The following is a 54,769-nucleotide window of genomic DNA, read 5'->3' as shown; positions in this document are numbered from 1 at the left end:
GCTGCTGGGGCAGAACGCCCTGGTGCTGGCCCTGGTCACCTTCCTCGTGCTCAATCTGCACCAGCGCCTGCGCATGTTCCCCATGTGGCAACAGAGCCTGGTGCTGATGGTGGTCTTCGGCCTGGCGCAACTGGTGCAGCTCTGGCTCAACGCCCTCACCGGCAACCGCCCGCCGACCCTCTTGTTCCTCCTGCCCGCCCTGGTGAGCGGGCTGCTCTGGCCCTGGGTCTTCGCCGCCATGCGCGGCCTGAGTCGGCGCCTCAACGTCCACTGATCGCCTTGCGGCCATGCCGCGGGGTCTTCTCGACATGGAGAAGTCTGCATGGCCACGCTCCACCTGGCCTCCGGATCGCCCCGCCGCCGCGAACTGCTGGCGCAGATCGGCGTTCCCTTCCAGACCCTGGGCGCCCCCATCGATGAAACCCCGCTGCCCGGTGAATCCGCGCCGGCCTACGTCGAGCGCCTGGCACGGGAAAAGGCTGCTGCCGGCCTGGCTGCGCTGGGCGCTGCGAGCGACGGCCACTGCGTACTGGGTGCCGACACCGCCGTGGTGCTGGACGGTCGCATCCTCGGCAAGCCCCTGGATCGTGACGACGCCCTGGCCATGCTGGCCGCGCTCTCCGGGCGCGAACACCAGGTGCTCACCGCCGTAGCCCTGGCCGACCGCTCCCGCTGCGTCTCCCGGCTGGTGACCAGCCGGGTGCGCTTCCGTGACATCTCCCTGGCCGAGCGCGAGGCCTACTGGGCCAGCGGCGAGCCCACCGACAAGGCCGGCGGCTATGCCATCCAGGGCCTGGGCGCGGTCTTCGTCGCCGATCTGCAGGGCAGCTATTCCGCCGTGGTCGGGCTACCGTTGCTGGAAACGGCGGAACTACTCGGGCAGTTCGGCATTCCTTGTTGGCAGCGCCTCAGGTAGGTTTTCAGCATGAGCGAAGAAATCCTGATCAATATCACGCCGATGGAATCGCGCGTGGCGGTGGTGGAAAACGGCGTGCTGCAGGAAGTGCACGTCGAGCGGACCCAGCGTCGCGGCATCGTCGGCAACATCTACAAGGGCAAGGTGGTGCGCGTGCTGCCGGGCATGCAGGCGGCGTTCGTCGACATCGGCCTGGACCGCGCCGCCTTCATCCACGCCTCGGAAATCTCCACCCGCGAAGGCAGCGCAGTGGAGAACATCACCGCGCTGGTGCATGAAGGGCAGAGCCTGGTGGTGCAGGTCACCAAGGACCCCATCGGCACCAAGGGCGCGCGCCTGACCACCCAGCTGTCGATCCCCTCGCGCTACCTGGTGTACATGCCGCGCACGGCCCACGTGGGCATCTCCCTGAAGATCGAGGACGAAGCCGAGCGCGAGCGCCTCAAGCAGGTGGTGGCCGATTGCGTCGCCGCCGAGGGCATCGAGGAAGTCGGCGGCTTCATCCTGCGCACGGCCGCCGATGGTGCCCGTCGCGAAGACATCCTGGTGGACATCCGCTACCTGCGTCGCCTTTGGGAGCAGATCTCCGGGCAGATGCAGACCGCCTCCACCCCCTCGGTGATCTACGAGGACCTGAGCCTGGCCCTGCGCACCCTGCGTGACCTGGTGAACCCGCGTATCGAGAAGATCCGCATCGACTCCCGCGAGACCTTCCAGAAGGTCACCCAGTTCGTCGACGAACTGATGCCCGAGATCGCCGACCGCCTGGAGCACTACCCCGGCGAACGGCCGATCTTCGACCTGTACGGCGTCGAGGACGAGATCCAGAAGGCCCTGGAGCGCAAGGTGCTGCTGAAGTCCGGCGGCTACCTGATCATCGACCCCACCGAGGCGATGACCACCATCGATGTGAACACCGGCGCCTTCGTCGGCCACCGGACCCTGGAAGAGACCATCTTCAAGACCAACCTCGAGGCCGCCACCGCCATCGCCCGCCAGCTGCGCCTGCGCAACCTCGGCGGGATCATCATCATCGACTTCATCGACATGGAAGACGAGGAGCACCAGCGCCAGGTCCTGCGGACCCTGGAGAAGCAGCTGGAGCGCGACCACGCCAAGACCAACATCATCGGCATCACCGAACTCGGCCTGGTGCAGATGACCCGCAAGCGCACCCGCGAAAGCCTCATGCAGAACCTCTGCGAGCCCTGCCCGAGCTGCCAGGGGCGCGGCATGCTGAAGACGCCGGAAACCATCTGCTACGAGATCTTCCGCGAAATCCTCCGCGAGGCCCGCGCCTACCAGGCCGAGGGTTACCGGGTGCTGGCCAACCAGAAGGTGGTGGACCGCCTGCTGGACGAGGAATCCGGCAACGTCGCCGACCTGGAGGCCTTCATCGGGCGCACCATCAAGTTCCAGGTCGAGGCCATGTATTCCCAGGAGCAGTACGATGTCGTCCTGCTCTGAGGGCCCCCGCTGAATGGCGCGCCAGGGTCTTCTGCTGGTCACCCTCCTGAGAACCCTCCTGGCCCTCTGTGCACTGGGGCTGGTGTTGGCTGCGCTCTATGTCAGCCTCGGTCGGCAGCTGGTGCCGATGGTGGCGGAGTACCGCGACGACCTGCGCGCCCGCGCCAGCGATGCCTTGGGCCAGGATGTCGAGATCGGCGCCCTGGAAGGCAGCTGGCAGGGCTTTGCACCGGTGGTGGTGGCCCGTGACGTGGTCATCGGCCGGGGCGACGAGGTGTTGCGGCTGGATCAGGTCCGGCTGGTGCCGGACGTGCTCGGCAGCCTCCTGCAGCGCGCGCCGAAGCTGGCCAGCATCGAACTCGACGGCCTGAACCTGCAGGTGGTGCAGGACGAAAGCGGCCATTGGGCCGTCGCGGGCGTCCCGTCCCGTACCGATTCCCCCGCGCTGCGCCCCGCCCAACTGATCCAGGGCTTCCAGTTCGTGGGCCGGTTCGCGCTGGTCAACAGCCAGGTCACCGTTCAGCCCTGGCAACAGAAGCCGGTCACCTTCACCTATGTCGAGGCGGCACTCTCCGGCAGCGCATCGTCCCAGCAACTGGAGGGGCGCCTTGTGCTGGCCGACGGGCAGCCCTTGAGCCTGCGCCTGGACACCCGCCTGGACCCCGAGGACTGGCTGGCCAGCGAAGCCCGCGCCTACCTGAGCCTGCCCCAGACCGACTGGGTCCGCTGGTTGCCCAAGTTGATCGCCAACGATTGGCGCCTGAGCAAGGTGCTGGGTGGCGGTGAGCTGTGGGCGGAGTGGTCCCGTGGCGAACTGCGCCGCGCGGTGAGCCGGTTGCGCGTCGGTGAGCTGAAAGGCGGTCGCCGCGACCAGGCCCCGGTGACCCTCCAGGACCTCGCGGTGGATGCCTACTTCGACCGCACCGCCGCCGGCATGCGCCTGCAACTGGACTCGCTGTCCATGACCGTGGGCGAGCAGCGCTGGGGCGGCGTCCACCTGCTGGCCGAAGAGGGCGGTAGCGAGGGCGCGCGGGAATGGCGTGTGCGTGCCGACCGCATCGACCTGAAACCCCTGGTGCCCCTGGTCAAGGGGCTTGCGCCCCTCAACGACCTGGCGCGGGAACTGGTGGATGGCCTCGATCCCAAGGGTGCCCTGCGCAACGTACAGGCCACCTGGCGACCGGATGCTCCCCTCGGCCAGCGCCTGGCCTACAGCACCAACCTGGAGCGCCTGAGCTTCGGCGCCGTGCACGGCGCGCCGGCGGCAGAGAACGTCAGCGGCAGCCTGACCGGCAACTTGGCCGGCGGCGAACTGCGTCTGGACGCCGATGACTTCGCCTTGCACCTCGACCACCTGTTCCCCAAGCCCTGGCACTACCGCGAAGCCCATGCCCGGCTGACCTGGACGCTGGATGAGCAGGCCTTCACCCTGGTCGCTCCCTACCTGCGGGTGGAGGGCGAGGAGGGCCACATCGCCGGTGACTTCCTCATCCGCCTGCTGCGCGACCCGGCCGGCGAGGACTACATGGACCTGCGCGTCGGCCTCAGCCAGGGCGACGCGCGCTTCACCGAGAAATACCTGCCGACGCTGTCCTCCGGCCTCAGCCCGGAGCTGGCGGAGTGGCTCAAGCGCTCGATCAAGGGCGGCGGCATCGACGAGGGCTTCTTCCAGTACCAGGGCTCCCTGTTGCACGCCTCGCCGCCGGAGGCGCGCTCCATCAGCCTGTTCTTCAAGGTGCGTGACGCCCAGCTCGACTACCAGCCCGGCTGGCCGGCCCTGACCGACGCCCGGGGCGACGTGTTCGTCGAGCACACCGGCGTGCGGGTTCGGGTGCCCAGCGGGCGCATCCTCGACAGCCAGGTGAGTGATGCCCGCGCCGACGTGCCCCACGTGGACAGCGGCAAGGTGCCCCACCTGAAGCTGACCGCCAGGCTCGACAGCAGCTTCGCCGACGGGCTGAAGATCCTCCAGCAGGCGCCGACCCCCGCCGCACAGGTGATGGCCGGTTGGCAGGGCGAAGGCACCCTGGATGGCAACCTGGACCTGGACATCCCCCTGGCGAAGGCCGGCGGGGAGCCGCGTGTGGTGGTCGACCTCGCCACCCAGGACGCGCGCCTGCGCTTCGCCACTCCGAGTCTCGAACTCAGCGCTCTGAACGGCGCTTTCCGCTACGACACGGCCAGCGGCCTGAGCAGCAAGGACATCCGCGCCCGGGTCTTCGGCCGCGACGTTGCCGCCCGTGCCACCGCCGAAGGCCGCAACGGCCAGGCGCGCAGCCGCATCCAGGCCAACGGCGTGGTGGCGCTGAAGGACCTGACCGCCTGGCTCGGCGTCAATCGTCCGCTGCCGGTCAGCGGTGCCGTGCCCTATCGGCTCGACCTGCTGCTGGACGGTAAGGACAGCCAACTGAAAGTTGACTCGACCCTCAAGGGCGTGGCCATCGACCTGCCGGCGCCCTTCGGCAAGCCCGCCGAGACCGTGCGCGACAGCCAGTGGCGCATGACCCTGGACGGCGCCGAGCGACGCTACTGGTTCCAGTACGGCGACCTTGCCGACCTGGCGCTGGCGGCCCCGGCCAACGATTTTTCCGGCGCCCGTGGCGAGCTGATGCTCGGCTCCGGGCGTGCCGTGCTGCCGACCGCTCGTGGCGTGCGCGTGCGGGGCGTGCTGGACGACCTCGACCTGGCCGCCTGGCAGGCCGTGCGCCAGCGTTACGCCGAGAAGGATGCCGGCAATGCCGTCGGCCTGCTGCAAAGCGCTGATCTGCGCATCGGCCGGTTCAGCGGCATGGGACTGGAGTTGCAGGATTTCCGCGTTGGTCTGCAACGGGGCGATGCGGCCTGGAAGGTGGACCTGGACAGCAACCTGCTGCAGGGCACCATCAGCCTCCCGGACGCCCAGGGCGCGCCGGTGGCGCTGGACCTGGCGCGCCTGCGCCTCCCCAAGCCGGCGGACGACGACAAGGACGACACGCCCGGCCCCGACCCGCTCAAGGATCACGACCCCCACTCCCTGCCCGCACTGGACGTGCGCATTGCCCAGGTCCAGCTGGGCGACGAGCCGCTGGGCGCCTGGTCGTTCAAGGCGCGTCCGGTGGCCAGCGGCACCCAGTTCAGCGAGCTGTCGCTGGACCTCAAGGGGCTGCACATCGACGGCGCCCTCGGCTGGGAAGGCAGCGCGGGTGCCAGCAGCACCTGGTACAAGGGGCGCCTGGAGGGCAAGAACCTCGCCGACGTGCTGCTGGCCTGGAAGTACGCACCCACCGCCACCAGCGAGCGCTTCCGTCTGGACGTGGATGGGCGTTGGCCCGGCTCGCCGGCCTGGGTCAGCCTGAAACGCTTCAACGGTTCCCTCGATGCCGCGCTGCGCAAGGGCCAGTTCGTCGAGGCCGACGGCAGTGCCCAGGCCCTGCGGGTGTTCGGCCTGCTCAACTTCAACTCCATCGGCCGCCGCCTGCGCCTGGACTTCTCCGACCTGCTGGGCAAGGGCCTGGCCTACGACCGGGTGAAGGGCGTGCTGGAGGGCACCGACGGGGTCTTCGTGACCCGCAAGCCCATCGTGCTCGAAGGGCCCTCCAGCGGGCTGGAGCTCAATGGCACCCTGGACATGGCCCACGAGAGCATCGACGCCAAGCTGCTGGTGACCCTGCCGGTGACCAACAACCTGCCGCTCGCCGCACTGATCGTCGGCGCCCCGGCCATTGGCGGTGCGCTGTTCGTGGTGGACAAGCTGCTGGGGGACCGGGTCGCCCGCTTCGCCAGCGTGCAGTACAAGGTGCGCGGCCCCCTGCAGGACCCAAAGTTCACCTTCGACAAGCCGTTCGAGAAACCCGATTCATGACGGGCCGTTGCATGGCCGTTGTCGTACGCCGGAGGACGCCATGGAGTTCGCGGTAATCCAGATGACCAGCCAGGACGACGTCCTGGCCAACCTCGACGCCGCTCGGCGCCTGCTGGCCGACGCGGCAGGGCAGGGCGCGCGCCTGGCCGTGCTGCCGGAGAACTTCGCCGCCATGGGCCGGCGCGACCTGGCTCGGCTGGGCCAGGCCGAGGCCCGTGGCGAAGGGCCGATCCTGCCCTGGTTGAAACAGACCGCCCGCGACCTCAGGTTATGGATCGTGGCCGGCACCTTGCCGCTGCCACCCGAAGGCCGCCCGGACGCCAAGCCCAACGCCTGCTCGCTGCTGGTGGATGAGCACGGCGAACGGGTCGCGCGCTACGACAAGATCCACCTGTTCGACGTGGATGTGGCCGATGCCCGGGGACGCTATCGCGAGTCCGACGACTACGCCTTCGGCGACCATGTGGTGCTGGCCGATACGCCGGTCGGGCGCCTGGGGCTGACGGTCTGCTATGACCTGCGCTTCCCCGAGCTGTACGGCGCATTGCGCGAGGCCGGGGCCGAGTTGATCACCGCGCCGTCGGCATTCACGGCGGTGACCGGAGCGGCGCATTGGGAGGTGCTGGTGCGCGCCCGCGCCATCGAGACCCAGTGCTACCTGCTGGCGGCCGGGCAGGGCGGCGTTCATCCGGGGCCGCGGGAAACCCATGGGCATTCGTCTATCGTCGATCCATGGGGGCGTGTCCTGGCCGAGGCCGGAAAGGGTGAGGCGGTACTGCTGGCCCGGCGCGATGCCGAGGAGCAGCGGGCGATCCGCCAACGAATGCCGGTGACGGCACACAGACGATTCAAGACGCCGGCCGAACCCGCGCCGGTGATTACGGAGTAGCTATGAGCCAGATGTTGTTATCCGTCAGTGACCGCCTGCTGGCGCCGGGCGGCCTTGCCATCGAGCAGCTGCAGGGTGTTCTCGGCGAGGTGGCCGGTCCGGGCATCGATGCCGCCGACCTGTATTTCCACGGGCTGGTTTCCGAGTCCTGGGTGCTGGAGGACGGCATCGTCAAGGACGGCAGCTTCCACCTCGACCAGGGCGTGGGCGTGCGTGCCCAGTCCGGCGAGAAGACCGGCTTCGCCTACAGCAACGCCATCACCCCCGAGGCACTGAGCCAGGCGGCCCGTGCGGCCCGCTCCATCGCCCGGGCCGGGCAGCAGGGACGCGTGCAGGCCTTCGCCAGCCCCGAGGTGGCCCGGCTCTATGCGCCGGACAGCCCGCTGGACGTGATCAGTCGTGCCGAGAAGGTCGCGCTGCTGCAGCGCATCGACCAGGCCACCCGCGCGCTCGACCCGCGCATCAAGCAGGTCACCGTGAGCATGGCCGGGGTCTGGGAGCACGTGCTGGTGGCCGCCAGCGACGGTAGCCTGGGCAGTGATGTGCGCCCGTTGGTGCGTTTCAACGTCAGTGTGATCGTCGAGCAGAACGGTCGCCGCGAACGCGGTGGCCACGGCGGCGGCGGGCGGACCGACTATCGCTACTTCCTCCAGGAAGACCGCGCCATGGGCTACGCCCGCGAGGCGCTGCGCCAGGCGCTGGTGAACCTGGAAGCGGTGCCGGCACCGGCCGGCACGCTGCCGGTGGTGATGGGCGCCGGCTGGTCCGGCGTGCTGCTGCACGAGGCGGTGGGCCACGGCCTGGAAGGCGATTTCAACCGCAAGGGCAGTTCGGCCTACAGCGGCCGCATCGGCGAGAAGGTCGCCTCCAGCCTGTGCACCATCGTCGATGACGGCACCCTGGCCGGTCGCCGTGGTTCGCTGAGTGTGGACGACGAAGGCACCCCGACCCAGTGCACCACGCTGATCGAGAACGGCGTGCTCAAGGGCTACATGCAGGACAAGCTCAATGCGCGGCTGATGGGCGTGGCGCCTACCGGCAACGGCCGTCGCGAGTCCTACGCGCACCTGCCGATGCCGCGCATGACCAACACCTACATGCTGGCGGGGGAGAGCGACCCGGAGGAGATCATCGCCTCGGTCCAGCGCGGCATCTACTGCGCCAACCTCGGCGGTGGCCAGGTGGACATCACCAGCGGCAAGTTCGTGTTCTCCACCAGCGAGGCGTACCTCATCGAGAACGGCAAGATCACCGCGCCGGTGAAGGGCGCGACGCTGATCGGCAACGGGCCGGAGGCGATGAGCCGGGTGTCCATGGTGGGCAACGACCTGGCACTGGACAGCGGCGTGGGGACGTGCGGCAAGGACGGGCAGTCGGTGCCCGTGGGCGTCGGTCAGCCGACGCTGAAGATCGATGCGATCACGGTGGGAGGCACCGGCGCCTGATGTGGCGCGGTGCTACGGGCCGTTGGCCCCGGCGTGGCCGGGGTGCGGGCCCGTGGCGGTCTTCAGCGCAGGCCGCGCTGGATTTCGTCCAGTTCGCGGATGTACTTGAAGACCTTGCGTGCGGCGGCGGGCGGCTTGTTGCGGGCCGCTTCGTGCTGGGCATGGCGGATCAGGCCGCGCAGGTGCTGGCGGTCAGTGTCCGGGTAGTCGGCCACGAAGGCTTCGAGGGTTTCGTCGTCGCCGGCGATCAGGCGATCACGCCAACGTTCGAGGCTGTGGAAGCGCTCGTTGTATTCGCGGGTGGTGTTGTCGACCTGGTCCACCATGGCGACGATGGCCTCGACATCCTGCTCGCGCATCAGCTTGCCGATGTACTGCAGGTGGCGTTTGCGAGCGATGTGGGCCTTGTGCTTGGGCGCCTCGACCAGGGCCTTGCGCAGCGCATCGGTGAGCGGGAGCTTGTCCTGCATGTCGGGCTTGAGGGTGGTCAGGCGTTCGCCCAGGTCCTGCAGGGCCTGCAGCTCGCGTTTGACCTGGGACTTGCTCTTCTCTCCGGAGAAGTCGTCGTCGAGATATTCAGGCATGGGGGTGGTCCAGTGGAAAACGCCGCCATGATAACCAGTCGGAGGGGGATTGTCCGTCCCGGCTGGCGCCGCGTTCGCGGCGGGTGGGGCAGGGCGCGCGGCGCCCGCCCCGTCGAAACGGGTTTGAGAAATCGGAGTGGCTATGAGTGACGTACAAGGTGTTGGCCCGCAGGCCCTTCCGGAGCTGCAGGCGCAGGTAGAGCGCATCATCGCCGAGGCCGCCCGCCAGGGCGCGACGGCCTGCGAGGTGGCGGTGTCGATGGAGCAGGGGCTGTCCACCACGGTGCGTCAGCGCGAGGTGGAGACGGTGGAGTTCAACCGTGACCAGGGCTTCGGCATCACCCTTTATGTAGGGCAGCGCAAGGGCTCGGCGAGCACCTCGGCCAGCGGCGAAGAGGCCATTCGCGAGACCGTGGCGGCGGCCCTGGCGATTGCCAAGCATGCCTCGGAAGACGACTGCGCAGGGTTGGCCGACCCGGCCCTGATGGCCCGTGACCTGCCGGAGCTGGACCTCTACCACCCCTGGGCCATCAGCCCGGAGCAGGCGGTGGAGCTGGCGCTCACCTGCGAGGCAGCGGCCTTCGATGCCGACCCGCGCATCACCAATGCCGATGGCACCACCCTCAGCACCCACCAGGCCTGCCGCGTGTACGGCAACAGCCATGGCTTCGTCGGGGGCTATGCCAGCACCCGTCACAGCCTGAGCTGCGTGATGATCGGCGGCAGCGAAGGCCAGATGCAGCGTGACTACTGGTACGACGTGAACCGCATCGGCACCCAGCTGGCGGACCCGGCGAGCATCGGTCGCCGCGCCGCCGAGCGCACGGTCAGCCGCCTGGGTGCCCGGGCAGTGCCCACCTGCGAGGTGCCGGTGCTGTTCGCGGCGGAGCTGGCCACGGGGCTGTTCGGCAGCTTCCTGTCGGCCATTTCCGGCGGCAACCTGTACCGCAAGTCTTCCTTCCTGGAGGGCGCGCTGGGCCAGCGCCTGTTCCCCGAGTGGCTGAGCATCGATGAGCGCCCGCACATCCCGCGCGCCATGGCCAGCGCGGCGTTCGACAACGATGGCCTGGCCACCTACGCCAAGCCGTTCGTGGAGAAGGGCGACCTGGTGTCCTATGTGCTGGGCACCTATTCCGGGCGCAAGCTCGGCCTGCCGAGCACGGCCAATGCCGGCGGCGTGCACAACCTGTTCGTCAGCCATGGCCCGGAAGACCAGAAGGCGCTGCTGCGCCGCATGGGGCGTGGCCTGTTGGTGACGGAGCTGATGGGACAGGGTCTGAACATGGTGACTGGCGACTATTCCCGTGGTGCGGCCGGCTACTGGGTGGAGAATGGCGAGATCCAGTTCCCGGTGCAGGAAGTGACCATCGCCGGCAACCTGAAGGACATGTTCCGCCAGATCCTCGCTGTGGGCTCCGACCTGGAGATGCGCGGCAACATCCGCACCGGCTCGGTGCTGATCGAGCGGATGACTGTTGCTGGCAGCTGATCGCCTCTACATGCTCCGCTCCTGAGAACGCGCCCAATGGGCGCGTTTTCGTTTCTTTTCCTGCTTTTTCAAGCGCTTTCATCGAAACGCAGCCTACGGTTGGCGAGCGGGCCTGCACAACGGCGCTTGGCAATTATCTCTAAATATTATTATTCTCATTCGCGAATGATTTTCGTTAGAGGTTTGCCATGCAATCCTGCCGCGAGGAAAACCCAGCTACCGCCCGCTGGCGCTCGACCGGCCTGCGCATCCGCTGCGCGCTGTGTCCGGACGAGCCGCGCCTGCTGGTGCGTTACCTGAACGAGGCCCGGCAACTGGCCGAGCGCCAAGGCGCCTCGCCCTGGCGCATCTTCGAGGCCTGCCTCGACCTGCTGCTGCGCAGCGCGGAAGACCGCGCGCTCCCGGCCCACTGGCGGGCGCAGTGCCTGGACTACGCCTACCTCCCCCTGCAGGAGCTGCGCCACCACGCGCGCAGCTCTGCCCTGCAGCGCCGCCTTCGCGCGCTGCAATGGCGCCTGGCGACCCTGAACCTGGCGCCGTCCCTCCGCTACCACGATCCCGAAGAAGGAGCCCAGCGTGACTGACACCCGAATCGAACGCGACAGCATGGGCGAGCTGGCCGTGCCCGCTCATGCCCTCTATGGCGCCCAGACCCAGCGGGCGGTGAACAACTTCCCGGTATCCGGCCTGCGGATGCCGGCGCCGTTCATCCGCGCCCTGATCCTGGCCAAGGCGGCGGCGGCCCGCGCCAACGTGGAACTGGAGCAGATCAGCCCGGCCATGGGCGATGCCATCGTGGGGGCCTGCCAGGAGCTGTTGGCTACGGACTTCATGGCGCACTTCCCGGTGGATGTGTTCCAGACCGGCTCCGGCACCAGTTCCAACATGAACGCCAACGAGGTGATCGCCACGTTGGCCGGGCGCCTGCTCGGCGAGCCGGTGAGCCCCAACGACCACGTGAACTGCGGGCAGAGCAGCAATGACGTGATCCCCTCCAGCATCCACATCAGCGCGGCCATCGAACTCACCGAGGGCCTGCTGCCGGCGCTGGGCCACCTGTTGCAGGTGCTGTGCGAGAAGTCCCTGGCAGTCCGCCCTTATGTGAAGACCGGGCGTACCCACCTGATGGATGCCATGCCGGTGCGCATGAGCCAGGTACTCGATGGCTGGGCGCAGCAGGTGCAAAGCAACATCGAGCACCTGCGTGCGCTGCTGCCGAGCCTGCAGCAACTGGCCCAGGGCGGCACGGCGGTAGGCACCGGGATCAACGCTCACCCGCGTTTCGCCGAACGTTTCTGCGATGAGCTGAATACCCTGACCGGCCTGCGCTTCGCCCCTGGCAGCAACTTCTTCGCTCTGATCGGTTCCCAGGACACCGCCGTGGCCCTGTCCGGGCAACTGAAGACGGTGGCGGTGTCGCTGATGAAGATCGCCAACGACCTGCGCTGGATGAACTCGGGGCCGCTGGCGGGGCTGGCGGAGATCGAGCTGGAGGCCCTGCAGCCGGGCTCTTCGATCATGCCGGGCAAGGTCAACCCGGTGATTCCGGAAGCGACGGCGATGGTGGCCGCCCAGGTGATCGGCAACGACGCCGCCATCACCCTGGCGGGGCAGTCCGGCAACTTCGAGCTGAACGTGATGCTGCCGCTGGTGGCCCACAACCTGCTGGGCAGTCTGCAGGTGCTCACCACCAGCAGCCGACTGCTGGCGGACCGCGCCGTGGCGAGCTTCACCGTCAACCAGCCGAAGCTGCAGGAAGCGCTGTCGCGCAACCCCATCCTGGTGACGGCGTTGAACCCCATCATCGGCTACCTGAAGGCGGCGGAAATCGCCAAGCAGGCCTACCGCGAAGGGCGCCCGGTGATCGATGTGGCTGAGGAGCACACCGCACTGTCCCGGGCCGAGCTGGAGCAGTTGCTCAACCCCGAGAAACTCACCGAGGGCGGCCTCTAGCCGCTCCACCGGGCGCTACTCCGGTGGCGCTCCTGTTCTGGAGGTGTCGCATGGAATATTGGAAACGCATCATCACGGCGGGCAACCGCTGCTTCCACGACGGGGACTGGATCGAGGCGCGCGAGCTCTACCTGCGTGCGCTGGCCCAGGCGCAGATGCTGCTGGAGCGTTGGCCGGAACCGGCCGAGGCGGTGTCCGCACTGGTGGTGTCGTACCACAACCTGGGTGACCTGCACCTGATGCTGGAGCAGCCGGAGGAGACCGCCGAGTACCTCTGCGCCTGCCACGAGCGCCTGCTGCAGCTGGTGTATGACGCGCGCCAGCCGCAGGACCTGCGGGAGATGGCGCAGCGCCACAGTGGGCGGACCTACGCCACGCTGATGCAGTTCATTCAGGACCACGGCACCTATCCGCGCACTGACCGTTTGCTGGACCGCGGCGCTCCCGTCGCCCGCCGAGCACCCGCCATGAGCCGCCATTACCACTGAGAGAGGAACACCCTCCATGCCTTACGTCTTGCCTGCCTTGCCCTATGCCTACGACTCGCTGGAACCGCACATCGATGCGGCCACCATGGAGATCCACCACAGCAAGCACCACCAGGCCTACGTGAACAACCTGAACGCGGCGCTGGAGGGCAACGCCCTCGGGCATCTGCCGGTGGAGCAGGTGCTGCGTCGCCTCGATGAGCTGCCCGATGCCTTGCGCGTGGCGGTGATCAACAACGGGGGCGGGCATGCGAACCACAGCCTGTTCTGGACCGTGATGTCGCCGGCAGGTGGCGGTGAGCCCGGTGGAACCCTGCGTACGGCCATCGAAGCGGAGCTGGGTGGTTTCGCTGCCTTCAAGGAGGCCTTTACCCAGGCCGCGCTGAAGCGCTTCGGCAGTGGCTGGGCATGGCTGTCGGTGACGCCCGAACGGCGCCTGGTGGTGGAGAGCACCGGTAACCAGGACAGTCCGCTGATGCACGGCAATACGCCGGTGCTGGGTCTGGACGTGTGGGAACACGCCTATTACCTGCGCTATCAGAACCGCCGGCCGGAATACATCGGGGCGTTCTACAACGTGGTGGATTGGGCCGAGGTGGAGCGGCGCTACCGAGAGGCGCTGGCCTGATGGCGGCGCCCTTGCGTATGGCGTCCCTGGCCCGTCGACGACGGCTGGTGGGGGCAGGCCTGCCCAGCGGCTTGTCGCTGCGGCAGGTGCTGGGCATCGCGCTGGTGCTGATCGGGGCGCTGCTGCTGGGGTGGCGGGCGCTGCTGGCCACCGAGCGGGTGCTGGAGCCGCACCTCTGGCACGCACTGATGGCTGGCAGTTTCTGCGCCCTGGGCACGGCCGTCGGCACCTTACCGGTGCTGTGCCTGGGTCGTCTGTCGGCCCGGGCGTCCAATGCCCTGCTTGGCTTCGGGGCCGGCGTGATGTTGGCGGCGACGGTGTTCTCGCTGTTGATGCCGGGGCTGGAGGCGGCGGGGCAGTTGGGGTTCTCCCGCTGGTCGGCGGGTTTTCTGGTCAGCATTGGCTTGCTGTTGGGTGCCAGTGCGCTGTTCGGCCTGGGGCGCCTGTTGCCGGATCAGGCGTTACCCGTCGATGCCGGGGCTGGCGTGCGTCTGGCGCCTCGGGTGGTGCTGTTCGTGATCGCCATCGTGGTGCACAACATTCCGGAAGGCATGGCGGTGGGCGTGGCGGCTGGCGCGGGCCTGGCCGGCGCGGACAGCCTGGCGCTGGGTATTGCGCTGCAGGACCTGCCGGAGGGGCTGATCATTTCCCTGGTGCTGGCTGGGGCGGGGATGTCGCGGGGGCGGGCGCTGCTGATCGGCGCGGCATCCGGGCTGGTGGAGCCGCTGTTCGCGCTGCTGTGCGCGTGGCTGGTGCAGGTCTCGACTGTGCTGCTGCCGTGGGGCCTGGCCCTGGCTGCGGGGGCGATGCTCTTCGCGGTGACTCACGAGATCATCCCGGAGTGCCACAGGCGTGGACATCCAGTGGCCGGGAGCCTGGGGCTGGCGTTCGGCTTCTGCCTGATGATGGTGCTGGATACGGCGCTGGTGTAGCGAGGGGGTGTGGTTATTCGCCTTCGTCGAACTTGTTGTTGACCGGTTCTGAAGTGCTGTTGTGTTTGGGAAAACCCCGCATAGCGTAGGTTTTCTGAGATATATGCGCCTATTTTTCGCACACTTTGCTTCGGGGTGTGGACGTAATGTGGACACTCTGGGCCGACCCGTCTTGCACACCCTGACAATTCCTTTCACAGCATGAAAAGCGAGCCTAACCGCCAGACCCCGCGCTGCCGCAGCCGGCGCGCCCCACTTTCACCCCACCCTGGATTGCGCAAAAAAATCATGCACGGCCCGTCGGCGGGAGGGGGATAAGTCCGATTTAGCCGTCGTTTTCCTGGATCAGCTGGATTTCCCAGGCGTGAAATGGCTGTGTGTATGGTGTGTATAAATCTGTTGGCAGGATCTGATCAGGTGTGTACGATACACACCATAAAGAGGCCGATGGAGGGGGTGATGCGAAGTAGAGAGGTGATCGAACTGATCGTGGCGGATGGGTGGTACGAAGTAGAGGTGAAGGGCAGCCATCACCAGTTCAAGCACCCAACGAAGAAGGGGCGGGTAACGGTTCCTCACCCCAAGAGCGATTTACCAGTGGGAACCGTACACAGCATTTTGAAACAAGCCGGCCTCAAGTGAGGCTGGTCGCTACACCGGAGTCGGTCGTTTGCCGGTTCACCCTTTCGGAGATTGTAAGAGATGAAATTCCCAGTCGTACTACACAAAGACGCTGATTCGGACTACGGCGTGACCGTGCCCGATGTGCCCGGCTGCTTCTCTGCCGGCGCCACCGTTTCGGAAGCGCTGGAGAACGTCCAGGAAGCCCTGGCATTGCATTTCGAGGGGCTGTTGGCTGATGGTGAGGAACTGCCTCAGGCGTTGGAAGTGGACGTCCATATGGAGAATCCTGACTATGTCGGCGGTGTGTGGGCGGTGATTGATTTTGACGTGAGCCCATACTTGGGCAAGGCGGTGCGCTTCAATGCCACGCTGCCGGAGAACCTGCTGCAGCGTATTGATGAGAAAGTGAAGCGTGACCATCGCTATTCGTCTCGGTCGGGCTTTCTGGCCACTGCAGCGTTGCGTGAACTAGCCGCCGCGAACTGATCTCCTGACTAAGGAAGGTCGGCCAATCAAGAAGGTGTGAGAAGAGGCAGTCCATTATCCACGAGCGGCGGATTCGCCAGGTGCGTGTTCGTGATCTGCTCGACCAGCGCGTCCGGCTGCAACTGCCAGTGCGCCGCCTCAATTGTCTGAGCTGTGGGCGGGTGGCCGAGCGGATCAACTGGTTGGCGCCTACGTCTCGTCAGACTCAGCGCTTGCGAGTCTGGCTCGAAGGTCTGCTGCAACTGCTACCTATCAGCCACGTCGGTCGCCTCACCGGACTGCACTGGCATACCCTCAAGACTCTGGATAAATGCCGCCTGGAAGCGTCGGTTGGCGCGCTACAGCCGCGAGGTGATCGACCTCACTCGAGTCGACCAGGCCCACCTCCTGCGTGAAGACAAACCCGCGCGCAAGGCAGTCAAACAAAGCCGCTGGCTGCCGCTGCGCAATCGCGAAAACCTCAAGGACGGGCAGGCCGTGCAGTTGCAGGAACTGATGGCCGCCAATCAGCCACTGGCCACGGTCTATGTGCTCAAGGATGCACTGAAGGACATCTGGTACGCCGCCAGCACGCGGGAGGGCTGGCAGCGCTGGCGAGCCTGGCTGCGACACGTCCGGGACACCGGACTCGCACCGCTACAACGCTTTGCCCTTAACCTGCGCAAACACGAGCGCGGCAGTGCCCGTTTCCACATGAACACCAGCATCCTGGAGGGGGGGTGAACAATCGTATCAAGGTTATCAAACGCATAGCCTACAGTTTCCGGGACTCGATGTATTTCTTCCTGAAAATCAAGGCCGCCTTCCTCGGGAAAGACGCGATTAGCCTAATTAAACTTAGTTTTTTGTAAGCGTAGTGTAGAACTGAATCCGAAGTAACTATTCCCTCGAGAGCTCCATGAGCTCCATTTGAAAATCTTCTATAATCCTTCAGCCATACAATGTGACGGTACAGTCCACGCCACTCATCATCATTAAGGCGCCATTGTCTAAAATGGTATTTCGGCATGTCAAAACGCCATTGCCCTTGATCAATTGATATGAAATTATTTGCAAAAATCCTTTCAGAAAGGGGAGCAAAGGTCTCGACATTTTCATTTTTGTGAGCAAGGTCAACCTGCATGAATTTTTTCACGAACTGCAAAAATATCCATTGCTCTGGCGAGTGGCGCCAAAGATGCTCCGGCCAAGGATCTCCTTCTAGTTCATGCAGCCTACCATCGAAATATCTTTGATCGTCGTCAGTCTTTAGTGGGATATCAAAAAGAGAAAAAATGTCTTGGCGCAGGCCAAAATAAATCCAATCACCTGGATGAAATACGACTGGCTTGCGACCGCTAGCACCATAGTATTTTCTTGAATAGCACGCCGGAATCAGGACTCTCTCAGAGAAAAGAGAGTATTGAGGGTTCCTGCAAGGAAATTTCTGGAAAAATTTTAGAAAATTGTTTGAGCGCAATACGATATCGCTTCTCAATTTTAATACATACTTTCTATCGGAGGCATTAACCCCAGCAAGCGTAGAGACTATCTGTCTGTTAGTATTATCCATCATATTCTGATGAGTGTGTGAAACTTTCGCTCCTGGGTCATCATTGATAATCAATTTATCAAAAATTAAATCACTAAGATTCGGATTTGGCCAAGTGGAGAGAATGATCTGTGCGTCAGGCAGAAAAGCCTTTACTGATTTCAAGCATAAGTGCGTATATTTGGGGTCGATAGGCCCCTGGACCACAACGCTTATATCAGAAGATTTTATCGGGGAGGCTTTCATAGACGTCCTGTATAATGCATAGATAAGATCCTTTTTAGGCTCTTCGCGGAATATGGGGAAATAGCGAGTTGACAGTCAGGGAAGTGGGTAAGTTGGCAGTCGCCAAACGAACCAAACCCCACACCTGCTACAGCCGTGCATGCTATTGATTTTGCTGCTTTCTGGCCAGGCCAAGAGGTCGTTGCCTGGCGCCAATCCGCCCATTATACCTTGCTGATTGAGCCCCTGCCTCAACTCGGCTCTGCCCATCTACGGCGCTGTGGTCAGCCCAGTCCACTCATCCACGAGCGGCGGATTCGCCTGAAATGGTCTTTTCAGATAATTGAGACCAACTTGAAGGTATTCTGAGCATTTCTTGAGCGTTAAAGCTAAGTCAGAGTGATCGGTTTCAATTGCTCTGAAAGCGCCAATGCCAGTGTCGCCTTGGCAGTAAATTGACCCATATCACTAGGGCTCGGCGCAGTCCCTGGAACGTGGGTATGGGTGGCTAGCTGGGTGTTCATCTGCTCCACCAACTCGATCAGATCCAGCAGCACCTGCAGGACGTTTACGCCTGGGGAGCCCAGCCAGGTCTGGGCCGCGATGCTGCGGCGGATCCCGACGATGGCCTCGGCCATGTCGCCGCCCACGGTGGCGTTCAGCTTCTGCCCCACCACCAGGTTCAGGTCGCGTCCGGTGGCTTGGTGCAGGTCGCCCACGGCGGCGAGGCTCGCGGATCCACCGGACAGCAGTTTGAGCGCGCCCAGCGCCTGCAGCTTCTTCACACCGCCCACGGTCTCGGTGCTGTGGTCGTCCACGTCCACGGTGGTGATCTGGTAGTGCTCGGCGTTCTCCAGGGCCTCCACCTCGCGCTCTACGGCCTGATCGCGGAGCTGCCCATCCGTCTGGCGAGTCCAGTTGCCATCGGCGTCCACTCGCTGCTGGCTGGCCTCGCTGTGCTGCCACAGCTGATCCCCCTTTGAGACCTTCGGCAGGCTCAGCCCGTGGGGGAGTATCTGCGCGATGTAGGGCTTGTGGGGCAGGCCGTAGGCAAAGCACACCACCACAGTGGCACCCTCTTCGGGGAAGCCGAAGAAGCCCGCTTCCTGGCCGCCATTGGGCGCGGGTAGGGGCAGGCTGTGAAGAATGGGCAGGTCGGGATCGGGTTCGCCGTCGGGTCGCAGCACCTCGACATCCACCCCGAAGCGCGGGCGGAAGTCGTCGCACAGGCCTGGGGCGTCTGGCGCATCCGGTACGGCGACCACACGGCCGAAGCGGGGCAGGTGATAGCCCCCGGTCAGTTCGGGAAATTGGCGCTCTACTGCGCGGCGGATTGCGTCTTCCATCGGAGGGCCATCTGCGAGTCGGCGAGGGTCACAGACGTGATCCGCTCGCCTTGGTTGATTGACGCACCAGGGCGAAGGCCTGGGAGGGCCGCCACCATGGCGCTCTGGTTGCCTTGGTAGGTGTCGAACAGCTCGGGCGGGAGCGGCAAGGGATCGCGCACGCCCCAGAAGCTGTGTGCCCAGTTGCCCACGTACACCTCGCCGTCGCCCTGCTGCTGCCAGATGAAGTCCGGGATGCCGAACACCTGGGCGAGGCTGTCCATGGCCTGATACCCGGCGGCGAGGCTGTAGAAGTAGGGCGTCTTCACCTTTGCGTAGGGCTGATCCGGCACGCGAAAGCGCAGGCCGGTGCGCGTGCTGATCTCGGCCAGCACCTGCCGGAGGTCAACATGGCGCAGGTTCATGGGCAGCGGCATGGCCAGCACGCTGGTCAGCTCGCGGCAGAACAGCACCTGCTGCTGGCTGTTGGCGGCTGTGCAGCGCTCAACGTGGCCGATGAAGTGCCGCTGCAGCGCGCGTTCGTTGTAGCCCAGGTCCAGGGTCACCAGACCGCGCACGGGCGCTTCGGCCTTGATGGTGAGGCTGGCCCGGCCGGGGCTGCGCAGATCCAGGCGCACCTCGTCTTTCACCAGGGGGTAAACCTTGCCGGCGATGGTCAGGACCTTGTGCAGCTTCATGCGAGGGCGTCATCCAGGCGTTTCAGAACGGCTTCAAAGCCGGTCAGCTCGCCCGGCTGGGCGCCGGCTTCGCTGGTGATGCCATCGATGGACTGGCCAGGGCCTGCCTGCTGCGTCACCGAGTTGCCGGGGCGGCGTTTCTCCACGCGCTCGGCTGTGGATAGTTTCTCGGCCAGGGTGAACTGGACGCGCCACGCCGACAGCGTGTCGTCCTCGCGGGCGCTTACTCCGTCGCTGAACTCCACCTGCCGGACGCCGAAGGCCTCGGCGGTGTCGTTCACCACCCGATAGGTGCGGCGCTGGCCGCCGGCGCCGGTGGCTTCGGCCCAGCTCATCAGCTCCACCAGGTGCGCGCGGTCGCGGTACGGAATCAGCAGGGTGATGGTCAGCGTCTTGGGCTTGAAGCCCTTGTGCGCCGCGTCGGTGTTGCTGGTCTGCCCCGACAGATCGTCGCTCTCGATGCGCAGCGAGGCCGCCACCTTGAGCCCCTTCCCGCGCACCTTCTTGCCGTCGAGTAGCAGCGTCATAGGCCCACCAGCTCACGCACGAAGCTCAGCCCATCCAGCGATCCCGTCAGCACCAGGCCGGCACTCAGCACCCATTCATGGCCAGGCGGCTGGCCGTCGAGCATGGCAGCGCGCAGTTGGGCCGGCGTACCAGGGCCGACCAGGCGGGCGCGTATGCTGTCGTCAGCGGATCCGCCGGCCAGCAGCGCCTGCAGGTCGGTCAGCTTCTGATCGCGTGCCGCCTGCTGGGTGGCCTTGCGCCCAGCCAGCGCGACGAGATCCGCCATGGGCGAGCTGTCGGCGGCGTAGCCCTCCAGGACGGCCAACTGGCCCGCCATGGACTGCTTGGCGGCCTTGGTGATGGTGCAGCGCTCCAGGGGCAGTGTGCCCCAGCGCGGCAGCGGGCCAGCAGAGGGCGTCACCCACTTTTCCGACTCCAGCCGGGACAGGTGCCGGGCGCGCCGTTCGGTGCGCACCAGGTCTGGTACCGGCAGCAGCGCGTTGAAGCGCGCCAGGGTGCTCGCCAACTGGTCGTAGCGGGTAGCCAGGAACAGGATCGACAGCGCGAACTGCGGGCCGGTAGGGCGGCCGGCGTCGGTGCTGTCCACCAGCTTGTCGGCCAGGTGCTGCAGCAGGTTGGGTGCCGACAGGAAGCGCTGGTGGCCACGGCCTTGGCCGATGCCCGACTGGAAGGGCGTCACCGCCAGGCAGGCCGGCGCCTCGCCCAGCTGCGCGGAGAGCGCAGCACGCCCGGCGGCGATGGCGGCCTGCGCGGCGCTGCCGACCGGGCCAGGGTTGGTGGTGGCCAGGCCGTCCAGGCCTGCCAGGCGGGTGGCCGTGCTGGCCAGCTCGCCGCCGGCCAGATCCTTGGCCGCCGTCAGCCCGCCCATCCACTGGGTGGCCTGGTCGGGCCAGCGCATGCTCACGGGTGCCCAGGTCACGATGCAGCGGCCTCCCAGGTGATGGCTTGCATGGCCTCGATGTCACCGGCTGCCAGCGCGAGATCCAGCTGCTGTTTCAGCGCGTTGGCGCGCTGCAATAGCTGCAGCTTGTACAGGGTGAAGTCGTCGCCCACCTGGCGCAGCTGCTCGGCGGTGTGCAAGCGGAAGTCCCTCACGCCTTGCTCGTCGCGGCAGGCGTAGGGCATATCCAGCCCCCGAAGGATGGCGCCGGTCAGGTTCAGCTGATCATCCAGCTGGCTGCTGTACTGGTGTGGGGCACCCAAGGCTGTGGACTGGAAGCCGGAGCTTATGGCCGCTTCGCAGCAGCGGTTAATGCCTGCGTACTGCTGCTTGTAAACCTCGTCGCACTGCTCTGCCTTGCTGGGTTGTGGCGCGTCTACAAGGATCGGTAGTCCGTCCAGATCGTGGATTCGGATCTGACCCAGGACGGGCATAGGCGATGGCTGAAAGATACCGTTCCTCTGGGATCGGTATTGCATCATCAGGGAGTTGGCCGCCATGTATGCCCGGAAGGTATGTGTTGCCGGTAGATCGGCTGTAATAGCGCATTGCGTATCCCTAGCGGCCAGCCGCTATCCAGTAAATGTCAAAGTTCGTGACCCCGTTGCTCGTGGTCCCATTCCCTGCACGACGATTAAAAGTCGCCTGATGTAGCGATGAATCGCCCCGGCTGGGTGAAACGTCCCAGCCGACGGGATTCACAACAATCAGTAGTGCAAATTCGAAAAAATTTAGGGCAGGAAAGGCGATGGGAAACGTCACGGAGACCGGCCCAGGGGTCGGGTTCCAGGCACGTCCCCATTGAATGATCCAGCCCCCCATCCAGCTCGGAAACGCGAAGTAACCGTTTGGCGCAAGGCTGTATGAAATACCCCACCGCAACTTTTGGGGCGTGATATAGGACGTGTTGTCATTGCCCGCGTCGGTCTGCGGCTGGCTAGCCACCTTTGCGACGCCTGCCAGTGCTTCGGTGGCCTGGGTCCCAGTGGTCTCGATGGTCGCATTGGCAGAGCCGTTGAACGCCACGCTTCCCGTAACCGCGCCGGTTAAGGCGATGGTTCGAGCATTGGCCAGTTTGGTGGCGATTCCCACTACGGTGGCACCCGACACGATGTTGGCGATAGCCGTCCAGATCTGCGCCGTGGCGGCCTTCACCGCCTTGGTGGTTGCCAGGATCAGGCTGCTGTCGCTGGCTTCGTCGTCGCTTTTGGCGTTCGGCAGGTTGCCCAGCCCCACGTCGTCCTTGGTGGTCGCCCTGGCCCGCAGGCCGGTGTAGTCGCCCACGCGGGCGGCGAAGTGCGCCACCAGAGGTCCGGCGACGTTCTCCACCGGGCGGCTATCGGTGACGATGTTGCTGTTCGGCAGCTCTGCGAGGGCCACGCAGTAGTGCTGCACACCGGCGCTGTCCACGTAGTCCACCTTTGCCATCCCCCAGACCACGCTCCAGGACGCCACCACGTCGTTCAGCTCGCGCTTCAGGGCGACGTCCAGCCAGGCGGTGGTGGGGAATGCCGGCGGCACCACAGGCAGCGCTGCAGAACGCTGCAGGCGCACGCCTTCCACGTAGGCGGTGCCCGGCTTGAGCTGATACGTCCCGCCCACTTTCTCCAGCTGCAGCGCGCTGCCGAAGAAGCACGCCCGCCCGTAGATGTCGCGGTTGCTCCGGCGCTCGCGCTCGTCGATGCCCGCCAGGCGCACGGTGAAGTCGTGCTGCCAGGTGCTGGCGTCGATGGTCAGACCGGTCAGCGCCTGGGCACCGTCGAACACCACCAGGAAGTTGCGGGTGACGTTGTTCCCCAGCTGCAGCGGCGGGATGTTGCGGCGCTTCTGCTGGGTAGGCACGTAGGCCACCATCAGCAGCACGTTCTCGGCGGTTTCCAGGCCGATCCAGTTCCAGTCGAAGTCACCGATATCGCTGCCCGCATCAGGCTGTAGACCACCTGGTTGGGGTTCACGTAGCCGGCCTGGGTGATGTCGTAGGTGCCGACGATCTGCCCGGCGGCCGGCTTGCCGGCAGCGCGGTCCACTGGCCCGTTGGGATCGAGGCCGGGCACGTTGGCCAGGATGAAGCGGGACACGGTGAGGATCTGCTGCGCGCCCTGCTTCTGCGCGATCAGGCGTTCACCGGCAAGGGTAATGCTGGCACCCATGGGGGTCTCCTACAGGCTGGCGACCAGCGTCTGCTGGTCGTCGTTGAAATCGACCGCGACCAGGCCAAGCGGCACCGGGGTGATGGTCACGAAGTCGTAGCGGCGGCAGGTGCGGCCGTACTGCTGAATCAGCACGCGCAGCAGCTCGGGGTTCTCGGCCAACTGGGTGTTGCTCAGTTGCAGCAGCACCACGTCCCAGTCGCGTTCGGGGTGGCGTTCCTCGATCTCCACATAGCCCACGCCCAGGCGCTGCAGAATGCGCTTCATGCCGGCAACGCTGCCGGCGTCCACGGCGTTGATGAAGGCGTGCTTCACCCGCAGGCGATACAGGGCCTCGGGCTCGCCCTTGAAGCGCGTGATGTCGCGCTGCCAGGCCAGCAGATCCAGGATGGTCATGTGGCAGGTGTCGGCGTCCATCTGCAGCAGCGGCCAGCGCAGCCAGCCTTCCACCTTTGTCCACCAGGCCTGTGCAGCGGCCTTGAGCTTTGCCAGCTCGGGGCCGTCTAGCCAGAAGGGCAGCCCGAGCTTAATCATGGGGCACCACCTGCAGGCTCTGGATCCGGGGGATGGCCAGCTCCGACACGATGTCGGCGTTCTGGAAGCGCAGCGACTCGATGCCGGGGAACTGTTGGTGCAGTTCCTCGCCCAGGCGGCTGAAGGAAAAGCGCGACTGCGGGTAGGTCAGGGTTGGTTGGTAGTCGGTGGTGGTGCTCTCGCGGAATGCGGCGCGCACGAACAGCTCGATGTTCGCCAGCAGGCTCTGGCGTTGCTCGGCGGTCAGCGTCGAACGCGGCCACACCTCCAGCATGATGGCGTGCAGGGTCTCCGGCATCTCCATCACCAGCAGGTCATCACCATGGCCATGGTTGCCCTGGTCACGGATGTGGGCGTTGATCTGCTCCAGGTAGGTGGCTGCCGGCACGTCCGCCTCGAACAGCACATAGGCATTGGCGCTACCAGGGCCACGCGGCGCACCGTGCAGGAAGTACACGCCATCGGGGCGCACGCCCGGGAAAGCCGAGATCAGCGCACGGTAGACGGCATCGGTGTGCCACTGGTTGACCGCCGAAAACTGGTTGCGCACGCGCAGGCGCAGCTCGTCGTCGGGCTCAGGATCCGCGCCGGGCGAGGTCAGCCAGCCGCTGCTGTTCACCACCTGGACGATGCCCGGCACGGGCTCCGGCAGAATGGCGTAGTAGCCCGGCGCCAGGTTGAAGCCGGCGCCGGTATCCACCGCCTCGGCCGGGATCTCCAGCTGCATCGCACCATCGGTGAACGTGCCATCGGCGGTCGTCACCAACTGGTAGATGTGCCCGTTGATCGAAGCGGACTGCACCACCGTGCCGGCCGGCACCTCCAGGGCGCCGCCGGCCGCCAGCCGGGTGAACAGCAGCATACCCTTGGCTTTGGTTGCACCCTTGCGCTCCACGTTCACGGCCCAGGCCAGCATGTCCAGCCAGGTGCCGGTGGCGGTCTTCACGAAGAAGTTCGGCAGCACGGTGCCGCTGATGAAGGTGATCAGCCACAGCACGGGCTTGGTCACCAGGGCGGTGACGATCCGCCAGAACGGCGAATAGGCGCTGGTGTTGCTCAGCGCACTGCCCTGGGCGGCCACTTCATTTTCCCAGGCTTGGCGCAGCCCTTGCTCGGTGGTCGGAATGCCGGCGTCATGGAGCGCCTGCTTGAAATCTACGGTCACAGGGTCACCTCAATCACTCCAAACTCAACGGTGCGCGCGGTCACCAGGTACTGGCCGGCGTCCACTTCGCGGATCTTCGCGGTGCCTGGCACCAGGCGTTCGTCGGCCTCCACCAGCAGCTCCAACTGCTGGATGCAGTCGCGCTGCCGAAGGCGGTCACGCTCAGCCACCAGGGTCACCAGCAGACCGCTCTCGCGGATCATGTGGGCGATGTCCTGGGCGATGCTCGCGCGGTCATCCACAAGCCGCGGCTGGCAAGACGGGTCCAGCGCCAGGTCGTTGTCCTGGATCAGCAGATCGATGTAGAGGCTCATCCGGCAGCCATCCCCAGCATGTTTTCCAGTTCCAGCGGGGTCATGGCCTTGCCGGTGTGGATCTCCACCTTCTCGATGTGATTGCCCCTGCTCTGGCTGGACGTGTTCTGGATCCGCGTCAGCAGGCCACCCGGCGGCACGCTGGCGGCCTGGCCCGGCGACAGGCTGGGAATGGCCGCATTGATCGTCTGCTGCATCTTCCGTGCGGCTGCTGCGCGCTTGGCGGCGCTCATGGCTTCGCCCATGCCTGGCGCTTCGGGCATATCGGCAAAGCTGGTATCGATCGAAACGCAGGGGATCTTGTTCAGCAGCTCGATCAGGCCTTTCAGCGCCTTGCCCAGCAGCGCGAACGGCGACAGGTTGGTGAAGGCCCACAGCAGGGTGTCCCACACGCTGTTCGCACCACTGGTCGCGCCCGTCAGTTCAGCGAGCCAGCCCAGCACGTTGGCGCCGATGCTCCACAGCTTCTGCAAGGCAGCCCAGCCCAGCTGCAGCACCGCCACCCAGATCTTGAACGCCAGCACCACGGGACTGATGATCGTCAGCAGCACCTGGAACCACGCGGTGTTGCCGAATTTGGCCTTCAACTGGACCCACCAGATGATGGCGGCACCCACAGCCACGATCAGCAGGACGATCCCCAGGACCAGCAGCGCGATAGAGCTGATCAGAATCGACAGCACCGACATCACCCCGCCCAGCACGGTCAGCAGACCCGCAGCGGCGACCAGGGCGAGCAGACCGAGGGTGATGTAGCCCAGCCAGCGCGCGATGTTCGGGAACATGGTCAGCCAGCGCTGGAAGGTCGTCCCCATCTTGGTGATGCGCTGAATCAGCGGCGTCAGCACGGGCATCAGCACCTGGCCCATCACGATGCGCAGGTTCTGCAGCATGGCGGCGAACTGATCGAACGGGTCCACCATGGCCTTGGCCATCTGCTCGGCCTGCTCCATGCCTTTCACCTTGCCCAGCTTGTCCAGGCCACCGCGCAGCCGGTCGGTGTCCTTCATCAGGGTGACGATCAAGCGCGACGCCTCGCCGCCGAAGGCACCGGTGATGGCGTCGAGCTTCGCCTGGGTGTCCAGGTCGCCGAACTTCCCTTTCAGCTTGTCCAGGATCGACAGCATGGGTAGCAGCTGGCCGTTGCTGTCGGTGAACTTCATGCCGAGCTTGTCCGAAGCCCCGGCGATGTTCTCGAAGAAGGACTTGTACAGCCCGCCCGCCTCGCCACCTTCGATGGTGGTGCCGAGCGTGCCCAGGACGGCCATCTGCTCGGCCAGGCTCACACCGGCCGCCGAAGCGCCAATGCCGGTGGCCTTGAAGGCGTCGTTCAACTGCTGGCCACTGGTGCGGAACAGCTGGACGGCGAGCGCACTCTGCCCGGCCAGCATCTCCACCCACTCGCCTTTGCCCATGGCGTCCGCCTGGGCCTTGTTCAGGCCATACAGCTTGCCGATGTAGGCGCTGACGGTCTCGCTGTCGGTCTTGGTGGCCTTGGCCAGCACGTTGGAGGCGTTGGTGAACAGGGCCAGCTGCGAGCCGGTCAGGTCCTTTACCGCACCTTCGATGCTGTAGGCGGACTGGACAAAGGCGGTCGCGTTCTCGCCGTAGGCCACGGCGAACTCGAAGGATTTCGCCTGGAGCGAGTCCAGGGCGTCTTCGGCCACCCCCAGGGAACGCACCTCGCCCAGCGCGCGGAGCTGGTCCCGCGCAGGCTGCAGGCCTTCCTTGAACGCCACGATGGTGCCGACCACGCCCGCCATGCCGGCGCCCATCTGCACGAAGCCGTTCTTGCCGACCTCGGCCACGTCCTGCAGCTGCCTGGCGACGTTGGCGGCCGGGGCCGTCACCTGATCGACCAGGCGCAGGATGAAGTCAAGGTGACTGGTGGTGGATGCAGCAGCCATTCATTGGGTCTCGGTCAGCCGTTCAGCGCCTTGGCGATGCCGTTGGCCACGGCGATCTCCATGCGGCGCCAGTGTTCGTCCTCCAGCCACTTGGCGGTGCCCAGGTTGTCAGCCGTGGGCGCCGCGCCAGGCAGCCAGCGCTCGACCAGGGCCATCAGTTGGCCCAGGCCGTCCTCGGTCAGGCGCTCGGCGTGGGCGAGGGCTTTTTTACGGTCACTTCAACGTCGGGCGCGTACTCTTCCAGCAGCGCGCCGGCCAGCTTCATGGTGGTCAGCGGGTTGACCAGCTGCGGATCCAGGGTGAAGGTAAATTCCTTCTCGCTGACCACTTCAGCCCCGGCCACCTCGCAGAGATGGTCAATCTGAACCCCTTGGCGGACGGGTGTGGACGTTTTGTGGACAGTGAAACGAAATGCGAGAAGCGTGTGGACGTCGCCGCAGTGGCGCTAGCCTAGGCCCCTTGCGGGCTCCAGGCGTTTCTTAAGGGGCGATCACTCGCCCTCATCAAACTTGTTGTTGATCAGCTCGATCAGGGCGTTGAGGGCTTCGTCGCCCTGGTCCCCATCGGTGTGCAGGTGGATGGGCGTACCTTTGCCGGCGGCCAGCATCATCACGGCCATGATGCTCTTGCCGTCCACCAGGCTTTCCGGGGAACGTCCGACGCGGACCTGACACGGGAAGCGGCCTGCCACGCCGACGAACTTCGCCGCAGCGCGGGCGTGCAGGCCGAGCTTGTTGCAGATGGTGACTTCACAGGCAGGCATCGCGTGGGTCCTTTCAGGTGAGGTCGCGGTGGCGAACCTGGACGTTCTTGAGAAGCGGTTTGAGGGCGCGCCCGATGCGCTCGGCGAGGTACACGGAGCGGTGGTGACCGCCGGTGCAGCCGATGGCGATGGTGACATAGGCGCGGTTGCTGGCAGCGAACCGGGGCAGCCATTTGTTCAGATAGCCGACGATGTCCTGGTACATCTCCTCGACATCGGGCTGGGCGGCCAGGTAGTCGGCCACGATGCTGTCGAGCCCGGAAAAGTCGCGCAGGTCGGGCTTCCAGTAGGGATTGGGCAGGCAGCGCACGTCGAATACCAGGTCGGCGTCCACCGGCATGCCGCGCTTGAAGCCGAAGGACTCCACCAGGAAGGCGGTGCCGGGTTCGGGCTTGTTGAGCAGGCGCAGCTTGATGGTGTCGCGCAGCTGGTAGAGGTTCAGGTGCGTGGTGTCGATCTTGAGGTCGGCGAGGTCGGCAATCGACGCGAGCAATTTGCTCTCGTCGTGGATGGCCTCGGCCAGGGATCGGTTCTCGGTGGTCAGCGGGTGGCGCCGGCGGGTCTCGGAGAAGCGCTTGAGCAGCGTCTCCTCATCAGCGTCCAGATACAGCAGATCGCAGAGGATGTGCTTGGCGCGGGCCTCGGCGAGCAGTTCCGGGAAGCGCTGGAGCTGGCTCGGCAGGTTGCGGGCGTCGATGGACACCGCAACCTGGGGGTGAAGCAGTTCGGTGTGCAGCAGGGCGCGCTCGGCGAGCTCGGGAAGAAGCCCGGCAGGGAGGTTGTCGATGCAGTAGAAGCCGTTGTCTTCGAGTACGTCGAGTGCCGTGCTCTTGCCGGATCCGGAGCGACCACTGACGATGACCAGGCGCATGCCGGTGCCTACTGTGCGTTCTGCACGTCGACGACCACTTGGTACAGGTTCTCGCTGTCCTGCGCGTGACGCAGGCGATCCCGTACGTCGCTGCGGTCGAGCATGCTGGCGATCTGGCGCAGCAGCTCCAGGTGCTCATCGGTCGCCGCCTCGGGGACCAGCAGCACGAACAGCAGGTCCACGGGGGCGCCGTCGATGGCGTCGAAATCAACGGCCGCATCCAGGCGCAGCACGGCACTCACCGGCGCAGCGCAGCCCTGAAGGCGACAGTGGGGAATGGCGATGCCGTTGCCGAAGCCGGTCGAGCCAAGCTTTTCGCGGGCAACGAGGCTTTCGAAGATGTCTTGCGAGTCGAGATCCACCAGGTCGCGTGCGACGAGGTTGGCGATCTGTTCCAGCACGCGTTTCTTGCTGCCGCCCGGCACGTTCACGAGTGAACGGCCGGGGGTCAGGATTTGCTCAAGTCGGATCATAGGGAAGGGAGAGGTCAGCGGACGGTCGCGCCCTGCTGGCGGTTGAGCTGCTTTTCCTTGTGCTTGATCAGTTGGCGGTCGAGTTTGTCGGTCAGCAGGTCGATGGCGGCGTACATGTCTTCATGCTCGGCGTTGGCAACGACCTCGCCGCCTGCAATGTGCAGGGTGGCTTCAATCTTCTGCTTCAGCTTCTCGACCTGCATGATCACTTGCACGTTGGTTATCTTGTCGAAGTGGCGCTCCAGACGTTCGAATTTTTCGATCACGTAGTCGCGCAGGGCGTCGGTCACATCCAGTTGATGTCCACTGATGTTGACTTGCATACCGCTTTCTCCTTATTGCCCGTGTGTAAGAGACAGGCTAACGGGCCTGCCACCGGAACACTTTGGCGTGGATCAATCCGCTCACATCAGTCGCTTGCGTTCGCTGGAAGGTGCGATGCCAAGCGATTCCCTGTACTTGGCGACTGTGCGGCGGGCCACTTGGATACCCTGTGCTTCCAGTAAACCAGCGATCTTGCTGTCGCTCAACGGCTTTTTGGCATTTTCGGCGGCCACCAGTTTCTTGATGATCGCGCGGATCGCGGTGGACGAGCATTCGCCACCTTCGGAGGTGCTGACGTGGCTGGAGAAGAAGTATTTCAGCTCGTAAATGCCACGTGGCGTGTGCATGAATTTCTGGGTGGTGACGCGAGAAATCGTGGACTCGTGCATCCCGACCGCCTCGGCGATGTCGTGCAGGACCAGCGGCTTCATGGCTTCGTCGCCGTATTCGAGGAAGCCTCGCTGATGCTCCACGATCTGGGTAGCCACCTTCATGAGGGTTTCGTTGCGGCTTTGCAGGCTCTTGATGAACCAGCGTGCCTCTTGCAACTGGTTGCGCATGAAGGTGTTGTCCGCGCTGGAGTCGGCACGGCGCACGAAACCTGCGTAGTGCGGGTTGACGCGCAGGCGGGGCACGGCCTCCTGGTTCAACTCGACCAGCCAACGGTCGTTGTGCTTGCGAACGATGACGTCGGGCACGACGTATTCCGGTTCGCTGGCTTCGATCTGCGAGCCCGGGCGGGGATTGAGCGCCTGGATCAGTTCGATGACCTGGCGCAGCTCGTCTTCCTTGAGCTTCATGCGGCGCATGAGCTGGCTGTAATCGCGGCTACCGAGCAGGTCGAGGTAGTCGCCCGTGAGGCGCTGGGCTTCACCCAGCCAGGGGGTATTGGTAGGCAGTTGGCGTAGTTGCAGCAGCAGGCATTCGCGCAGGTCGCGTGCGCCGACGCCGGCGGGTTCGAACTGCTGGACCCGATTGAGCACGACCTTGACCTCATCCACCTCGATACCCAGTTCGGGGTCGAAGGATTCGGTGATCTCCTCGAGGGTTTCTTCGAGGTAGCCGTCGTTGTTGATGCAATCGATGATGGTGACGCCGATCAGGCGGTCGGTGTCCGACATCGGTGCGAGGTTCAGTTGCCACAGCAGGTGGCTTTGCAGGCTCTCCCCGGCGGAGGTGCGGGAGGTGAAGTCCCATTCGTCATCATCGGAGCTGGGCAGGCTGCTGGCGCTGGTCTGGTACACGTCTTCCCAGGCGGTATCGACGGGAAGTTCACTGGGTATGCGTTCGTGCCACTCGCCCTCGTCGATGCCCTCGCTGTCGCTGGTGGGCACGGTGGTTTCCTGGAAGCTTGCTTCCTGGCTACCGGAGTTGGGCTGCTGCTCGCTCTCCGCCATGGGGTCGGAGTTGTCGAAATCCTCCCCTTCCTCCTGGCGTTCGAGCATGGGGTTGGACTCCAGCGCTTCCTGGATCTCCTGCTGCAGGTCCAGGGTGGAGAGTTGGAGTAGGCGGATGGCCTGTTGCAGCTGCGGGGTCATCGTCAGCTGCTGGCCCATCTTCAGGACAAGCGATGGTTTCATGGCAGGGGGCTTTGCACCTTATTCGCCGGCGCGTGTGCGCCATCCACTACAGGACGCCGAGGCGCCACCAGGAAGCAAATTATATGCCTGACCTTGAATGATTTTTCCAGCAGGCGCAACGCCCTTGTGCGGCGCTGCGTGGCTCAGAGGCGGAATTCGTGCCCCAGGTAGACTTCCTTGACCAGCTGGTTGGCCAGGATTTCCTCGGCGGTACCTTCTGCAATCAGCTGGCCGTCGTTGACGATGTAGGCCGTCTCGCAGATATCCAGCGTCTCGCGAACGTTGTGATCGGTGATGAGTACGCCGATGCCCTTGTTCTTGAGGTGGTGGATGATCTGCTTGATATCGCCCACGGAGATGGGGTCGACGCCGGCGAAGGGTTCGTCCAGCAGGATGAACTTCGGCGCGGTGGCCAGTGCGCGGGCGATCTCGACGCGGCGACGTTCACCGCCGGAGAGGCTCATGCCGAGGCTGTCGCGGATGTGGCTGATGTGGAATTCCTGCAACAGGCTTTCCAGCTCACGATGGCGCCCGGCGCGATCCAGGTCCTTGCGGGTTTCCAGGATCGCCATGATGTTGTCCGCCACGCTCAGCTTGCGGAAGATCGAGGCTTCCTGCGGCAGGTAGCCTATACCGGCGCGCGCCCGGCCATGCATGGGCTGGTGGGTGACATCCTGCTGGTCGATCAGGACACGGCCCTGATCAGCCTTGACCAGGCCCACGATCATGTAGAAGCAGGTGGTCTTGCCTGCGCCGTTGGGGCCGAGCAGGCCGACGATCTGGCCGCTCTCGATGGACAGGCTGACGTCACGGACCACCTGGCGGCTCTTGTAGCTCTTGGCCAGGTGCTGGGCTTTGAGGATCGCCATTACTGTGCTTGTCCCGCTTGCTTCTTGGGCTGGATGACCATGTCGATGCGCGGACGCGGCGTGCCGACGTTGGTGCCGGTGGCACGACCTGCGTTGACGATCTGGCGGCGGGTGTCGTAGACGATCTTCTCGCCTTCGAAGGTATTGCCTTCCTGGATCACCTTCGCCTGGTCGATCAGCACGATGCGCTCGTTGGAAGCGAAGTACTGGATGGTGCGCCCGTAGGCCTTGACGATCTGCTTGTCCGGAGCCGGCTTCTGCTCGTAGTACGCCGGCTTGCCCACCGAGGTGAACACATCCAGCTCGCCCTGGGCGTTCTGGGTGATGGTTACGGTGTCGCCGGTGATCTTCAGGGTGCCTTGGGTAATGACCACGTCACCGCGATAGACTGCTACGCCCTGCTTGTCATCGAGCTCGGCGCTGTCCGCCTGGACGCGGATGGGCTGGTCGCGGTCGCTGGGCAGTGCCCAGGCGCTGGCACTTCCGAGTGCGGCACCCAGGCTGAGCAGTAGGGGGAGGGTTTTAACGAACCTCATGCTGGCCTCTTACGTTGGACAGCAGGAGCATCCTGCCGTCATTCAAGTACGCTTTCATTCCTTGTGCCGTGGTGACCCCGTTGGCGGCGTCGATTTTAACGGCTTGCTCGGTCTGCGCATATTCCTGATCCGGGAATACGGTCAGCCGGCTGGTGGTCAGAATGGTCGGCCGTCCCTTGGGGTCGGTGCGGGCCACACGGACCTGTTCGATCAGTTCGACCTGCTTGCCCTCCGGGCCCACCTCTCCGCGTTCGCTCTGAACATGCCAAGGGTAGTCGGTGCCACGATAAAGCTGCAGGTCCGGCTTGGTCAGCATCGTCACATCGGTGGCCTTGATGTGCTCGAGCTTGTCCGCCGTCATTTCATAGTGGCGCTTGCCATCTTCCTGGAACTGCACGCTGGTGGCATTGATGACGTAGAAGTCGATGGCATTTTCGTCCCCGGCGGGCTGGGCCTGGCGGTCCATGAAGCTCTCGGGGCGGATGTTCCAGTAGCCCAGTGCGATCAGCAGAGCGGCAAGGGGCGCAAGGATCAGGGCGAGGCGAACGTTCTTGGGCATGGCTGGACCTACAGGTAGGCGGCTTGCGCGGTGTCCAGGGTGTCCTGGGCGCGCATGATCAGTTCGCAGAACTCGCGTGCTGCACCTTCTCCGCCCTTGGCCACGGTGACGCCATGGGCATGCTGGCGCACGAAGTCGTCGGCGCTGGCAACGGCCATGCCCAGGCCAACTCGGCGGATCACGGGCAGGTCGGGCAGGTCGTCGCCCAGGTAGGCGACCTGGCTGTAGTCCAGCCCCAGTTCGCCCAGCAGTTCATCGAGAACGACCAGTTTGTCCTCGCGGCCCTGGTACAGGTGCTGGATACCGAGGTTGCGTGCACGGCGCTCCACCACCGGGGTGCTGCGTCCGGAGATGATGGCCGTGCGTACGCCGGAGTTGATCAGCATCTTGATGCCGTGGCCGTCCAGGGTATTGAAGGTCTTGAATTCGCTGCCGTCTGCCAGGAAGTAGAGCTTGCCATCGGTGAGCACGCCATCCACGTCAAAGACTGCCAGACGGATCGCCTGGGCACGCTGGTGCAGGTGTTCGCTCATCAGATCACTCCGGCGCGGGTCAGGTCGTGGATGTGCAGGGCGCCGACGGGGGTGTCGTTGTCATCCATCACCACCAGCACGTTGATCTTGTGGTCTTCCATGATCTTCAAGGCTTCGGCCGCCAGCATTTCGCCGCGTGCGGTCTTGCCGTGTATGGTCATGACCTCGTCGATGCTCGCCTGGTGCACATCGACGCCCTTGTCGAGGGTCCGGCGCAGGTCGCCGTCGGTGAAGATGCCGGCAAGACGGCCGTCATTCTCCAGCACGATGGTCATGCCGAGCCCCTTGCGGGTCATTTCCAGCAGGGCGTCGCGCAGCGAGGTGCCACGGGCGACCCGGGGCAGCGCGTCGCCACTGTGCATGACGTTTTCCACTTTCAGCAGCAGGCGACGGCCAAGCGCACCGCCCGGGTGCGAGAAGGCGAAGTCTTCCGCAGAGAAGCCGCGTGCTTCCATCAGGGCAATGGCCAGGGCATCGCCCAGCACCAGTGCCGCCGTGGTGGAGGAGGTGGGTGCCAGGTTGAGCGAGCAGGCTTCTTTGTCCACGCGGGCATCAAGGCGTGCCTCGGCCGCTTTCGCCAGCGCCGATTCCGGGTTGCCGGTCATGCTGATGAGCGGGATGCCCAGGCGCTTGATCAGCGGCAACAGGGTGACGATCTCCGCCGTCGAGCCGGAATTGGAGAGGGCCAGTACCACGTCGTCGCGCGTGATCATGCCCATGTCGCCGTGGCTTGCTTCCGCCGGGTGGACGAAGAAGGAAGGCGTGCCAGTGCTGGCCAGGGTTGCGGCGATCTTGCGGCCGACGTGGCCGGATTTGCCCATGCCGACCACCACGACACGCCCCTTGCAGGCAAGGGCGAGTTCGCAGGCTTTGATGAAATCGCCGTCGATTCGCTGGAGAAGGGCGTCAATGGCGTCGCGTTCCAGTTGGATAGTGCGTTGCGCGGATTGGATCAGATCGCTGGACTGGCTCATGTCTTGAGTGCAGTGGCCGAGGAAAAGGCGCGGATTATACCGGTAAAGCTTGAATCGCTCACGTTCGATCGTCGTCAATGATGCGTCGAACCTGTCACGCTCCTGAATGAAGCTGTCTGCGGCCTTGGGTGGCAAAGGGCGCAATGCTATGATCCGCCGCCTGTTCGGCCACCTCGCCGGGCCGTGTCCCGTCTGCGGGATACGACGTCCATTCAGGGATGGCCGCATCGCAAGGAGTACAGATGAGCGCCGATAACGCTTATGCCGTGGAGCTGAAGGGCCTGACCTTCAAGCGCGGCGAGCGCAGCATTTTTCGCGACGTTGACATACGCATACCCCGTGGCAAGGTCACCGGGATCATGGGGCCGTCCGGCTGTGGCAAAACCACGCTCCTTCGCCTGATCGCTGCTCAACTGAAACCGGCGTCGGGAGAAGTCTGGGTCAATGGTCAGAACCTGCCCTCGCTTTCCCGTTCCGAACTCTTCGACATGCGCAAGCAGTTCGGCGTGTTGTTCCAGAGCGGCGCGTTGTTCACCGATCTGGATGTGTTCGAGAACGTGGCCTTCCCGCTGCGCGTCCATACCCAGCTCCCCGAGGAGATGATCCGCGACATCGTGCTGATGAAGCTCCAAGCCGTCGGGTTGCGTGGCGCCATCGACCTGATGCCCGATGAACTCTCCGGCGGTATGAAGCGGCGCGTGGCGCTGGCACGGGCCATCGCCCTGGATCCGCAGATCCTGATGTATGACGAACCCTTCGTGGGCCAGGACCCGATCGCCATGGGCGTTCTGGTACGCCTGATCCGCCTGTTGAATGACGCGCTCGGCATCACCAGCATCGTCGTCTCCCATGACCTGGCGGAGACCGCGAGCATCGCCGACTACATCTATGTAGTGGGGGATGCGCAGGTGCTTGGCCAGGGCTCTCCGGCCGAGCTGATGGACTCGGACAATCCGCGGATCCGCCAATTCATGAAGGGCATCCCCGACGGGCCGGTGCCGTTCCACTTCCCGGCGCCCGATTACCGTAACGACTTGCTGGGAGAGCATTGATGCGCAAGAAGTCCCCGCTCGAGCGCATCCGCCTGCTCGGGCGCGCCGGCCTTGACGTGGTCGAGGCGCTCGGCCGTTCCACCCTGTTCCTGTTGCGCGCCCTGTTCGGCCGCACCGGGACCGGTTCCGGCTTCCAGCTGCTGGTCAAGCAGCTTTATTTCGTTGGCGTGCTGTCGCTGCCGATCATCGTCGTCTCCGGCATCTTCATCGGCATGGTGCTGGCATTGCAGGGCTACAACATCCTCGTCGGCTACGGGTCCGAGCAGGCTGTCGGGCAGATGGTCGCACTGACCCTGCTACGCGAGCTCGGCCCGGTTGTCACGGCGCTGCTGTTCGCAGGGCGTGCCGGCTCCGCGCTGACCGCCGAGATTGGCAACATGAAATCCACCGAGCAGCTCTCCAGCCTGGAGATGATCGGTGTCGACCCGCTCAAGTACATCATTGCGCCTCGCCTGTGGGCCGGCTTCATCTCGATGCCGGTGCTCGCGCTGATCTTCAATGTGGTCGGCATCTGGGGCGGTGCGATGGTGGCCATTGACTGGCTCGGCGTCTATGACGGCTCGTTCTGGTCGAACATGCAGAACAGTGTCGAATTCACAGAAGATGTACTCAATGGCGTGCTGAAAAGCCTGGCCTTCGCCTTCGTCGCCACCTGGATCGCCGTGTTCCAGGGCTACGACTGCGAGCCCACTTCCGAAGGGATCAGCCGCGCAACGACTAAAACCGTGGTCTATGCCTCGTTGGCCGTGCTGGGGCTCGACTTCATCCTGACCGCCCTGATGTTTGGAGATTTCTGATGCAAATCCGCACCCTGGAAATTGGTGTCGGCCTGTTCCTCCTGGCCGGGTTGCTTGCCCTGCTGCTGCTGGCGCTGCGTGTCAGCGGGCTGTCCGTCGGCAGTGCCGGCGAGACGTACAAGGTTTATGCACATTTCGACAATATCGCCGGTCTCACTGTCAGAGCGAAGGTGACCATGGCCGGCGTGACCATCGGCCGGGTCACGGCCATCGACCTTGATCGCGACAGCTACACCGGTCGCGTCACCATGGAGCTGGAGAAGAAGGTGGACAACCTGCCGACCGACTCCACCGCGTCCATCCTGACTGCCGGCCTGCTGGGCGAGAAGTACATCGGGATCAGCGTCGGCGGCGACGACCAGTTGCTGAAGGACGGCAGCACCATCCGCGATACCCAGTCCGCGCTGGTGCTGGAGGACCTGATCGGCAAGTTCCTGCTCAATACGGTCAACAAGGACACCAAGTGAGGACCTTCGAAATGATCAAAGCCCTGCGAAACGGCCTGTTGCTGCTGCTGGCGGCGTTGCCCCTGCTGGCCAATGCGGCACCGAGTGCCCGCGATGTGGTGCAGCAGACCACCGACAAGCTGCTTAGCGATCTCAAGGCCAACAAGGCCCAGTACCGCAGCAACCCAAGTGCCTTCTACGATGCGCTGAACGGCATCCTGGGTCCGGTTGTGGATGCTGACGGCATTTCCCGCAGCATCATGACCGTCAAGTACTCGCGCCAGGCTACCCCGGAGCAGATGACCCGCTTCCAGGAGAACTTCAAGCGCAGCCTGATCCAGTTCTACGGCAATGCACTGCTGGAGTACGACAACCAGGACATCCGCGTCCTGCCCGCCAAGCAGGAAGACCCCGAGCGCACCAGCGTCGGTATGGAAGTGAAGGACAGCAAGGGCACCGTCTACCCCGTCTCCTACACCATGGTGAACATCGACGGTCAATGGATGCTGCGCAACGTGATCATCAACGGCATCAACATCGGCAAGCTGTTCCGCGATCAGTTCGCCGACGCCATGCAGAAGAACGGCAACGACCTCAACAAGACCATCGACGGCTGGGCCGAGATCGTGGCGAAGGCCAAGCAGTCCGAGGAAGGCCAGAAGGCTGCCGGTCATGAGTGAGGCGTCTCTGGTTGCGGGTAGCGGCGGGGAGCTCAAGCTCCTCGGCGTCCTCGACTACAGCAGCGGCCCCGCCTTGCGTGAAACCGGTGCCAGGCTGATCCGCGAGCAGGCCGCCGCTGCCCTGGTGGTTGACTGTTCCGGCGTGGAGAAGTCCAGCAGCGTCGGGCTTTCCCTGTTGCTGGCCTTCATGCGTGATGCCCGCAAGGCCGGCAAGACTCTCAGCATCCGCGCGTTGCCTGAGGACATGCGGCAGATTGCCGGTGTATCCGGGCTCGACGCGTTGCTGCCCCTCGAGCACTGATGCCCGAAAGCCCTCCGTCAGGCCCCGCATGCGCGGGGTTCGCAGGCGGGGGGCTTTTTTGTATCATTGCCGACCCGCGCGCACAGGGCGCCGATAGAGGTTGAGCATGCAGGCCGTAGAAGTGAAAAGCCTCCTGGAGGCGAAGTTGCCCGGTACCCAGGTCGAAGTGGAAGGCGAAGGTTGCAACTTCCAGCTGAACCTGATCAGCGACGAACTGGCCGCCCTCAGCCCGGTCAAGCGCCAGCAGCAGGTCTATTCGCACCTGAATCCCTGGATCGCCGACGGCAGCATCCACGCTGTCACCATGAAATTCTTCAGCCGCGCCGGCTGGGCCGAGCGTTCCTGACCCCCCGGCGACGAGACTCCTAATGGACAAACTGATTATCACCGGCGGCCAACGCCTCGATGGCGAAATCCGCGTTTCCGGCGCCAAGAACTCGGCCCTGCCGATCCTGGCTGCCACGCTGCTGGCCGATACCCCGGTCACCGTCTGCAACCTGCCGCACCTGCACGACATCACCACCATGATCGAGCTGTTCGGCCGCATGGGCGTGCAGCCGGTCATCGATGAGAAACTCAGCGTCGAAGTGGACGCCAGCACCATCAAGACCCTGGTCGCGCCCTATGAGCTGGTGAAGACCATGCGTGCCTCGATCCTGGTGCTCGGCCCCATGGTCGCGCGTTTCGGCCTGGCCGAAGTGGCACTGCCCGGTGGCTGCGCCATCGGCTCGCGCCCGGTCGACCTTCACATCCGCGGTCTCGAAGCCATGGGCGCGCTTATCGACGTCGACGGCGGCTACATCAAGGCCCGTGCTCCGGCCGGTGGCCTGCGTGGTGCGCACTTCTTCTTCGATACCGTCAGCGTGACCGGTACCGAGAACATCATGATGGCCGCCACCCTGGCCAACGGCCGTACCGTGCTGGAAAACGCCGCCCGCGAACCGGAGGTGGTCGACCTGGCCAACTGCCTGATCGCCATGGGTGCGCAGATCCAGGGCGCCGGCACCGACACCATCATCATCGACGGCGTGAAGCGCCTCGGTGGTGCGCGCTACAGCGTGATGCCCGACCGTATCGAGACCGGCACCTATCTGGTCGCCGCGGCCTCCACCGGCGGTCGCGTCAAGCTGAAGGACACCGATCCGACCATCCTCGAGTCCGTGCTGCTCAAGCTGGAAGAAGCAGGTGCCCACATCAGCACCGGTAACAACTGGATCGAGCTGGACATGAAGGGCAACCGCCCGAAAGCCGTCAACGTGCGCACCGCGCCGTACCCGGCATTCCCCACCGACATGCAGGCCCAGTTCATCTCTATGAACGCCGTTGCCGAAGGCACCGGTGCGGTCATCGAGACGGTGTTCGAGAACCGCTTCATGCACGTCTACGAGATGAACCGCATGGGCGCCCAGATCCTGGTCGAGGGCAACACCGCCATCGTCACCGGCGTGCCGAAGCTCAAGGGCGCCCCGGTGATGGCCACCGACCTGCGTGCATCCGCCAGCCTGGTGATCGCCGGCCTGGTCGCCGAGGGCGACACGCTGATCGACCGCATCTACCACATCGACCGTGGCTACGAATGCATCGAGGAAAAACTCCAGCTGCTCGGCGCCAAGATCCGCCGCGTGCCGGGCTAACAAGGGAACCCCATGCTCACCATCGCGCTGTCCAAGGGCCGCATTCTCGATGACACCCTGCCGCTGCTGGCAGAGGCCGGCATCGTGCCCACCGAGAATCCGGACAAGAGCCGCAAGCTCATCATCCCGACCACCCAGGATGACGTTCGCCTGCTGATCGTCCGCGCCACCGACGTGCCGACCTATGTCGAACACGGCGCTGCCGACCTCGGCGTGGCGGGCAAGGACGTGCTGATGGAGTACGGCGGGCAGGGGCTCTATGAGCCCCTCGACCTGAAGATCGCCAACTGCAAGCTGATGACCGCCGGTGCGGTCGGCGCGCCGGAGCCCAAGGGGCGCCTGCGCGTGGCCACCAAGTTCGTCAACGTCGCCAAGCGCTACTACGCCGAACAGGGTCGCCAGGTCGACGTGATCAAGCTCTACGGCTCCATGGAGCTGGCCCCGCTGGTCGGTCTTGCCGACAAGATCATCGACGTGGTGGACACCGGCAACACCCTGCGCGCCAATGGCCTGGAACCCCAGGAACTCATCGCCACCGTCAGCTCCCGCCTGGTGGTCAACAAGGCCTCGATGAAGATGCAGCACGCACGCATCCAGGCCCTCATCGACACGCTGCGCGAAGCGGTCGAGAAGCGACACCGTCACTGATACCCGTTGCCCTCCAGGCCCGTTTCCCGCTCGGGAGCCGGCCTGGCGTGCAGCTCCGGCCCTATCCGTGTCATAGCGAATTTTCTCGGGTGCCCGCACGGTGGGCTTGGTAGTCTAGCGGCGCCCGAGTTAACGCCATTCTTACAAGAGGCTCGCTATGACTGCTCCCATTGCTATCCGTCGTCTCAATGCCGCTGATCCGGACTTCGGTCGACACCTGGATCATCTGCTGAGCTGGGAAAGCGTTTCCGACGAGGCGGTCAACCAGCGCGTCCTCGACATCATCCAGGCCGTGCGCGAGCGTGGCGATGCCGCCGTGGTCGAGTTCACCCAGCGCTTCGATGGCGTGCAGGCCACCACCATGGCGGAGCTGATCCTCCCTCGCGAGCGCCTGGAGCTGGCCCTGACCCGCATCACCGCCGAACAGCGCCAGGCGCTGGAGAAGGCCGCCGAGCGGGTGCGCCTGTACCACGAGAAGCAGAAGCAGGACTCCTGGACCTACACCGAGGCCGACGGCACCGTGCTGGGCCAGCAGGTCACCCCGCTGGACCGTGCCGGCCTGTACGTACCGGGCGGCAAGGCGTCCTACCCGTCTTCCGTGCTGATGAACGCCATCCCGGCCAAGGTCGCCGGCGTGGCCGAAGTGGTGATGGTGGTGCCGACCCCCCGTGGCGAGATCAACGAGATCGTCCTCGCCGCCGCCTGCGTGGCCGGCGTCGACCGCGTCTTCACCATTGGTGGCGCCCAGGCCGTGGCCGCGCTGGCCTACGGCACCGAGAGCGTGCCGCGTGTGGACAAGATCGTCGGCCCCGGCAACATCTACGTGGCCACTGCCAAGCGCCACGTCTTTGGCCAGGTAGGCATCGACATGATCGCCGGCCCCTCGGAGATCCTGGTGGTCTGCGACGGTGACACCGACCCGGACTGGATCGCCATGGACCTGTTCTCCCAGGCCGAGCACGACGAGGATGCCCAGGCCATCTTGGTCAGCCCCGATGCCGCGTTCCTCGACAAGGTGGCTGCCAGCATCGACAAGCTGCTGCCGACCATGGAGCGTGCCGAGATCATCCGCACCTCCCTCAGCAACCGCGGGGCGCTGATCCAGGTCGCCGACCAGGCCCAGGCCTGCGTGGTGGCCAACCGCATCGCCCCGGAACACCTGGAGCTGTCGGTCGCCGAGCCCGAGGCCTGGCTGCCGCACATCCGCCACGCGGGCGCCATCTTCATGGGTCGCTACACCGCCGAGGCACTGGGCGACTACTGCGCCGGCCCGAACCACGTGCTGCCGACGTCCGGCACCGCGCGTTTCTCCTCGCCGCTGGGCGTGTATGACTTCCAGAAACGTTCGTCGATCATCTACTGCTCCGCTGATGGCGCGTCCGAGCTGGGCAAGACCGCTTCCGTACTGGCCCGTGGCGAGTCGCTGACCGCCCACGCCCGCAGTGCCGAATACCGGATCAAGGGGGAATAAGCATGAGCAAGTTCTGGAGTCCCTTCGTCAAGGAACTGGTGCCCTACGTACCGGGTGAACAGCCGAAGATCGCCAACCTGGTGAAGCTGAACACCAACGAGAATCCCTACGGCCCTTCGCCGATGGCCATCGCCGCGATGCAGGCGGAGCTGGGCGATAGCCTGCGCCTCTACCCGGACCCGAACAGCGACCGCCTCAAGCAGTCCGTCGCCGACCACTACGGTGTGACCACGGCCCAGGTGTTCGTCGGCAACGGCTCGGACGAGGTGCTCGCGCACATCTTCCACGGCCTGTTCCAGCACGGTCGCCCGCTGCTGTTCCCCGACGTGACCTACAGCTTCTACCCGGTCTACTGTGGCCTCTATGGCATTCCCTTCGAGGCGGTGCCGCTGGACGAGCAGTTCCAGATCCGTGTGGAGGACTACGCACGTCCCAACGGCGGCATCATCTTCCCCAACCCGAACGCGCCCACCGGCTGCCTGCTGACCCTGGACGCCGTGGAGGCCCTGCTGAACGGCAGCCCGGACTCGGTGGTGGTGGTCGACGAGGCCTACATCGACTTCGGTGGAGAGAGCGCCATCGCCCTGGTCGACCGCTACCCGAACCTGCTGGTGACCCAGACCCTGTCCAAGTCCCGCTCCCTGGCCGGCCTGCGTGTGGGCCTGGCGGTGGGGCACCCGGACCTGATCGAGGCCCTGGAGCGGATCAAGAACAGCTTCAACTCCTACCCGCTGGATCGCATGGCGATTGCCGGTGCGGCGGCGGCCTTCGATGACCGCGCCTGGTTCGATGAAACCCGCCAGCGCGTCATCCACAGCCGCGAGCAACTGGTGGCGGCGCTCGAGGCCCGTGGCTTCGAGGTACTGCCGTCAGCAGCGAACTTCGTCTTCGCCCGTCACCCGGGCAAGGATGCCGCGGGCATCGCGGCGGGGCTGCGGGAAAAGGGCGTGATCGTGCGCCATTTCAAGCAGGCACGCATCGCTCAGTTCCTGCGCATCACCATCGGCACGCCGGAGCAGAACCAGGCGCTGCTGGATGCCCTGGACGCAAGCTGATCGCGAAGCGGTAACGAAAAAGCCGAGGCATGACCTCGGCTTTTTCATGGGCGGACTCTGGCGGCCTCAGTCGTTCTCCGCCGGTGCCACCTGCTGGGGCGGGCGCAGGCCCACCTCCGCCACCAGTTCCAGCAACTTGCCGTTGCGCATCACCTGGATGCTGACCTTCTCGCCGGGCTTGGTGCGGGCCACCTGGTTCATCGAGCGGCGGCCATCGCCTGCCGGCTCACCGTCGATGGCGAGGATGATGTCCCCCGGCAGCAGGTTGGCGCGCTGGGCAGGACTGTCTCGGTAGATGCCGGCAACCACGATGCCGGGGCGGCCGGTGAGGCCGAAGGACTCCGCCAGCTCCGGTGTCAGCGGCTGCACCTCGATGCCCAGCCAGCCGCGGATCACCTGGCCGTGCTCGATGATGGCCTTCATCACCTCCAGGGCCAGCTTGGTGGGGATGGCGAAACCGATGCCCTGGGAGCCGCCGGTGCGGGAGAAGATCGCGGTGTTGATACCCACCAGGTTGCCGGCGGCATCCACCAGCGCGCCCCCCGAGTTGCCCGGGTTGATGGCGGCATCGGTCTGGATGAAGTCCTCGTAGGTGTTCAGGCCCAGCTGGTTGCGGCCCGTGGCGCTGATGATGCCCATGGTCACCGTCTGGCCGACCCCGAACGGGTTGCCGATGGCCAGGGCGACGTCGCCGATGCGGATGGCGTCGGAACGCCCGAGGGTGATGGCCGGCAGGTTGTCGAGGTCGATCTTGAGAACCGCCAGGTCCGTTTCCGGGTCGCTGCCCACCAGGCGAGCCAGGGTTTCGCGGCCATCCTTGAGGGCGACGACGATCTGCTCGGCACCGGCGGTGACGTGGTTGTTGGTCAGCAGGTAGCCCTCGGGGCTCATGATCACCGCCGAGCCCAGGCTGGACTCCATGCGGCGCTGGCGAGGCAGGTTGTCACCGAAGAAGCGGCGGAACTGCGGGTCGTCGAATAGCGGGTGCGCCGGCTTGCTCACCACTTTGGTGGTGTAGAGGTTGACCACGGCGGGCGACGCGCTGTTCACCGCCTCGGCGTAGGACTCGGGGCCGGGGCGCGAGACGCTGTAGCGGGGTGCTTCCTGAAGGTGGACTTCCTGGCGGGGCAGGCCCACCAGCTCGGGGTACTGCTGGATGATCAACAGGGCGACCAGTACGCCGACAAGCAGGGGCCAGCCGAAGAAACGCAGGGCCTTGGACATCGAGGGGAATCCTGAGGGTTGCGAGGGGGGAGAGGCCCCCTTAAGGTGGCGGCCATTATACGGGGCGGCGACGAAGAAAATAGCCGCGCGAAACAGCTTGTGAGGAGAGGCGGATGGCCATCGCACTGACCACCCTGGTGGAAGAAGCGGATCGTTACCTGGGCGCGTCGCGCATCAGCGACTATTGCCCCAACGGGCTGCAGGTGGAGGGGCGCCCCCAGGTACGGCGCATCGTCAGCGGCGTCACGGCCAGCCAGGCCCTGCTGGATGCGGCGGTGGAGGCCGATGCGGACGTGGTGCTGGTGCACCACGGCTATTTCTGGAAGGGCGAGAGCCCCTGTGTCACCGGCATCAAGCAGCGCCGATTGAAGACACTGCTCACCCACGACATCAGCCTGCTGGCCTATCACCTGCCGCTCGATGTCCACCCCGAGGTGGGCAACAACGTGCAGCTGGCACGGCAGCTCGACATCACCGTGGAGGGCCCTCTCGACCCGAACGATGCCAAGGTGGTCGGCCTGGTCGGCTCGTTGTCCGAGCCGATGGCGGCGCTGGACTTCGCCCGGCGCGTGCGCGACGTGCTCGGCCGCGAACCGCTGCTGGTGGAGGGATCGCGGTCGATCCAGCGCATCGGCTGGTGCACCGGCGGCGGCCAGGGCTACATCGACACGGCCATCGCGGCAGGCGTTGATCTCTACCTCACCGGCGAAGCATCCGAGCAGACCTTCCACAGCGCGCGGGAAAACGATGTCGGTTTCATCGCGGCCGGCCACCACGCCACCGAGCGCTACGGCGTGCAGGCGCTGGGCGAATACCTGGCTCGGCGCTTCGCCATCGAGCATCTGTTCATCGACTGTCCCAACCCGGTTTGAGGCGCTTTCGACGCCCATTTCCGCGGCTATATAACTAGATCGTTTCGTTCTAACAGGGCGCCTCAATATAAGGAGGCGCTGTGCTAGAGTGCGCGCTCGTCCACGGCCCGAAGGCCGTCGTATAAGACCGAAATCCGTGAGTAGCCATGCTCGATAAACTGACGCACCTGAAACAGCTGGAGGCGGAAAGTATCCACATCATTCGTGAGGTGGCCGCCGAATTCGACAACCCGGTGATGCTCTACTCCATCGGCAAGGACTCTGCCGTGATGCTCCACCTGGCACGTAAGGCCTTCTTCCCGGGCAAGCTGCCGTTCCCGGTGATGCATGTGGACACCCAGTGGAAGTTCCAGGAGATGTACCGGTTCCGCGACAAGATGGTCAGCGAACTGGGGCTCGAGCTGATTACCCACGTGAACCCCGAGGGCAAGGCCCAGGGCATCAACCCCTTCACCCACGGCAGTGCCAAGCACACCGACATCATGAAGACCGAGGGCCTCAAGCAGGCGCTCGACAAGTACGGCTTCGATGCCGCCTTCGGTGGCGCCCGCCGTGACGAGGAGAAATCCCGCGCCAAGGAGCGTGTGTATTCCTTCCGCGACAGCAAGCACCGCTGGGACCCGAAGAACCAGCGCCCCGAGCTGTGGAACGTCTACAACGGCAAGGTGAAGAAGGGCGAGTCGATCCGCGTGTTCCCGCTGTCCAACTGGACCGAACTGGACATCTGGCAATACATCTACCTCGAGCAGATCCCGATCGTCCCGCTGTACTTCGCCGCCGAGCGCGAAGTGATCGAGATGAACGGCGCGCTGATCATGATCGACGATGAGCGCATCCTCGAGCACCTGACGCCCGAGCAGAAGGCCAGCATCCAGAAGAAGATGGTGCGTTTCCGCACCCTGGGCTGCTACCCGCTCACCGGTGCGGTGGAGTCCACCGCCCAGTCGCTGCCGGAAATCATCCAGGAAATGCTCCTGACACGTACCTCCGAACGCCAGGGCCGTGTCATCGACCATGACCAGGCCGGTTCGATGGAAGAGAAGAAACGTCAGGGCTACTTCTAAGGATTCCGCACCATGAGCCACCAATCCGATCTGATCAGCCAGGACATCCTCGCCTACCTGGCCCAGCACGAGCGCAAGGAACTGCTGCGCTTCCTCACCTGCGGCAACGTCGACGACGGCAAGAGCACCCTGATCGGGCGCCTGCTGCATGACTCCAAGATGATCTACGAGGACCACCTCGAAGCCATCACCCGTGACTCCAAGAAGGTCGGCACCACCGGTGACGACGTCGACCTCGCCCTGCTGGTGGATGGCCTCCAGGCCGAGCGCGAGCAGGGCATCACCATCGACGTGGCCTACCGCTACTTCAGCACCGCCAAGCGCAAGTTCATCATCGCCGACACCCCCGGCCACGAGCAGTACACCCGCAACATGGCCACCGGGGCCTCCACCTGCGACCTGGCGATCATCCTGGTGGATGCCCGCTACGGCGTGCAGACCCAGACCCGCCGCCACAGCTACATCGCGTCCCTGCTGGGCATCCGCCACATCGTCGTGGCGATCAACAAGATGGACCTCAAGGACTTCGACCAGGGTGTGTTCGAGTCGATCAAGGCGGACTACCTGCAGTTCGCCGAGCGCATCGGCCTCAAGCCCAGCTCCCTGCACTTCGTGCCGATGTCGGCGCTGAAGGGCGACAACGTGGTCAACCGCAGCGAGCGTTCGCCCTGGTACACCGGCCAGCCGCTGATGGAGATCCTCGAGAGCGTCGAGATCAGTGGCGACCGCAACCTCGATGACATGCGCTTCCCCGTGCAGTACGTGAACCGCCCCAACCTGAACTTCCGTGGCTTCTCCGGCACCCTCGCCAGTGGTGTGGTGCACAAGGGCGACGAAGTGGTGGCGTTGCCGTCGGGCAAGGGCAGCCGTGTCAAGTCCATCGTCACCTTCGAAGGCGAGCTGGAGCAGGCCGGCCCGGGCCAGGCGATCACCCTGACCCTGGAAGACGAGATCGACGTGTCCCGTGGCGACATGCTGGTGCATGCCGACAATCGCCCGCTGGTCAGCGATGCGTTCGACGCGATGCTGGTGTGGATGTCCGAGGAGCCGATGCTCCCGGGCAAGAAGTACGACATCAAGCGCGCCACCAGCTACGTGCCGGGCTCCATCCCCAGCATCACTCACAAGGTGGACGTGAACACCCTGGAGCAGGCTGCTGCCAGCAGCCTGCAACTGAACGAGATCGCCCGGGTCAAGGTCAGCCTCGATGCCCCCATCGCCCTCGATGGCTACGAGCAGAACCGCACCACCGGTGCCTTCATCGTCATCGACCGCCTTACCAACGGCACCGTCGGCGCCGGCATGATCATCGCCGAGCCTCAGTCCGGCGCGGGCCATCGTGATCCCCTTGGTCACGTCAGCAGCGAGGAGCGCGCCGCGCGCTTCGGCCAGCAGCCGGCCACCGTGCTGTTCACCGGCCTTTCCGGCGCGGGCAAGAGCACCCTGGCCTATGCCGTGGAGCGCAAGCTGTTCGATGCGGGACGTGCCGTCTACGTGCTGGACGGCCAGAATCTGCGCCACGACCTGAACAAGGGGTTGCCGCAGGATCGTGCGGGCCGCACCGAGAACTGGCGTCGCGCCGCCCATGTGGCGCGCCAGTTCAACGAAGCCGGCCTGCTCACCCTGGCCGCCTTCGTCGCGCCGGATGCCGAAGGCCGCGAGCAGGCCAAGTCGCTCATCGGTCCCGAGCGGCTGATCACCGTCTACGTGCAGGCCTCGCCGCAGGCATGCCGTGAACGTGATCCCCAGGGGCTCTACGCGGCCGGCCAGGACAACATCCCGGGCGAGTCCTTCCCCTACGACATCCCGCTGAATGCCGACCTGGTGGTCGACACCCAGAGCCTGTCGGTGGAGGAGGGGGCCAAGGCAGTCGTCGACCTGCTGCGCAGCCGCGGTTTGATCTAAGCACCGCTCCACGAAAATGCCCCGCTCAGGCGGGGCATTTTCTTTGGAGCGGGCGTTGAGCTTTGCCCCATGAAGAAGGCCCCGCATGTGCGGGGCCTTCTGTTTGCAGCGCGTTGGATCAGTACTTGCCCTTGAGGCCGAAGCTCTCGTCCAGCGTACCGGGTGAGTCCGGGGCTTTCGGGGCGTAGTCCTTGGGCGCCTCGTTGCTGCGCGGCGGTGTCAGGCGCTCGCGGGTGCCGGGGGCGTCGTCGGCGTGCAGGGCAGCCAGCAAGCGCTGGCGAGTCAGCTCGTCGAGGGCAAGGCGGTTGGCGCCTTCGGACAGGTGTTCCTGGACCTCCTGATAGCTCTGGGTGAGTTTCTTGACCAGGCTGGCGGTGGTGTTGAAGTGGGTGACCACTTCGCTCTGGTAGGTGTCGAAGCGGGCCTGCAGGTCGTCCAGCTGGCGCTGGGTGCGATTGGGGGAGGTGCCCGGCAGCACGCGGGCCACCAGGAAACCGATGCCGATGCCGGCGAGCAGGGCGAGGGCCGGTAACAACCAGGCCGTGAGCGACTGTTCCACGAGTCCTTCCTCTATAAGCGGCTTTGCTTTACGTTAACGGCTCGAATCTGCGCTGTATACCGCGACGCAAGCCCTATGTGGTGCCTAACCAAGACGAGTCGACCCGGCCTGGGGTCACGGAGTTCCCGTTGTCCAATCGTGAAAATCCCATCCTGCTCCAGGGGCCTTGCGGGTCGCTGGAGGCACTTCACCTCGACCTGCCCGACGCCCGTGGGCTGGCGCTGATCTGCCACCCGAACCCCGTGCAGGGCGGGACCATGCTCAACAAGGTGGTCTCCACCCTCCAGCGCACCGCGCGTGATGCAGGCTACGCCACGTTGCGCTTCAACTACCGGGGCGTAGGCGCCAGCGCCGGCAGCCACGACATGAGCACCGGCGAGGTGGACGATGCCGAGGCGGCCGCCCGCTGGTTCATCGAGCAGCATCCCGGCCAGCCGTTGACGCTGCTGGGCTTCTCCTTCGGCGGTTTCGTGGCGGCGAGCCTGGCAGGGCGGCTGGAACGCGAGGGTGTCGAAGTACCCCGATTGGTGATGGTGGCCCCGGCGGTGATGCGCCTTGCCGATCCGGCCGAGCTGCCCGAGCGCGCAGCGCTGACGGTGATCCAGCCCGAGGCCGACGAGGTGGTTCCACCACAGGCGGTGTATGACTGGTGCGCGAGCCTGACACGCCCCCATGAGTTGCTGAAAGTGGCAGAATGCGGCCACTTCTTCCACGGCAAGCTGACCGATCTGAAGGACCTGGTCCTGCCGCGTCTCTGATTCCGAACGAAGTCCGACAAGCGAAAACCATGACCACTCGTATCCTCACCGGTATCACCACCACCGGCACGCCCCACCTGGGCAACTACGCCGGTGCCATCCGTCCCGCCATCGTCGCCAGCCGCGCCAGCGATGTGGATTCGTTCTACTTCCTGGCCGACTACCATGCGCTGATCAAGTGCGACGACCCCGCGCGCATCCAGCGTTCCCGCCTGGAGATCGCCGCTACCTGGCTGGCCTGCGGGCTGGATACCGACAAGGCGACTTTCTACCGCCAGTCCGACATTCCCGAGATCCCCGAACTCACCTGGCTGCTGACCTGCGTCAGCGCCAAGGGCCTGCTGAACCGTGCCCATGCCTACAAGGCCTCGGTGGACAAGAACGTCGAAGCCGGAGAAGACCCGGACGCCGGCGTCACCATGGGCCTGTACAGCTACCCGGTGCTGATGGCGGCGGACATCCTCATGTTCAACGCCCACAAGGTGCCGGTCGGCCGCGACCAGATCCAGCACGTGGAGATGGCACGCGACATCGGCCAGCGCTTCAACCACCTGTTCGGTGCTGGTCGCGAGCTGTTCACACTGCCCGAGGCGGTGATCGAGGAAGAGGTGGCCACGCTGCCCGGCCTCGATGGCCGCAAGATGTCCAAGAGCTACGACAACACCATCCCGTTGTTCGGCAGCGCCAAGCAGCTCAAGGACGCGATTGCCCGCATCGTCACCGACTCCCGCGCGCCTGGCGAGCCGAAGGACCCGGACAGCGCTCACCTGTTCACCCTCTACCAGGCCTTCGCCACGCCGGAGCAGCTGGCCGCGTTCCGTGCCGAACTGCTCGACGGCCTGGCCTGGGGCGAGGCCAAGCAGCGCCTGTTCCAGTTGCTGGACAACGAGCTGGGCGAGGCCCGCGAGCGTTACCACGCACTGATCGAGCGCCCGGCGGATCTGGAGGACATCCTCCTGGCCGGTGCCGCCAAGGCCCGCAAGACCGCGACGCCCTTCCTCAACGAACTGCGTGAAGCGGTCGGCCTGCGTTCCTTCCGCAGCGCGGTGCAGGGCAATGAAGGCGGCAAGAAGAAGGCGACCAAGAGCGCGCGCTTCGTCAGCTTCCGCGAGGACGACGGCAGCTTCCGCTTCCGCCTGCTGGATGCCGCGGGCGAGCAACTGCTGCTCTCCAGCGCCTTTGCCGACGGCAAGGCAGCGGGCCAGGTAACCAAGCGCCTGCAGGCCGGCGAGACCCTGGATATTCGCGTGGACGACAATGCCTTCGCGGTCTGGCTGGACGGAGCGGCCGTGGCACAGAGCCCGGCCTTCGCCGACCTTCAGGCCTGCGAGCAGGCCATCGAGCGGCTGCGCGAGGCGCTTGCACCGCAAGACTGAATGCCCGGCGCAAGCCCGCATTCCGGCTGATTGCCAATCAACGGGGCCGTCGCTAAAGTGACGGCCCCGTTTTTCCTTGCCTTGCTATCGATCATGACCCCCCTCGAGCGCTATCAGGCCGACCTCAAGCGGCCGGACTTTTTCCACGACGCGGCGCAGGAAAATGCCGTGCGTCATCTGCAGCGGCTCTACGACGACCTGATCGCCGATGAGCGAGCCAAGCCCGGGCTGTTCGGCGGCCTGTTCGGCAAGAAACGCCAGGGACCGGTGAAGGGCCTCTACTTCTGGGGTGGGGTCGGCCGCGGCAAGACCTACCTGGTGGACACCTTCTTCGATGCGCTGCCCTTCAAGCAGAAGATGCGCACGCACTTCCACCGCTTCATGAAGCGCGTCCACGAGGAAATGAAGACCCTCAAGGGCGAGAAGAACCCGCTGACCATCATCGGCAAACGCTTTGCCGACGAGGCCCGGGTCATCTGCTTCGATGAGTTCTTCGTCTCCGACATCACCGACGCAATGATCCTTGCCACGCTGCTGGAAGAGCTGTTCAAGAACGGCGTTTCGCTGGTGGCCACTTCCAACATCGTTCCGGACGGCCTCTACAAGGACGGCCTGCAGCGCGCGCGCTTCCTGCCGGCCATTGCGCTGCTCAAGGAGCACACCGAGATCGTCAACGTCGACAGCGGCGTGGACTACCGCCTGCGTGCCCTGGAGCAGGCCGAGCTCTACCACTGGCCGCTGGGCCCGGCCTCCGAGGCCAGCCTGAAGGCCAGCTTCAAGAGCCTGCTGCCGGACTGCACCCATGCCCAGGAGGGCGAGGTGCTGATGGTGGAGAACCGCGAGATCCGTGCCGTGCGCGTCTGCGAAGACGTCGCCTGGTTCGAGTTCCGCGAGCTGTGCGATGGCCCGCGCAGCCAGAACGACTACATCGAACTGGGCAAGATCTTCCACGCGATCATCCTGGCCAACGTCGAGCAGATGGGGGTGGCCAAGGACGACATGGCGCGTCGCTTCATCAACCTGGTGGACGAGTTCTACGACCGCAACGTGAAGCTGATCATCTCCGCAGAGGTGGAGCTGAAGGACCTCTACAGCGGTGGCCGCCTGAACTTCGAGTTCCAGCGCACCCTGAGCCGCCTGCTGGAAATGCAGTCCCACGAGTTCCTCTCCCGCCCGCACAAGCCCTGAGGCGTGCAGGCATGAAAAAGGGCAGGTCTCGGACCTGCCCTTTTTTCATTTCCGCCTTTCGCGCTCAGCGTTGGGCCACTTCCTTCTCGTATTGCTTGAGCAGTTGCTGCGCGTGGGCCACTTCGAGCGCCTCCATGGCGTTGATGGGCTTGATGGCCACCGCCTTGCGCAGGTGCTCCAGCACCTTTTCCTGCTCGTCTTCGCCGTACACGTAGACCAGGGCGTTGGCGTATTCGTAGTGACCGATGGGCAGGTCGTCCTTGGCGGTGAAGGAGCGGGTGAAGTACTGCTCCATCTTGTCCGCGCTGACCCCGTAGGTCATCTTGCCCACCAGCTTGCCGACCTTGCGGATCACCCCGGCTTCATAGCCGCCATAGAGGGCGAGGGCGAAGGGCTGGCGAGGCTGCTTCTTCAGCAGGGCGTCCAGTTCCTCGGGGATCTGGCTGGTGTAGCCGCGCTTGAGCACCACCGGCACCGACAGCTCCTCGCCTAGGCGTGCCTTGGCGTAGACGCGGCCGAACTGGGCCACGGTGTCGGCCTGGACCAGATCGCCGGCCTCGTCGGTGTACGTGATGACTTCCTCCAGCAGGCGGTGTTTCTCGGCCTGGTCGGGGGCGAGGAACATGGCGTAGATCACCTGGGCGAACATCGCCGGCACCTGGCCGCCCACGCCCAGTTCCAGGCCCTTCTTCTTCGCCTGTTCGAAATCGCCACGGAACATCAGTCGCCAGACGTCCTGCAGGCGCGCGGCGTAGGCTTCGGCTTCCTCGGGCTTGCCGGTGAAGCCGGTGTTGCCGGCTACGGTCATCTCCAGTGCCTTGGGGTTCTGGGTGGCCATGGTCACTACCCAGTCGGCATCGGGGAACGGGTAGTCGGGGCCGAAGCCACGCGTCAGCTGGGGCCAGGCCTGGCGCAGCTTGTCGCCGGAATAGTCGTAGGCGGACTGGTCGTAGGGGAAGGGTTTCCAGCTGTCGTCGGCAGTGGCATGAAGGCTGGCGGCGGCCAGCAGGGCGAGCAGGTAGCGGCGCATGGGAGAGTACCTTTCTTGTTGTTCTGCGCATCCGCCCTCGGGCGGCGAAGGGTCGAGAGCCCGCTAGGGCCTGGCGCGGATCATAAGATGCTCACCCCGGGGGCCAACCCATCCTTGGGATGGCCGCGTCAGTCGCCTTTGTGCTGGAACTGCCGGCGGTACTGGTTGGGCGACAGGGTCGTGTGCTGGCGGAACAGTCGGGCGAAGAAGCTGGCGTCGTCGTAGCCCACTTCGTAGCTGATGGTCTTGATGCTCTTGCGGGTGGCGGAGAGCAGGCCCTTGGCTGTTTCGATGCGTAACCGTTGCAGGTAATGCAGCGGTTTGTCACCGGTGGCGGCCTGGAAGCGCCGCATGAAGTTGCGGATGCTCATGCCGTGATCCCGGGCCACATCCTCGAAGCGGAACTTGTCGGCGTAGTGCTCCTCGAGCCAATGCTGGATCTGCAGGATGGTGACGTCCTGGTGCAGCTTCTGTCCGCCGAAGCCGATGCGCCCGGGCGAGTAGCTGCGCTGGACCTCGTAGAGGATGTCGCGGGAGACCGCCTGGGCGATGGAGGCGCCGCAGAAGCGCTCGATCATGTAGATGTACAGGTCGCAGGCGGAGGTGACGCCGCCGGCGCAATAGAGGTTGTCGGCGTCGGAGAGGTGCTTGTCCTGGTTGAGCTGGACCTTGGGGAAGCGCTCGGCGAACTCACGGAAGAAGCGCCAGTAGGTGGTTGCCTCCTTGCCGTCCAGCAGCCCGGCCTGGGCCATCCAGAACACGCCAGTCGCTTCGCCGCAGATCATGCTGCCGGCGCCGTGCCGCTCGCGCAGCCAGGGCAGTATCTGGGGGTAGCGCGCGCACTGGGCGTCGAAGTCGTCCCAGAACGCGGGGAGGATGATGACGTCGGCGGCATCCAGGGGGCCGTCCACCGGCATGGTCACTTCGCTGAAGCTGCGCACCGGCTGCCCGTCCGGGCTGACCAGGTTGATCTGGAACGCGGGCCTCAGCCCCTGGCCCTGCAGCTTGCTGTAGCGCAGGCTGGCCATGTGGAAGAAGTCCTTGGCCTGCATGAGGGTGGAGGCGAAGACGCCGTCGGTGGCGAGGATGCTCACCCGCCTTAGGGTGGGGGACTGCTGAATGGTCATGGTCTTGTTCTTATTAGGGGAAAGCGGTCATTAGGCGGCTGGATCGTCTTATTTTTTGTCGCAAGTGTCCAGTGTGTGCCAGCGCAGGCCTGTCCTACAGTCGGGGCCTTCTTCGACCGACTGCCCGTGTAGGTGACGCGATGATCCCCAGAACGCTCTTCAGCCCCGAACATGAACTCTTCCGTGACAGCGTGCGCCGTTTCCTCGAAGAGGAGGCCGTGCCTTTCCATCACCAATGGGAGAAGGATGGCCACGTGGACCGGGCCTTGTGGAACAAGGCGGGGGAGGCGGGGCTGCTCTGCTCCCACATTCCCGAGGCCTATGGCGGCGTCGGGGCCGACTTCCTCTACAGCACGGTGGTGATCGAGGAGATCGGTCGCCTGGGCCTCACCGGCATCGGCTTCTCGTTGCATTCGGACATCGTGGCGCCCTACATCCTTCATTACGGCAGCGAGGCGCAGAAGGAGAAGTACCTGCCACGCCTGGTCAGCGGCGAGCTGGTGACGGCCATCGCCATGACCGAGCCTGGGGCGGGGTCCGACCTGCAGGGCGTGAAGACCACGGCGGTGCTGGATGGCGACCACTACGTGATCAACGGCTCCAAGACCTTCATCACCAACGGGTTCCTGGCCGATCTGGTCATCGTGGTTGCCAAGACCGATCCCAAGGCGGGGGCCAAGGGCACCAGCCTGTTCCTGGTGGAGGCGGATACGCCCGGCTTTTCCAAGGGCAAGCGCCTGGAAAAGGTGGGGATGAAGGCCCAGGACACCTCCGAGCTGTTCTTCCAGGACGTCCGGGTGCCCAAGGAGAACCTGCTGGGCCAGGCAGGCATGGGCTTCGCCTACCTGATGCAGGAGCTGCCCCAGGAACGCCTGACGGTGGGCATCGGGGCACTGGCTTCGGCGGAGGCGGCGCTGAAGTGGACCCTCGACTACACCCGCGACCGCAAGGCGTTCGGCAAGGCCATCGCGGAGTTCCAGAACACCCGCTTCAAGCTGGCGGAGATGGCCACCGAGATCCAGATCGGCCGGGTCTTCGTCG

Annotated in this window: 57 protein-coding genes and 4 pseudogenes (2 of these 61 running past the window's edge); 32 read left to right on the top strand and 29 right to left on the bottom strand. The window is 65.0% G+C overall.

The genetic code is table 11. The features are described from left to right. The 6 genes in view from mreD to tldD are tightly spaced (at most 48 nt apart) and all read left to right on the top strand, a layout consistent with a single transcriptional unit that may run on beyond the window. Positions 1 to 274, top strand: partial view of a rod shape-determining protein MreD gene (gene mreD / locus SZ55_RS18840; protein WP_044409775.1) — the 3' portion only. Its footprint begins 215 nt before the window's first position; 274 of the gene's 489 nt are visible here — the last part of the coding sequence; its start codon lies beyond the left edge, outside the window; it ends in the stop codon at positions 272 to 274. 48 nt (positions 275 to 322) lie between these two features. After that, on the top strand, positions 323 to 916 hold the full coding sequence (locus SZ55_RS18835; RefSeq protein WP_044409772.1) for a Maf family protein: 594 nt from the start codon (positions 323 to 325) through the stop codon (positions 914 to 916). 9 nt (positions 917 to 925) lie between these two features. Further along, entirely contained in the window at positions 926 to 2,383 is a 1,458-nt protein-coding gene (rng, locus tag SZ55_RS18830; RefSeq protein WP_044409769.1) for a ribonuclease G, read from the top strand. A 13-nt stretch (positions 2,384 to 2,396) separates the two neighbouring features. After that, positions 2,397 to 6,224: a YhdP family protein gene (locus SZ55_RS18825; RefSeq protein WP_044409766.1), complete on the top strand. Its 3,828-nt coding sequence runs from the start codon at positions 2,397 to 2,399 to the stop codon at positions 6,222 to 6,224. A gap of 40 nt (positions 6,225 to 6,264) precedes the next feature. Continuing rightward, a complete protein-coding gene (locus SZ55_RS18820; RefSeq protein ID WP_044409763.1) occupies positions 6,265 to 7,113 on the top strand; it encodes a carbon-nitrogen hydrolase family protein in 849 nt (282 codons plus the stop codon). 2 nt (positions 7,114 to 7,115) lie between these two features. Continuing rightward, positions 7,116 to 8,558 (top strand): metalloprotease TldD, encoded by a 1,443-nt coding sequence (tldD, locus tag SZ55_RS18815; protein ID WP_044409760.1) that lies wholly within the window; start codon positions 7,116 to 7,118, stop codon positions 8,556 to 8,558. 62 nt (positions 8,559 to 8,620) lie between these two features. Here the strand turns inward: tldD and yjgA are convergent, their stop codons facing one another. Next, the gene (gene yjgA / locus SZ55_RS18810; protein ID WP_044409758.1) at positions 8,621 to 9,142 is read right to left on the bottom strand and encodes a ribosome biogenesis factor YjgA; all 522 of its coding nucleotides are present in this window, start codon (positions 9,140 to 9,142) and stop codon (positions 8,621 to 8,623) included. A 142-nt stretch (positions 9,143 to 9,284) separates the two neighbouring features. Between yjgA and pmbA the strand changes: the two genes are divergently transcribed. From pmbA to SZ55_RS18765, 9 genes and pseudogenes are all read left to right on the top strand, one after another. Further along, positions 9,285 to 10,631: a metalloprotease PmbA gene (gene pmbA, locus SZ55_RS18805; protein ID WP_044409756.1), complete on the top strand. Its 1,347-nt coding sequence runs from the start codon at positions 9,285 to 9,287 to the stop codon at positions 10,629 to 10,631. A gap of 188 nt (positions 10,632 to 10,819) precedes the next feature. Then, entirely contained in the window at positions 10,820 to 11,215 is a 396-nt protein-coding gene (locus SZ55_RS18800; RefSeq protein ID WP_044409753.1) for a hypothetical protein, read from the top strand. Further along, a complete protein-coding gene (locus SZ55_RS18795) occupies positions 11,208 to 12,584 on the top strand; it encodes a class II fumarate hydratase (protein WP_044409750.1) in 1,377 nt (458 codons plus the stop codon). The genes SZ55_RS18800 and SZ55_RS18795 overlap by 8 nt, the downstream gene beginning before the upstream one ends. 50 nt (positions 12,585 to 12,634) lie before the next feature. Next, a complete protein-coding gene (locus SZ55_RS18790; protein WP_044409748.1) occupies positions 12,635 to 13,072 on the top strand; it encodes a tetratricopeptide repeat protein in 438 nt (145 codons plus the stop codon). Positions 13,073 to 13,088: 16 nt separating this feature from the next. After that, positions 13,089 to 13,700 carry a superoxide dismutase gene (locus SZ55_RS18785; RefSeq protein WP_044409745.1) on the top strand — a complete coding sequence of 204 codons (612 nt, stop codon included), beginning with the start codon at positions 13,089 to 13,091 and terminating at the stop codon, positions 13,698 to 13,700. Beyond that, positions 13,700 to 14,632, top strand: a complete 933-nt coding sequence (locus tag SZ55_RS18780; protein WP_442963703.1) for a ZIP family metal transporter — start codon at positions 13,700 to 13,702, stop codon at positions 14,630 to 14,632. Before SZ55_RS18785 ends, SZ55_RS18780 begins: the two co-directional genes overlap by 1 nt. 459 nt (positions 14,633 to 15,091) lie before the next feature. Beyond that, a complete protein-coding gene (locus SZ55_RS18775) occupies positions 15,092 to 15,274 on the top strand; it encodes a type II toxin-antitoxin system HicA family toxin (RefSeq protein ID WP_043103663.1) in 183 nt (60 codons plus the stop codon). A 60-nt stretch (positions 15,275 to 15,334) separates the two neighbouring features. After that, the gene (locus SZ55_RS27585; protein WP_044409742.1) at positions 15,335 to 15,742 is read left to right on the top strand and encodes a type II toxin-antitoxin system HicB family antitoxin; all 408 of its coding nucleotides are present in this window, start codon (positions 15,335 to 15,337) and stop codon (positions 15,740 to 15,742) included. Positions 15,743 to 15,771: 29 nt separating this feature from the next. Next, positions 15,772 to 16,593, top strand: a pseudogene (locus SZ55_RS18765) (transposase); the annotation flags it as partial. Here SZ55_RS18765 and SZ55_RS27580 read toward each other — a convergent pair. From SZ55_RS27580 to SZ55_RS18650, 24 genes and pseudogenes are all read right to left on the bottom strand, one after another. Further along, positions 16,497 to 17,519: a WavE lipopolysaccharide synthesis family protein gene (locus tag SZ55_RS27580; RefSeq protein ID WP_082078282.1), complete on the bottom strand. Its 1,023-nt coding sequence runs from the start codon at positions 17,517 to 17,519 to the stop codon at positions 16,497 to 16,499. The pseudogene SZ55_RS18765 and the gene SZ55_RS27580 overlap by 97 nt on opposite strands. 368 nt (positions 17,520 to 17,887) lie before the next feature. Next, positions 17,888 to 18,844, bottom strand: coding sequence for a hypothetical protein (locus SZ55_RS18760; protein ID WP_044409739.1), 957 nt, complete (start codon positions 18,842 to 18,844; stop codon positions 17,888 to 17,890). Then, positions 18,817 to 19,521: a hypothetical protein gene (locus SZ55_RS18755; protein WP_044409736.1), complete on the bottom strand. Its 705-nt coding sequence runs from the start codon at positions 19,519 to 19,521 to the stop codon at positions 18,817 to 18,819. Before SZ55_RS18755 ends, SZ55_RS18760 begins: the two co-directional genes overlap by 28 nt. Next, the gene (locus tag SZ55_RS18750) at positions 19,518 to 20,048 is read right to left on the bottom strand and encodes a baseplate complex protein (RefSeq protein WP_044409733.1); all 531 of its coding nucleotides are present in this window, start codon (positions 20,046 to 20,048) and stop codon (positions 19,518 to 19,520) included. Before SZ55_RS18750 ends, SZ55_RS18755 begins: the two co-directional genes overlap by 4 nt. Beyond that, positions 20,045 to 20,968 carry a hypothetical protein gene (locus tag SZ55_RS18745; RefSeq protein WP_044409731.1) on the bottom strand — a complete coding sequence of 308 codons (924 nt, stop codon included), beginning with the start codon at positions 20,966 to 20,968 and terminating at the stop codon, positions 20,045 to 20,047. The genes SZ55_RS18750 and SZ55_RS18745 overlap by 4 nt, the downstream gene beginning before the upstream one ends. Beyond that, positions 20,965 to 21,423: a DUF4376 domain-containing protein gene (locus SZ55_RS18740; RefSeq protein ID WP_177329736.1), complete on the bottom strand. Its 459-nt coding sequence runs from the start codon at positions 21,421 to 21,423 to the stop codon at positions 20,965 to 20,967. The genes SZ55_RS18745 and SZ55_RS18740 overlap by 4 nt, the downstream gene beginning before the upstream one ends. Before the next feature lie 124 nt (positions 21,424 to 21,547). Further along, positions 21,548 to 21,796: pseudogene (locus tag SZ55_RS29155) on the bottom strand (gp53-like domain-containing protein); the annotation flags it as partial. Positions 21,797 to 21,979: 183 nt separating this feature from the next. After that, positions 21,980 to 23,139 (bottom strand): annotated as a pseudogene (locus SZ55_RS28710) (phage tail-collar fiber domain-containing protein); the annotation flags it as partial. A 9-nt stretch (positions 23,140 to 23,148) separates the two neighbouring features. Further along, complete coding sequence (locus SZ55_RS18725) at positions 23,149 to 23,673, bottom strand: phage tail protein (protein ID WP_044409729.1); 525 nt, start codon at positions 23,671 to 23,673, stop codon at positions 23,149 to 23,151. Further along, on the bottom strand, positions 23,666 to 24,838 hold the full coding sequence (locus SZ55_RS18720) for a baseplate J/gp47 family protein (RefSeq protein WP_044409726.1): 1,173 nt from the start codon (positions 24,836 to 24,838) through the stop codon (positions 23,666 to 23,668). Before SZ55_RS18720 ends, SZ55_RS18725 begins: the two co-directional genes overlap by 8 nt. Beyond that, complete coding sequence (locus SZ55_RS18715) at positions 24,835 to 25,152, bottom strand: DUF2590 family protein (protein WP_044409724.1); 318 nt, start codon at positions 25,150 to 25,152, stop codon at positions 24,835 to 24,837. The genes SZ55_RS18720 and SZ55_RS18715 overlap by 4 nt, the downstream gene beginning before the upstream one ends. Continuing rightward, the gene (locus SZ55_RS18710; protein ID WP_044409721.1) at positions 25,149 to 27,059 is read right to left on the bottom strand and encodes a phage tail tape measure protein; all 1,911 of its coding nucleotides are present in this window, start codon (positions 27,057 to 27,059) and stop codon (positions 25,149 to 25,151) included. Before SZ55_RS18710 ends, SZ55_RS18715 begins: the two co-directional genes overlap by 4 nt. 14 nt (positions 27,060 to 27,073) lie before the next feature. Continuing rightward, positions 27,074 to 27,214, bottom strand: a complete 141-nt coding sequence (locus SZ55_RS28465) for a DUF6890 family protein (protein WP_044409718.1) — start codon at positions 27,212 to 27,214, stop codon at positions 27,074 to 27,076. 23 nt (positions 27,215 to 27,237) lie between these two features. After that, positions 27,238 to 27,348: pseudogene (locus SZ55_RS28335) on the bottom strand (putative phage tail assembly chaperone); the annotation flags it as partial. Positions 27,349 to 27,549: 201 nt separating this feature from the next. Further along, complete coding sequence (locus SZ55_RS18695; protein ID WP_044409716.1) at positions 27,550 to 27,822, bottom strand: HPr family phosphocarrier protein; 273 nt, start codon at positions 27,820 to 27,822, stop codon at positions 27,550 to 27,552. 13 nt (positions 27,823 to 27,835) lie between these two features. Continuing rightward, positions 27,836 to 28,693, bottom strand: a complete 858-nt coding sequence (gene rapZ / locus SZ55_RS18690; protein WP_044409712.1) for an RNase adapter RapZ — start codon at positions 28,691 to 28,693, stop codon at positions 27,836 to 27,838. 8 nt (positions 28,694 to 28,701) lie between these two features. Next, the gene (gene ptsN, locus SZ55_RS18685) at positions 28,702 to 29,166 is read right to left on the bottom strand and encodes a PTS IIA-like nitrogen regulatory protein PtsN (protein WP_044409709.1); all 465 of its coding nucleotides are present in this window, start codon (positions 29,164 to 29,166) and stop codon (positions 28,702 to 28,704) included. Between the two features lie 14 nt (positions 29,167 to 29,180). Continuing rightward, a complete protein-coding gene (gene hpf, locus SZ55_RS18680) occupies positions 29,181 to 29,489 on the bottom strand; it encodes a ribosome hibernation-promoting factor, HPF/YfiA family (protein WP_044409703.1) in 309 nt (102 codons plus the stop codon). An 81-nt stretch (positions 29,490 to 29,570) separates the two neighbouring features. Beyond that, on the bottom strand, positions 29,571 to 31,070 hold the full coding sequence (locus SZ55_RS18675; RefSeq protein WP_044409700.1) for an RNA polymerase factor sigma-54: 1,500 nt from the start codon (positions 31,068 to 31,070) through the stop codon (positions 29,571 to 29,573). A gap of 143 nt (positions 31,071 to 31,213) precedes the next feature. After that, complete coding sequence (gene lptB, locus SZ55_RS18670; protein ID WP_044409697.1) at positions 31,214 to 31,939, bottom strand: LPS export ABC transporter ATP-binding protein; 726 nt, start codon at positions 31,937 to 31,939, stop codon at positions 31,214 to 31,216. Then, positions 31,939 to 32,475, bottom strand: a complete 537-nt coding sequence (gene lptA, locus SZ55_RS18665) for a lipopolysaccharide transport periplasmic protein LptA (protein WP_044409694.1) — start codon at positions 32,473 to 32,475, stop codon at positions 31,939 to 31,941. The genes lptB and lptA overlap by 1 nt, the downstream gene beginning before the upstream one ends. Then, positions 32,462 to 33,034: an LPS export ABC transporter periplasmic protein LptC gene (gene lptC / locus SZ55_RS18660; RefSeq protein ID WP_044409691.1), complete on the bottom strand. Its 573-nt coding sequence runs from the start codon at positions 33,032 to 33,034 to the stop codon at positions 32,462 to 32,464. Before lptC ends, lptA begins: the two co-directional genes overlap by 14 nt. Before the next feature lie 8 nt (positions 33,035 to 33,042). Then, complete coding sequence (locus SZ55_RS18655; RefSeq protein WP_044409688.1) at positions 33,043 to 33,567, bottom strand: KdsC family phosphatase; 525 nt, start codon at positions 33,565 to 33,567, stop codon at positions 33,043 to 33,045. Continuing rightward, complete coding sequence (locus SZ55_RS18650) at positions 33,567 to 34,541, bottom strand: KpsF/GutQ family sugar-phosphate isomerase (protein ID WP_044409685.1); 975 nt, start codon at positions 34,539 to 34,541, stop codon at positions 33,567 to 33,569. The genes SZ55_RS18655 and SZ55_RS18650 overlap by 1 nt, the downstream gene beginning before the upstream one ends. A gap of 242 nt (positions 34,542 to 34,783) precedes the next feature. Between SZ55_RS18650 and SZ55_RS18645 the strand changes: the two genes are divergently transcribed. The 10 genes from SZ55_RS18645 (at position 34,784) to hisC (ending at position 42,625) form a co-directional block, all read left to right on the top strand. After that, entirely contained in the window at positions 34,784 to 35,593 is an 810-nt protein-coding gene (locus tag SZ55_RS18645; RefSeq protein WP_044409682.1) for an ATP-binding cassette domain-containing protein, read from the top strand. Further along, positions 35,593 to 36,390: a lipid asymmetry maintenance ABC transporter permease subunit MlaE gene (gene mlaE / locus SZ55_RS18640; protein ID WP_044409679.1), complete on the top strand. Its 798-nt coding sequence runs from the start codon at positions 35,593 to 35,595 to the stop codon at positions 36,388 to 36,390. Before SZ55_RS18645 ends, mlaE begins: the two co-directional genes overlap by 1 nt. Further along, positions 36,390 to 36,857 carry an outer membrane lipid asymmetry maintenance protein MlaD gene (gene mlaD / locus SZ55_RS18635; RefSeq protein WP_044409676.1) on the top strand — a complete coding sequence of 156 codons (468 nt, stop codon included), beginning with the start codon at positions 36,390 to 36,392 and terminating at the stop codon, positions 36,855 to 36,857. The genes mlaE and mlaD overlap by 1 nt, the downstream gene beginning before the upstream one ends. Before the next feature lie 11 nt (positions 36,858 to 36,868). Continuing rightward, positions 36,869 to 37,516, top strand: coding sequence for an MlaC/ttg2D family ABC transporter substrate-binding protein (locus SZ55_RS18630; protein ID WP_044409674.1), 648 nt, complete (start codon positions 36,869 to 36,871; stop codon positions 37,514 to 37,516). Then, positions 37,509 to 37,817 (top strand): STAS domain-containing protein, encoded by a 309-nt coding sequence (locus tag SZ55_RS18625; protein WP_044409671.1) that lies wholly within the window; start codon positions 37,509 to 37,511, stop codon positions 37,815 to 37,817. The genes SZ55_RS18630 and SZ55_RS18625 overlap by 8 nt, the downstream gene beginning before the upstream one ends. A 106-nt stretch (positions 37,818 to 37,923) precedes the next feature. Then, entirely contained in the window at positions 37,924 to 38,163 is a 240-nt protein-coding gene (locus SZ55_RS18620) for a BolA family protein (RefSeq protein WP_044409669.1), read from the top strand. A 22-nt stretch (positions 38,164 to 38,185) separates the two neighbouring features. Continuing rightward, complete coding sequence (murA, locus tag SZ55_RS18615; RefSeq protein WP_044409666.1) at positions 38,186 to 39,451, top strand: UDP-N-acetylglucosamine 1-carboxyvinyltransferase; 1,266 nt, start codon at positions 38,186 to 38,188, stop codon at positions 39,449 to 39,451. Positions 39,452 to 39,463: 12 nt separating this feature from the next. Then, a complete protein-coding gene (gene hisG / locus SZ55_RS18610) occupies positions 39,464 to 40,099 on the top strand; it encodes an ATP phosphoribosyltransferase (RefSeq protein ID WP_044409663.1) in 636 nt (211 codons plus the stop codon). A gap of 157 nt (positions 40,100 to 40,256) precedes the next feature. After that, positions 40,257 to 41,570, top strand: coding sequence for a histidinol dehydrogenase (hisD, locus tag SZ55_RS18605; RefSeq protein ID WP_044409660.1), 1,314 nt, complete (start codon positions 40,257 to 40,259; stop codon positions 41,568 to 41,570). Between the two features lie 2 nt (positions 41,571 to 41,572). After that, the gene (hisC, locus tag SZ55_RS18600) at positions 41,573 to 42,625 is read left to right on the top strand and encodes a histidinol-phosphate transaminase (protein WP_044409657.1); all 1,053 of its coding nucleotides are present in this window, start codon (positions 41,573 to 41,575) and stop codon (positions 42,623 to 42,625) included. A gap of 66 nt (positions 42,626 to 42,691) precedes the next feature. Here the strand turns inward: hisC and algW are convergent, their stop codons facing one another. Further along, positions 42,692 to 43,849, bottom strand: a complete 1,158-nt coding sequence (gene algW / locus SZ55_RS18595) for a Do family serine endopeptidase AlgW (protein ID WP_044409654.1) — start codon at positions 43,847 to 43,849, stop codon at positions 42,692 to 42,694. Between the two features lie 113 nt (positions 43,850 to 43,962). Here algW and SZ55_RS18590 point away from each other — a divergent pair, with 113 nt between their 5' ends. From SZ55_RS18590 to cysN, 3 genes are all read left to right on the top strand, one after another. Further along, positions 43,963 to 44,721 (top strand): Nif3-like dinuclear metal center hexameric protein, encoded by a 759-nt coding sequence (locus tag SZ55_RS18590; RefSeq protein WP_044409652.1) that lies wholly within the window; start codon positions 43,963 to 43,965, stop codon positions 44,719 to 44,721. A 146-nt stretch (positions 44,722 to 44,867) separates the two neighbouring features. Then, the gene (gene cysD / locus SZ55_RS18585) at positions 44,868 to 45,785 is read left to right on the top strand and encodes a sulfate adenylyltransferase subunit CysD (RefSeq protein WP_044409649.1); all 918 of its coding nucleotides are present in this window, start codon (positions 44,868 to 44,870) and stop codon (positions 45,783 to 45,785) included. Positions 45,786 to 45,797: 12 nt separating this feature from the next. Next, on the top strand, positions 45,798 to 47,690 hold the full coding sequence (cysN, locus tag SZ55_RS18580; protein ID WP_044409646.1) for a sulfate adenylyltransferase subunit CysN: 1,893 nt from the start codon (positions 45,798 to 45,800) through the stop codon (positions 47,688 to 47,690). Between the two features lie 118 nt (positions 47,691 to 47,808). Here the strand turns inward: cysN and SZ55_RS18575 are convergent, their stop codons facing one another. Then, the gene (locus tag SZ55_RS18575) at positions 47,809 to 48,249 is read right to left on the bottom strand and encodes a YhcB family protein (RefSeq protein ID WP_044409644.1); all 441 of its coding nucleotides are present in this window, start codon (positions 48,247 to 48,249) and stop codon (positions 47,809 to 47,811) included. 128 nt (positions 48,250 to 48,377) lie between these two features. On the opposite strand from SZ55_RS18575, the gene SZ55_RS18570 reads away from it, so the two are divergent. The 3 genes from SZ55_RS18570 (at position 48,378) to zapE (ending at position 51,571) form a co-directional block, all read left to right on the top strand. Further along, positions 48,378 to 49,007 (top strand): alpha/beta hydrolase, encoded by a 630-nt coding sequence (locus SZ55_RS18570; protein WP_044409641.1) that lies wholly within the window; start codon positions 48,378 to 48,380, stop codon positions 49,005 to 49,007. Positions 49,008 to 49,036: 29 nt separating this feature from the next. Beyond that, positions 49,037 to 50,383: a tryptophan--tRNA ligase gene (locus tag SZ55_RS18565; RefSeq protein ID WP_044409637.1), complete on the top strand. Its 1,347-nt coding sequence runs from the start codon at positions 49,037 to 49,039 to the stop codon at positions 50,381 to 50,383. A gap of 93 nt (positions 50,384 to 50,476) precedes the next feature. Further along, positions 50,477 to 51,571 (top strand): cell division protein ZapE, encoded by a 1,095-nt coding sequence (gene zapE, locus SZ55_RS18560; RefSeq protein WP_044409635.1) that lies wholly within the window; start codon positions 50,477 to 50,479, stop codon positions 51,569 to 51,571. A gap of 64 nt (positions 51,572 to 51,635) precedes the next feature. On the opposite strand, the gene SZ55_RS18555 is transcribed toward zapE, so the two are convergent. Further along, entirely contained in the window at positions 51,636 to 52,601 is a 966-nt protein-coding gene (locus tag SZ55_RS18555; protein ID WP_044409632.1) for a hypothetical protein, read from the bottom strand. A gap of 128 nt (positions 52,602 to 52,729) precedes the next feature. After that, entirely contained in the window at positions 52,730 to 53,629 is a 900-nt protein-coding gene (locus SZ55_RS18550; protein WP_172435049.1) for a GlxA family transcriptional regulator, read from the bottom strand. Positions 53,630 to 53,868: 239 nt separating this feature from the next. Between SZ55_RS18550 and SZ55_RS18545 the strand changes: the two genes are divergently transcribed. Further along, positions 53,869 to 54,769, top strand: the 5' portion of a protein-coding gene (locus SZ55_RS18545; protein ID WP_044409625.1) for an acyl-CoA dehydrogenase family protein. It continues 236 nt past the right edge of the window; only the first 901 of its 1,137 coding nucleotides appear in the window; its start codon is at positions 53,869 to 53,871; the stop codon falls past the right edge of the window.

Source organism: Pseudomonas sp. FeS53a, from assembly GCF_000931385.1.
Taxonomy (GTDB): Bacteria; Pseudomonadota; Gammaproteobacteria; order Pseudomonadales; family Pseudomonadaceae; genus Metapseudomonas; species Metapseudomonas otitidis.
The sequence above is the reverse complement of the archived record's forward strand: the minus strand, read 5'-3'. Positions and strand labels throughout refer to the sequence as shown.

Coding starts and splice junctions, on each gene's coding strand:
- SZ55_RS18835 (WP_044409772.1), top strand. CDS start 323: ATGGCCACGCTCCACCTGGCCTCCGGATCGCCCCGCCGCCGCGAACTG.
- rng (WP_044409769.1), top strand. CDS start 926: ATGAGCGAAGAAATCCTGATCAATATCACGCCGATGGAATCGCGCGTG.
- SZ55_RS18825 (WP_044409766.1), top strand. CDS start 2,397: ATGGCGCGCCAGGGTCTTCTGCTGGTCACCCTCCTGAGAACCCTCCTG.
- SZ55_RS18820 (WP_044409763.1), top strand. CDS start 6,265: ATGGAGTTCGCGGTAATCCAGATGACCAGCCAGGACGACGTCCTGGCC.
- tldD (WP_044409760.1), top strand. CDS start 7,116: ATGAGCCAGATGTTGTTATCCGTCAGTGACCGCCTGCTGGCGCCGGGC.
- yjgA (WP_044409758.1), bottom strand. CDS start 9,142: ATGCCTGAATATCTCGACGACGACTTCTCCGGAGAGAAGAGCAAGTCC.
- pmbA (WP_044409756.1), top strand. CDS start 9,285: ATGAGTGACGTACAAGGTGTTGGCCCGCAGGCCCTTCCGGAGCTGCAG.
- SZ55_RS18800 (WP_044409753.1), top strand. CDS start 10,820: ATGCAATCCTGCCGCGAGGAAAACCCAGCTACCGCCCGCTGGCGCTCG.
- SZ55_RS18790 (WP_044409748.1), top strand. CDS start 12,635: ATGGAATATTGGAAACGCATCATCACGGCGGGCAACCGCTGCTTCCAC.
- SZ55_RS18785 (WP_044409745.1), top strand. CDS start 13,089: ATGCCTTACGTCTTGCCTGCCTTGCCCTATGCCTACGACTCGCTGGAA.
- SZ55_RS18780 (WP_442963703.1), top strand. CDS start 13,700: ATGGCGGCGCCCTTGCGTATGGCGTCCCTGGCCCGTCGACGACGGCTG.
- SZ55_RS18775 (WP_043103663.1), top strand. CDS start 15,092: ATGCGAAGTAGAGAGGTGATCGAACTGATCGTGGCGGATGGGTGGTAC.
- SZ55_RS27585 (WP_044409742.1), top strand. CDS start 15,335: ATGAAATTCCCAGTCGTACTACACAAAGACGCTGATTCGGACTACGGC.
- SZ55_RS27580 (WP_082078282.1), bottom strand. CDS start 17,519: ATGAAAGCCTCCCCGATAAAATCTTCTGATATAAGCGTTGTGGTCCAG.
- SZ55_RS18760 (WP_044409739.1), bottom strand. CDS start 18,844: ATGGAAGACGCAATCCGCCGCGCAGTAGAGCGCCAATTTCCCGAACTG.
- SZ55_RS18755 (WP_044409736.1), bottom strand. CDS start 19,521: ATGAAGCTGCACAAGGTCCTGACCATCGCCGGCAAGGTTTACCCCCTG.
- SZ55_RS18750 (WP_044409733.1), bottom strand. CDS start 20,048: ATGACGCTGCTACTCGACGGCAAGAAGGTGCGCGGGAAGGGGCTCAAG.
- SZ55_RS18740 (WP_177329736.1), bottom strand. CDS start 21,423: ATGCCCGTCCTGGGTCAGATCCGAATCCACGATCTGGACGGACTACCG.
- SZ55_RS18725 (WP_044409729.1), bottom strand. CDS start 23,673: ATGATTAAGCTCGGGCTGCCCTTCTGGCTAGACGGCCCCGAGCTGGCA.
- SZ55_RS18715 (WP_044409724.1), bottom strand. CDS start 25,152: ATGAGCCTCTACATCGATCTGCTGATCCAGGACAACGACCTGGCGCTG.
- SZ55_RS18710 (WP_044409721.1), bottom strand. CDS start 27,059: ATGGCTGCTGCATCCACCACCAGTCACCTTGACTTCATCCTGCGCCTG.
- SZ55_RS28465 (WP_044409718.1), bottom strand. CDS start 27,214: ATGGCCCTGGTCGAGCGCTGGCTGCCTGGCGCGGCGCCCACGGCTGAC.
- SZ55_RS18695 (WP_044409716.1), bottom strand. CDS start 27,822: ATGCCTGCCTGTGAAGTCACCATCTGCAACAAGCTCGGCCTGCACGCC.
- rapZ (WP_044409712.1), bottom strand. CDS start 28,693: ATGCGCCTGGTCATCGTCAGTGGTCGCTCCGGATCCGGCAAGAGCACG.
- ptsN (WP_044409709.1), bottom strand. CDS start 29,166: ATGATCCGACTTGAGCAAATCCTGACCCCCGGCCGTTCACTCGTGAAC.
- hpf (WP_044409703.1), bottom strand. CDS start 29,489: ATGCAAGTCAACATCAGTGGACATCAACTGGATGTGACCGACGCCCTG.
- SZ55_RS18675 (WP_044409700.1), bottom strand. CDS start 31,070: ATGAAACCATCGCTTGTCCTGAAGATGGGCCAGCAGCTGACGATGACC.
- lptB (WP_044409697.1), bottom strand. CDS start 31,939: ATGGCGATCCTCAAAGCCCAGCACCTGGCCAAGAGCTACAAGAGCCGC.
- lptA (WP_044409694.1), bottom strand. CDS start 32,475: ATGAGGTTCGTTAAAACCCTCCCCCTACTGCTCAGCCTGGGTGCCGCA.
- lptC (WP_044409691.1), bottom strand. CDS start 33,034: ATGCCCAAGAACGTTCGCCTCGCCCTGATCCTTGCGCCCCTTGCCGCT.
- SZ55_RS18655 (WP_044409688.1), bottom strand. CDS start 33,567: ATGAGCGAACACCTGCACCAGCGTGCCCAGGCGATCCGTCTGGCAGTC.
- SZ55_RS18650 (WP_044409685.1), bottom strand. CDS start 34,541: ATGAGCCAGTCCAGCGATCTGATCCAATCCGCGCAACGCACTATCCAA.
- SZ55_RS18645 (WP_044409682.1), top strand. CDS start 34,784: ATGAGCGCCGATAACGCTTATGCCGTGGAGCTGAAGGGCCTGACCTTC.
- mlaE (WP_044409679.1), top strand. CDS start 35,593: ATGCGCAAGAAGTCCCCGCTCGAGCGCATCCGCCTGCTCGGGCGCGCC.
- mlaD (WP_044409676.1), top strand. CDS start 36,390: ATGCAAATCCGCACCCTGGAAATTGGTGTCGGCCTGTTCCTCCTGGCC.
- SZ55_RS18630 (WP_044409674.1), top strand. CDS start 36,869: ATGATCAAAGCCCTGCGAAACGGCCTGTTGCTGCTGCTGGCGGCGTTG.
- SZ55_RS18625 (WP_044409671.1), top strand. CDS start 37,509: ATGAGTGAGGCGTCTCTGGTTGCGGGTAGCGGCGGGGAGCTCAAGCTC.
- SZ55_RS18620 (WP_044409669.1), top strand. CDS start 37,924: ATGCAGGCCGTAGAAGTGAAAAGCCTCCTGGAGGCGAAGTTGCCCGGT.
- murA (WP_044409666.1), top strand. CDS start 38,186: ATGGACAAACTGATTATCACCGGCGGCCAACGCCTCGATGGCGAAATC.
- hisG (WP_044409663.1), top strand. CDS start 39,464: ATGCTCACCATCGCGCTGTCCAAGGGCCGCATTCTCGATGACACCCTG.
- hisD (WP_044409660.1), top strand. CDS start 40,257: ATGACTGCTCCCATTGCTATCCGTCGTCTCAATGCCGCTGATCCGGAC.
- hisC (WP_044409657.1), top strand. CDS start 41,573: ATGAGCAAGTTCTGGAGTCCCTTCGTCAAGGAACTGGTGCCCTACGTA.
- algW (WP_044409654.1), bottom strand. CDS start 43,849: ATGTCCAAGGCCCTGCGTTTCTTCGGCTGGCCCCTGCTTGTCGGCGTA.
- SZ55_RS18590 (WP_044409652.1), top strand. CDS start 43,963: ATGGCCATCGCACTGACCACCCTGGTGGAAGAAGCGGATCGTTACCTG.
- cysD (WP_044409649.1), top strand. CDS start 44,868: ATGCTCGATAAACTGACGCACCTGAAACAGCTGGAGGCGGAAAGTATC.
- cysN (WP_044409646.1), top strand. CDS start 45,798: ATGAGCCACCAATCCGATCTGATCAGCCAGGACATCCTCGCCTACCTG.
- SZ55_RS18565 (WP_044409637.1), top strand. CDS start 49,037: ATGACCACTCGTATCCTCACCGGTATCACCACCACCGGCACGCCCCAC.
- zapE (WP_044409635.1), top strand. CDS start 50,477: ATGACCCCCCTCGAGCGCTATCAGGCCGACCTCAAGCGGCCGGACTTT.
- SZ55_RS18555 (WP_044409632.1), bottom strand. CDS start 52,601: ATGCGCCGCTACCTGCTCGCCCTGCTGGCCGCCGCCAGCCTTCATGCC.
- SZ55_RS18550 (WP_172435049.1), bottom strand. CDS start 53,629: ATGGCCAGCCTGCGCTACAGCAAGCTGCAGGGCCAGGGGCTGAGGCCC.